Below are 57,671 nucleotides of genomic sequence, written 5' to 3' on the forward strand. Positions count from 1 at the left end.
TGTTTAATTTGCCTTTAGCGGTGATTTTCCCGTTTTCCATCATCTCGTAAGTCAGGTCGTATTCGTTCAGATTGATGGCGGACTGACGGTTGATGATTTCGATAATCAACGGGTTTTTGTTGACCAGCTTAAACGCAAAAGGCTGATGAACTTTTCGCATTTCGTAGTAGTGTGGATGAGGAATTCGGTTTGCATCAAGCATCCCGTTGAAGCAGAAGTCGCCGTTGTTGGGATAATCGCCAAAATCGCCGCCATACAGGAAGCCTTCCGAGGGCTTGTTCCTGTTTTTCCAAAGTCCCTGATCAATCCAGTCCCAGATAAATCCGCCAACCAGCATATCGTGCTCGTAAAACAAATCCCAGTAATCGATGAAATCGCCCAGGCTGTTGTTCATGGCGTGGCAATATTCGTTCAGCAAAAATGGCCTTCCCGAAGGATATACCCCATGTTGTTCTTCGTTGGTGGACTCTCCGCGCTCGCCTTTTCGCGTTGCTTTTCCCTGTAAATGCTGTTTCAGCCAACCCACGGTGGGGTAGGTCTGACTATCGACATCGGCAGCCGCATTCATATCGGCGTATTGTATCAGGCGGGTTTCGGGGTCGTTTTCGTGAGTGGCCTTGCGCATGTCGTAGAACGCTTTGCCGTATCCCGCCTCGTTTCCGAGCGACCACATAAGCACGCAGGGGTGCTGGCGCGTGCGGATAACCATCCGTTTCATCCTGTCCACACAGGCATTAATCCATTCGGGTTTGTCGCCGGGAAGATTTTTCCGGTGGTAACTCAGTCCGTGCGATTCTACATTGGCTTCATCTATAATCATCATGCCATATTGGTCGCATAGTTCGTACCAACGCGGATCGTTGGGGTAGTGCGAGTTGCGGACGAAATTAACATTGCCCTGTTTCATCAGTTCCAAATCGCGTATCATGCTTTCCTTTGTTATCGTCCAACCTTGGTCGGGCGAAAATTCGTGGCGGTTTGTGCCTCTGACTTTAAATTTCCCGCCGTTCAGCAACAAGGTATTTCCCTTCACCTCTATTTTTCGGAAGGCTACGGGCAGCTTGTAGGCTTCGACCACTTTTCCGCTCTTTGTGAGTTCGACCAATGCCGAGTAGCGCACCGGTTTCTCATCGTACCACAGCTGCACTTCGCCCAGATTGATTTCGGCTAAACTGTTTTCGTTACCGAATCCGGTGGCAAAAGCGCCCAATTTGAAGGTTTTTGTTGAGGCTATTTGTTTGCCTGAAGGCGAAATAACCGTAACATTCAGCGAATAATCTTCTGCTTGTTTCTCCGAAAAATTGCCGGATGTATAATGTATTTTGATAGCGCCCTGTTTCTTCTCGAGGTCTATTTCGGGTTGTGCATAGACGTCCCAGAGTGTTACTTGTGGGACTGCCCGGATAAATACATCCCTGAATATGCCGCTCAACCGCCAGTAATCCTGGTCTTCGAGGTACGAACCGTCGCAATATTTATAGACCTCGATTGCCAGAAAGTTTTCGCCTTTTGTCAGGTATTCCGTCATATCAAATTCAGCCGGAAGGCGCGAATCCTGCGAATAGCCGACCTTCTGTCCGTTTACCCAGACAAATGTTCCCGAACTTGAGCCTGCCAGATGTAGAATTATTCGTTTCCCCTTCCATTCTTTGGGCACGTTAAAATAGCGGCAGTAGGAGCCGACCGGATTCCGCTCTTTGTATGTCGTATATCGTTTGTTGGGTTCATCCATCACCACCGGCGGATTTGCCTGAAAGGGATAGGTTGAATTGGTATATATGGGCGTACCGAATCCTTGGCGTTCCATGGTGGATGGAACCGGAATGCTGGTGAAGCCGGCGCGCGAAAATCCGGGTTTGTAGAAATCGACAGGGCGCGACTGCGGGTCGGGCGACCAATGAAAATCCCATTGCCCGTTCAGCGATTTCACCCAAAGGCAATTGTCGTAATCGCTCTTTTTAGCATCGGCAACGCTGGGCGATGGCCATACGGTGGTTCGGGCAGGCAATTTGTTTATACCGATAATGGTTGGATTCTGAATTTCGGGTGGCGCCTGCGAAAAACAGGTCAACGAATGAAGCAGCAGTATGAATAAACTTACTTTTTTCATATTGGTTTTAGGTATTTGTATTGTTTATAGCTTTAACTTTACAAATATAGTTATAATATCCGAACAGAGAAAGAATGCAGATTACGCAAATAGGGCAAACCTTGAAAAAATTTAGTACTACTGGTTGCGGATGAGATTCCTCCCTTTGGTCGGAATGACTCGCCTGTTAGTGGTTTAAGGGATGAGGAAGTGGCGGCGAAGCCGCCACTTCCTCATCCCCTCTCCCAAAAAGGAGACTGTCATTTCGAGCGTAGCGAGAAATCCCTGCTCATATCAGCAATTTTACCGAAAGGTATAAGTACTAAATTTTTCAAGGTTTGCCCTGATTATGCAAATTATCGCAATTTATGTGTTGTTTAATTGACGGACACCCCAATAGCCTAAGCCCCGCATGGGGCAGGGCTGTTAAGTTCTATTGTTAAACGCTCTTTTTTGTGCCGTTAGGCACAATATGTTGGTAGAAACGTTGTTATTTTCTCATTTTCGTGCCGTAGGTACGAGATGTGCGTACATTGCGTACCTGACGGCACGCTCTTAGGGATGGGAATCTGTTTTCTACCAACATTTTATCCCTGACGGGATAGAACTTAACAGCCCTGCCGCAGGGACGACGTGTCCAAGCGCCGTCCCTGCGGGACTTGGACAGCGTGTTGCACCTATCCCGTAAGCTAAAGCATACGGTTAATAAAATGCCGTCCCCTGCGGGACTAAACACCCCGTTTTGTCGGTCTTCCAAAAAAGTAGGCTAGGGAATATAAAAACGAAAAAGCAACTACACTTGTGTAATTGCCTCGTTTTCAGAGCGGAAGACGGGGCTCAAACCCGCGACCCTCAGCTTGGAAGGCTAATGCTCTATCAACTGAGCTACTTCCGCAACTTATGTGGGCAGTGATGGATTCGAACCACCGAAGACGTAAGTCATCTGAGTTACAGTCAGACCCATTTGGCCACTCTGGTAACTGCCCTTAATGCGACTGCAAAGGTAATAATATTATTTATTCCGCCAAATAAAATCTATCATTTTTATTGCTGTAATTGCACACTCATCGCCTTTGTTTCCGTGTATTCCACCGGCTCTGTCGATAGACTGTTGCATGTTGTCGGTAGTTAATAGTCCGAAGATGAAAGGAATATCATACATTCTGTTTAAATCGGCCAGTCCTTGGGTAACGCCACTGCATACATAATCAAAATGTGGTGTATCGCCCCTCACTACGCAACCAAGCGCTATTACGGCATCCACATCTTTCTTTTCTACCAGATACCGCGATCCGAAAATCAGCTCAAAACTTCCCGGAACATAGTCTATAACTATATTTTCTTCCTGTACTCCATGTTTGATTAGTGTTTTGCAGGCGCCGTCCAGCAGGGCGTTGGTAATTTTTTCGTTCCATTCCGATACAACGATGCCTATTTTCATGTCTTTTCCGTCCGCCACTTTACTTGGGTCGTAACTCGATAGGTTTTGGTATGCTGTTGCCATAATTTGTTTTAGTCTATATGTTACAAAGATAATTCTCCTGTTTAGCGCAAGTTTAGCGATAGCGTAACTTGTGCTTATTATTTACGAAGTTTGTAACTTCGTGGCAGTTGTAAACTGCCTGAATAGTAGGTACAAGTTAAAAACTTGCACCAAAGCGAGGAAGCGTAATAAATATATTGGTGTCAATTAAATAACGCATAACTTACTCTTCTATTTCAAGATAGCTCTTCTATCCACAATGGTTAGTATTCCATTTGGATTCTTTTCCCAAAATTCGGTGAATTTTGATTTCTTTACAGCAGTCTTTGGCTTAGTAACTTTTGCATTTGCCTTTGCTGTTTTTTTTGTTGATGTTTCCATTCCTTTTCTTGTTTAAACTTCCTGTTACAAAGATAATCTAAAAAAGACAAATCAGAAAGTATATCCCAGTTTGAGTTTTAGTGTTGTTAAGGAACCCGAAACGGAGTTGTAATCTACGCGACAAAAAATCGCATTCTGTTTGTTGAATACATAATCGAGGCCTATACCGGCTTCATAACCTATTGACGACAGGTTTGCCCAATTAATGACTTCGTCGGGACGTCCATAATAATCCCACAGCTGGCTTGAGCGGTTAAACACATAGGAAAAAGACAATACTCCTACTTCTACGGAGGGGCGGATGTGTTTACTTGCTTGCAGGGTATATCTCCCGCCTAGCGTCAGGTTGACAATGTTTGCACTGTATTTAAACCGTCTGTTCCCGTTGTTCCCGACTCCTCTATCGTCATATTTGAATGATGAAAATGAGGCGTCTAACAGGAAACTAAGCGATTTGGATATACGAGGATTGGAAACATTCAGTTGTGCTCCGATAGCGGGAGCGATACTGTTTTTGAGCTTATCTTTATCAGGGAAACTTATCCCCACGGTTGTTTCATAGTTTTTAATGAAAACGCCTGCATATAACGATAGTTTGAACACCACAAAATTCTTTTTATAGTCATTCTCAAATACGATGCATTCTTCTCCGGGCAAACACATCTCGGCGTGGTATTCTTTTGCCAGTTCCACCATCGATTCTCTATCGAAGCCTGTTTTTTCGATTTTATTGTTTATGGGCGGGCAATCTTGCAACAAGTACAATAACACCCCTTTGTATTTGTTATCCGTTACTTTTTTATTCTGTACTATTTCATCGGCTTTTTTGGTGAAAGGGTGTAGCGTTCCGTCTTCTTTTTCCAAAAAGTAATATTCATTCTCCGAACCTTGTTTGTAATAATACATATTTACTTTACCCTGAACCAGGTATTCGATAAATAAATTTTCCGCTTTGTCTTGTATGGATGCTGCGCGACTTACGTAATATTTTCCTTCATCAATAAACCGGAATGCTTTTATTTCGCCCGGCTGCAACCGTTGTTCCTCAGCTGTTTCCGATGTCTTGAATTTGCAGATTTTTGCATTGGCTTCGTCCGACCTGAAATCTATCAAGCCTTTAAGGGTGTCGTTATTATTGGTTATAACATAACCTGCCTTATAATTACTTTGTGCATTTGCCAGTATGAGTGAAGAAAACAGGAGAAGCGTAATCAGAATCTTTTTCATGTCTTAGGTTTATTTAGGATTGTTATTCTGTTACAAAGCTATATATTTTCCCCAATTTATCAAAAAAAAAGAGCATCTATTGTTGCTCAATAGATGCTTTTTCAGAAAATATGTTTTTTACTTATTGTCCTTTCAGCAGATTAGCTTCCTCAATGTATTTATCAGCATCAGCGGCTTCAACCGAATTGAGGTAGTTGTTTTTGAGCGTGGTGAATATATCTACAACTTTGCTATAGTTTTTAAGTTCACGATACGCAAGACCTGCTTTTTTGTAGTAGATTGGGCTCAACAGTATGTTGTCGGCGCCTTTTGCTGCATCCAGAAAATAGCTGGCCGCATCTTCCGTTTTACCGGTGTTTGCCAAACAATCGCCAATGGCGCCTTTTGCTGCATAGCCAAGTACCTGGTCTCCGCCATTAAAACTTTTCAGATAAGCAAGGGCCTGGTCGTATTTACCCAAACGCAAGTACGATATTCCGGCGTAATATTCGGCCAGATTACCCGCTTTGGTCGAACCATATTCGTTGATAATGGCTTCAAATCCGATATAACCGTTTCCATCTCCATAAATAGCAATGGAATCCAACCTGTTTTCAAAATATTGTTCTCCTCTGAACAGAGCGGCTTGGGCTTCCTTATTTTTGGGCTCAAGATAAAATTGGTTGTAAGACCAGATAGCGGCAACAATTACCACAATAGCTCCGACTCCGATAAGAATTTGTTTTTGATATTTTTCAAGAAAACGTTCCGATGTGAAGACTGCATCATCTATGCGTTCCCAATCTTTTTCTTCTTTTAAAGTTTGTTCTTTCTTTTTCGACATTGTATTTATATATTTTAGCTGTTCTTTTTCGCAGCGACAAAAATAGTTGTTTTCTTTGTATATACGAAATTTAAGTCTCTTTTTTTATCAACTATTTTTTAAGTCGGTTCTTTCGAGCCCTTCGTAAACCAACATGGCCTCTCTCCATACCGGCGGAATATCCATTGATGTTTGCAGTCGGGCATCGTATGCGACGATGATGGATGTGCACCGGCACTTCACTTCCTGCGTTTTTATGTTGCGTAGCTGTTGCAGTATGGTTACGCTTTTGTTGCCGATACGTGTTATTTTGGTATCCACCGCAATTGATTCTTTGTAATAGATGGGCGATAGAAAATCGGCTTCGAGGTGTGCCAATACAATAATTCCTTCCGTCCAGCTTACATACGAAGCTCTTAAATCTTCAAAATAGGCGGTTTTGCCCAAATCGAAGTAACTGAAGTATATGTTGTTATTGATATGACCTATCGAGTCGATGTCGTTAAACCGAATTTGAATCGGTAAAGCATGTCTGAAAATTTCTTCCTTAAGTTCCATTTTTTTTAATTAAAGCCCCCCCTACGGGGGCGGGGGGCTGTTTATCTGAATATTATTTCTTTCACAATATCCATTCCGGCATATTTATTCAGGTTTGTGATGATTCGTTCTTTCGACATCATCAGTTCGGCACGCAGCACCGATGAGCTTAGATGAATGTAGAGGATATTGTTTTTTAAATAAATATTTGTTGTGTATGAAGCGATAGCCGGTCCCAGTATTTTGCCCCAGCCCGAAATAATCCGGCTTTCGGCAACTTTTGCTTTGATAAAACGATTTTCCTCGAAAAACTGTTTTATGACCTCGCCTAAACTTTCCGTATTTCTTCTCCTCATACCTGTTCTTTAATTTGTTCTATCAATCCTTGTTCTACGTGGTAGAGATGGTATGGACTGTTGCCGACAGCCAGTAATTCGTCCAGATGTTCGCGATTGGTATCGGTAATGAATATTTGTCCGAATTTTTTGTCCAGAACCAGTTTCAGAATTTGCTCCACCCGCTTGGAATCGAGCTTGTCGAAAATATCATCCAGCAACAAAACAGGCGTAGCGCTACCCGATTGCAGTAGGAAATCGAACTGTGCCAACTTCAACGCAATGATATAGGTTTTGTTCTGCCCCTGCGATCCGACCCTTTTTATCGAATAATCGTCCATTTGCATGTCCAAATCGTCCTTGTGTATGCCTACGGTCGAATAGCCCAGTATTTTGTCTCGTTCTCTTCGCTGTTTCAATAAAGCGGGGAAATCGGGATTGTAGAAGTGCGACTCGTATTTCAGTTCCACTTTTTCGTTCGATTGGCAGATAAAGTCGTAGAATTTTTGGAAGGTGGGGATAAATTGTTCCACGAATTCTTTCCTCCGTTCAAAAATAAACTGTCCCTCTCTCAGCATCTCGTCTTCCCACAGGCCGAAAAGGGTTTCGTCGCTCTTCTCCGCATCGGCTTTCAATAAGGCATTCCGCTGCTGGAGGGCTTTGTTGTATTTGATAAGCGAATGCAAATAACTTCTGTCGAATTGCGACAAAACAAGGTCCAAAAAGCGTCTGCGTTCGTCGCTCCCTCCAAGTATCAGCTCCGAGTCGGATGGCGAAACCAGCACCAGGGGCAAAAAGCCGATGTGATCGGATAGTTTTTCGTATTCTTTTTTGTTCCGTTTAAAGCGCTTTTTTTGTCGGCGTCTCAGGCTGCAAAAAATTTCTTCTTCTTTTTCGTTCACATTGTACCAGCCCTGTATTACGGCAAATTCGGCATCGTGCCTCACGTTTTGCGTATCTATCGGGTTGGTGTGGCTTTTGCAAAACGAAAGGTAATAAATGGCATCGAGCAGGTTGGTTTTTCCCATGCCGTTATTACCCAAAAAGCAATTGATTTTAGGGGACAAGCTCAAATTGGCCTGTTCTATATTTTTGTAATTGATAATGGATAGTCGCTCTAAAATCATTTTCTTTCAAGTTTAGCCTCAGCCTCTCCAAACCTCCCCGCAGGGGAAGCTTCCGAATCCCCCCTACGGGGGGTGGGGGGGCTTATTACTTTCTTCACCGATTTATGCAACAAAAGCAAGCGCTTGGCCTCTTCATACTCCAATCCGAGTTCGGCGGCAATCATGCGGGCGCCTCTGTCAATCAGCTTGGCATTCGACAATTGCATGTTTATCATCCGGTTGCCTTTTACTCGTCCCAACTGAATCATGATGCTGGTCGAAATCATGTTCAATACCATTTTTTGACCTGTTCCCGATTTCATCCGCGAACTGCCGGTTATAAATTCGGGGCCGACAATAATCTCAATGGCTATATCGGCCTCGCGAGACAGGGGCGAATCGGGATTACCGGCTATGGAGGCCGTCAGTATGCCGTTCTTCCGGGCTTCGTGCAATGCGCCTGCCACATAAGGCGTACTGCCCGATGCCGCAATGCCGACGAGGGTATCTTTATCGTTTATCTGGTGTTTCAATAAATCGTTCCATCCGGCTTGGGCATCGTCTTCGGCTCCTTCAACCGGATTGCGAAGCGCTTTGTCGCCACCGGCAATAATTCCGATAACTAGCGATGGAGGCATACCAAAAGTGGGTGGTATTTCCGATGCATCGAGTACGCCCAAACGCCCGCTCGTCCCGGCTCCTATGTAAAAGAGCCGACCGCCTTGCTTCATTCTCGAAACAGTTTCCGAGACAAGTTGTTCGATTTGCGGAATAACTTTTTGCACGGCTAAAGCCACTTTCTGGTCTTCGGCATTGATAGCATACAGCAACTCGGAAATGGTTTTTTTTTCCAAATCGTCGTACAATGAAGCTTGCTCTGTAATCTTAATAACCGACATATCTCCCGTTCCGAATTACCAGTTAACAGCTTCGATACCTTTTGAAACAAGGTAGTTATTGGCCATGCTGAAATGCTTGTTCCCGAAAAATCCGCGGTGAGCAGACAAGGGCGAAGGGTGGGGCGATTGCAGGACAAGGTGTTTTGAAGGGTCGATAAATGCCGATTTTTTTTGCGCATACGACCCCCAAAGCATAAACACAATATGCTCCCTGTTTTCGGCAAGTTGGCGGATAGCTGTGTCGGTAAATGTTTCCCAGCCTTTGTTTTGATGCGAAGCTGCCAGATGCGCCTGCACGGTTAATGTGGCGTTGAGCAGCAATACGCCCTGATTTGCCCAGCGGGTGAGGTTCCCCGACGCCGGTATGGGAATCCCCAAATCGGTATTAATTTCTTTGAATATATTAATCAGCGAAGGCGGAAACTGGATGCCGTCGTTCACCGAGAACGACAGTCCGTGCGCCTGACCAACATTGTGGTAAGGATCTTGTCCGAGTATAACAACCTTCACTTTGTCGAAAGGAGTGTGGTCGAAAGCGTTGAATATAAGCTTGGCAGGCGGAAATACTGCTTTTGTACGGTATTCGTCCCTGACAAAATTGGTAAGATTAATAAAATAGTCTTTTTCAAATTCTTCCGACAGTTGCTTTTTCCAAGTCTCCTCAATCCTGACATCCATATTCTGAGCAATAATTGTTTAGTTTGATTAAAATAAAGCCCAAAGATACTATTTTTTTCGTTTAATAGCAGGATAGCTCAATTTATGACTTGCCAATTGACAAAAAAGTTATACTTTTGTAGGCAGAAAAAAAACGGTCCCGTAGTTTAACGGATAAAACGTAGGATTCCGGTTCCTATGATGGGGGTTCGATTCCCTTCGGGATCACTAGAGTATTTTTAAAGAGGCTGTCTCAAGAGCCTGTCATCCCGTGCTTGACACGGGATATCCTAACAAACATCAGCTGAATGTCAGGAGATTGCGGGTCGGCGCCCGCAATGACAACTTCATAAAAAAAACTTATGAGACAGCCGCTTCAAAAGTCCCCCTACGGGGATTCAGGGGGTTACCCTAAACCAGTCCACATCAATGCGTCCGCCGTCGTTATTACTTACCGGGCGACTACAGAACAAACCGACTTTTGCGCCAATCCATTTCCCTTCCTTTGCCGTGAAGGAATTGCCTAATGCCTGATATTTTTTTCCATCCGCACTGTAACCGAATGTGCAACTTCCATCGGGTTGTATTTTCACGCGCAGATAAACGGTACTGTCTTTCAAGGTTGTTGTTGCATTTGTTTTTTCGGCGCTTCCCTTGTCGGCTTTCAGGCATTCGTTTTGCGAAAGGCGCAGGCCTTCAGCCGTATTTTCCAGCGATAACAAAGCATAATCCAGACCCATAACAAGCAATCCTGTGCGTTCGCCTTTTATGTTTGCGGAGGGTATAAACGTGATTTTTGCTGTGGCCGTAAAATTGGTTGCAGGCAGTTTTTGCAACAACAGGTTCGGAACATCCCACAGGTTTTTATAATTATCGACCACCGGAACAGAGTACAAACTCAATACATCTTTTTCCTGATTGGTGAAATACCACCAGTCCATTGGGTTGCCGTGCCATTGCCATTGCAAGCCAAGCTGATTATCCGAAAATTCATCGCTTTCGACAGGCGTTGCCACCGGATACGTTGCCCCCACATTTGGTTTTGTATAGGTCAGCACAGGCTCTCCGCAGCCGTCGCCATCTTTGTCCTCGCCAATCACCGGCCAGTCGTTTATCCACTTCATGGGTTGCAGATGCACAACACGTCCAAACATGTAGGTATCCTGAAAGTGCATAAACCAATCTTCGCCCGATGGCGTATCCACCCAGCCACCCTGATGTGGGCCGTTGATTGTTGTACTTCCCTGTGCCATAACAACCTTTCGTTCGTAAGGGCCAAAAATATTTTTGGAGCGCAGAGCCACTTGCCAGCCCGTAGCCACGCCACCCGCCGGAGAGAAAATGTAATAATAGCCGTTCCGCTTATAAAATTTAGGTCCTTCAATCGTTACATCCACATCGTGGCCTTCGTAAATGATTTTGCTGGCGCCCACAGCCTGCTTGCCATCCGGCGTTAAGCGCGTAACAGCCAGTATGCTTTTTATTCCGGCACGGCTTCCGGCAAAGGCATGAACAAGGTAAGCCTCTCCGTTTTCGTCCCAAAGCGGACAAGAATCTATCAATCCTTTTCCTGCTTTCACCAAGCTAAGCGGTTCCCACTTGCCCGCCGGATTTTTGGTTTTTGTCATGTAAATACCATAGTCGGGGTCGCCGTAGTAAATGTAAAACTCGCCGTTGTGATAACGGATAGATGGCGCCCAAACTCCGTTCCCGTGTTGGGTTTTTGCAAAAACATCTTCGGGTATTAATCCAGGAATAGCTGCTCCTATAATTGTCCAGTTAACCAAGTCTTTCGAGTGCAAAATCTGCAGGCCCGGAATAGAACTGAAACTCGAAGCAGTCATATAATAATCCTCTCCTACGCGGCACACGTCCGGGTCGGAGTAATCGGCATACAACACCGGATTTTTATACTTGCCGTTTCCCAAGTCCGATACCCACACTTTAGAGACGTATGGCGCCGCATTCTTTTTCAAATACCTGGTCAAGTCTTTTATGTTTTGCTTTTCGAGTTCATCGACAAAAAGACCTGCCGTGTAGCGCGCCCCGTACTCAACAAAATGCGTGTTATCGGTTAATCCATTGGGATATAGCTTATATATTCCCGGCTGAAGATTCATAAAGAACGAAGCGGATTTTTCCACCCCTTCTTTGTTTATCCACTCGCGTGTACGTTCGTGCATATCCACAAACAACACTCTTTTGTCTTTTGCTACCTCGCGTACAATACCGGGATAAATGCCGTGCGTGTCAACCAATTTTCCATCCTCTCCAAATTTCCGGCGGACAATGGGTGTGCACAAAACAGGAATACCTCCCTTTGCCCGAACCTCATCGACAAAACGAATCAGGTTCTTTTTATATTCTTCGGGAGGCGTATAACTTTTCTTTTCGGGCGCCGCATCGTTGTGTCCGAATTGTATAATTACATAATCACCCTTTTGTAGGTTTAGTGTAATTTTACTCCATAAACCTTCTTCGATAAAGGTGCGTGAACTTCGCCCGTTCTTCGCATAATTTTCTACAACAACCTCATCGGTAAAAAATTCGGGCAACAGCATTCCCCAGCCTCTTTCGGGCGCAGGTTCGGCTGTTGTTTCACCGGTTTTGGCGTCTTTCAGCGGTTTATACATCACTTTGTCGGCCATTGTCGAATCTCCGGCCATAAAAACATGCACAGGACGCTCTTTTCCTGCCGTAAACAAGATAAAGCATAAAGCGATACCCCATATTATTAATTGACTGTTTTTTTTCATTGCTTGTAGGTTTTTTCCACCTCACCTCCCCCAACCCCCTCCTACTGAGGGGGCTTTGAAAGCCTCCCCAGTAGGGGGAGGTTGGAGAGGGTGGGGGGGCGATTATTTAGCTAACTGTATATTTTCGTTTCGAGTACCAGTTTCTTTTACGATAGGGCTTAGCGAATCGCATTGGGCGGTAATATCCGTTGCCTGCATGTTTTTCACGTTGTTGAGCAGGATGGCCGAACCCTCTTTTACTACTAATGTAACATTCTCGAATTTAATATCTTTTGCCTCGGAAAGTTCAGCGCCAAAATCCGCGCTGATGAAGGCATTTTTTACATTGATATTCGAAATATTCATTTCGGGCAGGCCATTAAAGAACAAGGCCCTGCGCGCATTTCGCGATACCAGATTCGTTACATAAATATTGCGGAAAACAGGCGTTTCTTCCGTAACTTCGGGAATCAGTTCGTCCAGCGGAGTAACATCGCCATCGGCCAAGGATTCGGAGGCTGATTTTCCGCCATAATACAAATCGAACAGAAACGAATCGGTAACAATGTCGAACATGTTGATATTGTTCACATAAATATTCTCGACAACACCACCCCGGCCGCGCGTACTTTTGAAGCGCAAACCAACATCCGTGCCCAGGAACTGGCAATTTGAAACCGACACATTGCGTACGCCACCCGACATTTCGCTGCCTACGACAAATCCGCCATGACCTTTGAATACCTTGCAGTTATCCACTATCACGTTTTCGGTAGGCATCCCTCTCTTCCGGCCTTCGGCATCTTTCCCCGATTTCAGGCAAATGGCATCATCGCCTACATCCAGCGTTGTATTTACCACAATCGCATTTTTACACGATTCCAGATCCAGCCCGTCGCCGTTTTGAGCGTAGGATGGATTTCGGATGAAGACACCGTCTATGATTATGTTTTCGCACATCAAGGGGTGAATATTCCAACTGGGCGAATTTTCGAAAAGAACGCCCTCCAAAAGGATATTCTTACACTCGATAAAACTCACCATCACCGGACGCATAAAGTCTTTGATGGCCAACCAATCAGCTTCCGTCAATACACCGCTGGGCACATTGAAGTTGGCTTCGCTCAACATTTCACCTTTCAAGGCCGATTCGGAAGGCAACCAGTAGGCTTCATTTTTCAGCACGCCGCCCGAACTTACCACATTGTTCCAATAACGTTGAGTAACCTTATCTTTCTTGAGCGGCCGCCACACTTCGCCCGAGCCATTGATAGTACCTTCGCCGGTGATAGCGATATTTTCGAGGTTTTTCCCCGATATGGGCGACTGGCAACGGCGGGTTTTTAATCCCTCGAATGACGTTTCGACCAAAGGATAGGCATCTTTATCGGGCGTGAACAAAATAAGCGCGCCTTTCTCCAAATGCAGGTTAATATTCGACCTGAAAACTATGGGGCCGGTAAACCACACGCCTGTGGGAACAATCAAGCTTCCCCCACCTTTTTCCGACAAGGCTCTCATGGCATCGTCAAAAGCTTGCGTATTCAGCGTCAAGCCATCGCCAACACCTCCGTGTGAGAGAATATTCGTTTCATTGCCGGGAAAGACCGGCTTCTCTACTCTAGGCATATCAAATGCCAGATTTTCATACAGATATTCGTATGGATAAAGGCCTGTCGCTTTTTGAGTACACGAAACAAGGCTTGTAGCCAAAACTACAACAGCAAAAATTATTCGTTTTGAAAACATATTCAACGATTTAATTAAAATTCAGAGAGCATCCGAAAAGTGCAGGAAAATATTGACACAATACTTATCTTTCTTTTCAGATGCTCTCGTAAATAAATAGACTTCAATATATTATGGCATTCTCCATTTTACGGCGCCTGAATTTTTAGCGCCGTTAAACGTATAATCAATACCATAGTTATCTTCCGATGGGTTCTTAAACAAAACAGTTTCATCTACCGAAAGCGATTCAAGTCCGTCTATTGGGTAGGTTGCAGTTCCGATGGTTGTCCAATCATAATTTGTTTTATACGAATTGGTTACGCCAAGCGTTACCGCTGTTCCGTTTATCATAATAGAACCTGCTGTACCTGCCGTATAAGCGCTCATGGCGCCTCCGGCGCTTCCGGCTGTTGCCAGCGAAGGGCCGAATATGGTATTTTCAATATTCAACACAGTTGGGTTAGCAGCCAAGCGGAGTAAAGGCGTGTTTGCATTCGCTGTAGTTTCTACCGGAGCATAACAGAATGTACAATTTTTTATATTGAATGTGGGGCCTGTTGCGCTCGCCCTTAAATCGGCCAACATAATGATATTGGTGATCGTAGAATTTTCGAACGTAACGGTTTCCATTTTTGCAGTCGCCTGATTGGTAGTTGTTACAACACCCTGGTCGCCAATACCGTTGATTGTACAAGCCTTGAATGTGATATTCTGTACGCCATCGGTAGCTCCCTGCAAACGAACAATGGCACGGTAGCCTTCAATCAAACAGTCTTCAAACACCATGTTATTGACTGTTGAACCGGAATTATTGACATTGTAAACCTGACGTCCGCCAAAGCCTTTATCGGTGGTTGCACTGATAGGCAAGTCCCTCGCTTTGTCGCTGATGAAGTTGATACGCTTGAATGTTACATTATCAATCACAGCTCCGGTATTGCTCTGGAGACCTCCGCTCTGTATGAATATAGCATTGCCTTCGAGCGATAAACCGGTAGTATAAGTAACCGATTTCTCGAATTTGATGGCATTCGTTACGTCATATTGGAATCCGCCTTTCAGGATAATCGCCAGACCATCAATTTCATTCATCTTGGCCTTTACTTCTGCCGACAACAAAACTTCGGCGCTATCGCTCACGCTCCTCAGGTCGAGGTATTTGCCTGCACCGTATATTGCATCAAAGTCTTCGGCAACCGATGTTTTGAACAGCAGGCGTCCTTCGTAAGTGTCGCCGGTTTGTTCTGCACCCGAATAAGCATACAATTTGTAGGAAGTTGCCGGATTCAAACCGTAAACAGCTACTTGTCCGCTTTCGTATTCGGCCTGCGATACAACGGCATCAACAGTTGATTCTGCCGGATCTTCGGGTACTATTTTAATGGATGTAATGGGTTCGCCATCAGCTTTCCAAGTAACCAGTACTGCTACGTCAATCACCCGTGTCGATTGCAATTTAGTGGGATAAGTTACCGACAAAGCGTCAGTTTCATACAATCCCGATTCAATGTTATCGCCTACGGCCTTAATTTTCAGCTTATACTGTTCGTCCCATTCCACATCGGCAAAGGTGAATGGAGAAGACGTAACCAACTCGGTTCTGTAACTTACAAAAATAGGATCGCCTGCTTCGTCTTTGCCATCAGCTTTAAGAAGTTCAAGCTCGTAAGAAGTAGCTCCTTTAATATTGTCCCAGGTAGAAACAACGTTATTGTTCTGCTTCTCGATTGAAGCGATAGGCCTGAACAGACGGGGGGCATCCCCCAAGTCGTCGTCCTCGCAACTTGTAAAACCTGCACCTGCAATGAGGGCAAGCATTATGTATCTGAAATATTTTAATGTTTTCATATTCGTTTTCTTTTTTATTTATTACGGATAGCATAACCTTCGTTAGAAAGAACACCTGCCGATGCAATAATCCTTGATTTCGGGAGAGGCATCACATAAGGAGTTACTTTATTTCTGAGCGCCGAAAGATTTTCGGTACCGCTAACCAAACCATCAGTCAGACCAAACCAGCTGTAAAGGATGCTTTCGGGAATAGTTCCTTTCTGTATGTCTTCGCCGGTAACAGGGTCGGTACCATAAGGTTGCTTAGTGGTTGGGTCTTCTTTTGAAACGCTGACAAAATACTTGGCAAAATCAACACGGTAAAGATCGGCGCTGGTTCCAACCGCTTTGGCATCGTCATTACTAATAGTTACAGCGCTCTTGTAAGGCTCGGAAGTATCGTCCCTGGCTGTGAATACATCATTTTCGAACTGAACCATTCCGCTGTTAAACGTGAAATACAACCTGTTTGCCACGTTCAGGTCTGCCGATACCAGATTTTTATCATAAATCAGTTCGCCGTTTACCAGTTTAACTTTTTGGGCATTCATTCCTGCGTTTATCATCCATCCGATGGTATTGACGATGGCATCGCTGTAATAATTCCAGCGAATCAGGTCGAATTTACGAACACATTCGCCGCCAAATTCCCAGGCGCGTTCGTCCCTGATTGCTTTCTTGAACGAATCGTAATCGTTCAGGTTATTAATATAATTATCCACCAGCGCTCCTTTATTAGAAGCATTGACAAATGCGCGTTCACGTACTCGTTTCAGCAGATCTTTTGCTTCGGCAGTTGGGCCGTTGGCAATTTCGTTATCGGCTTCGGCAAGCATCAGCAATACATCCGGGTAGCGCAGAATAGGCCAGTTGATACCGGTATTCTTCGAGTCGCCACTAGCCGCAGAGGTCAAATCCAGACGAGACCATTTAGCTGTTGATATATCCATGGGGTTCATAGCATTCTGAACCGATTCGGTAACATACTTGTAGGGCGCCACCGTAACGTTAAAGCGTTGGTCTTCTTTATCGAATGAGGTTACATACGATGCTGTGAGACTGGTATAGTTTGTAGTTGAACCTTTTACGCTGCTCAACACAGGAATACCGATACACCAGCCCACGTCGCCACCGCCACCCTGAACAAATCCCATTTCAAACAACACATCGCTGTTTGCCGGACTTGCCGAGTTAATCTGGGTATAGAATATGTTCTTGAAGTTGGTAGGAAGCGCTCTGTCTTTCAATGCGATAAGTTTACGGCAATAGGCTTGTGCCACTTTGTAGAAGTCGTCGCTGGTTTGCGCTGTTTGTTCCACGCCGTTTTCATCTTTATAAACAACCGCTTCAATTTTATCGTCAATCCGGCAACGCGACATGGAGCCGTCGAACTGCATGGAGTATCCGGCACGGAAAAGCGCCAGTTTAGCGATAAAGCCCAATGCAAATTCACGGTTCATCACCTCAGTTTTATTATTCAGCTGGTCGGCCCACAACATGCTTTCTTCTACATTCACCAAATCCTGAATCAGCTGCGAATAGATGATATTCTTGTCCGAGCGGGGAGGATTAATATCGGCTCCATAAACCGAAGGAACTGTTACAAATGGCACATCGCCCCAAAAATTACATAACAGAAAATAGCGGTAGGCACGCAGGCAATAGGTTTCGCCCAGCAACTGCCTCATGGTTTTATCGCCATCTTTATACATCTGACTGGCTTCGATTCCCTCAATTACCGAGTTGGCAAAACCTATTGCCTGGTAACAATGGTTGTAAGCAGTCTGAATATCGCCGAAATCACCGGCATTTATTCCCCATACTCCGCGCCGGTCGTTATGCGCTTCGGCCTGGGCTTTGGTGATTGGAGAAAATTCCACATCGGTGTTTTGCATCCAGTTGTTCGACATACGCGAAGTGTATGAATCCTCGGTGAAGAACGTATAAATGTGGTTCACCATTTTTTGAGCGTCAGTCGGGTTCGAGCACAGATACTCACGGTTATCTTCCGATAGCGTCTTCGTATCCAAATAATCGTCGCAGGAAGTTGCAAGTAAACTTCCAAACAAGATTGCCAAATATACTATTTTATTTTTCATATTTATTCCTTAATTAGTTTAATTAGAATGTTATATTCACTCCGGCTGTCCACGAAAAAGACTTGGGATAAACAGAGTAGTCAACACCTGGAGTTATATTACCTACCGAACTTCCACGTACCGAAGAACTTACCTCAGGATCGTATCCTGTGTAGCTTGTCCAGGTATAGAGGTTGTTTAAGGTACAATAGAGACGTAACTGGCTGCATGCAAACTTCTTTGTGAGAGTTGCAGGAAGCGTATATCCTACTGTCAGGTTCTGGAAACGAAGATATGAACCGTCTTCTACTGCCCACGAAGAGACCAGCGGGTTGTTATCGGGGATGGTCAGGGGCGACCAGTACGATTTTCCGGCATTCATCGCTTTCAATGTTTCGTAGTCGTTAACCAGCTCACCGGTCGAACGGTCGAGGTAGGTCCAGGCGCTTGTAGCTGGATTCATGTAGTCGCGCAAATTGGCATTGGTATTACGGTACGACTGTGTAGTTACAATCTTATCCATGTTGTAAACGCTGTTTCCATACACCCAGTTGAACATGGCCGACAGGTCGAAGCCCTTATAAGTGGCATTCAGACCAAAGCCTCCCGTGTTTTTCGGTGTGGTTTTACCTATAACCTGACGGTCTTTTGCATCAATTACATTGTCTTCTCCGGGATTCAGGTTTTTCAACTTCACTGCTCCCGGACGGAGGCCTGCATTAGAACCGGCCGACGAATAGGCATTTGATGGTATCGGGTTGCCGTTGTCATCCGTTTGTCTTAAGATATATTTTCCACTGCTGTCGAACTGGAAATGCTTGCGTCCGTTGGCATCGGTATAAGTTTCAAAATCGTCTGCCTGATAAACGCCGTCATAAACAAAACCATAGATTAAGCCCACCGGCTGACCTACAATCACGCGGTAATCATCACTTTCGTGTGTGTCGGTAGAGAATGCGCCCGATTGATAATCCATTATGTTTATATCGCCGGTCAGTTTATCAACCTTATTTTTATTAAATCCGACATTGAAATTGAAGTTCAACGAAAAGTCTTTTTGTTGAACAAGCGCCGCGTTTAAGGAAAGTTCCACCCCTCTGTTGGATGTTTGACCTATATTTTTTTGTACTGTGCTATATTCCACAGCAGGCGTAGGAACTATAACCAACAGGTCGCGGGTGGTGTTCCAATAATACTCAAGACTACCCGACAAGCGTTCTCTGAAGAATCCATAATCGATTGCGACATTGCGCGTAACGGTTGTTTCCCATTTCAATGTGGGATTCGCCATTTGCGAGTTGGCCAGCGTATAATGTGGATTAAGGATGCTGCCCGCTCCATAATTTTTACCCCCGCTATATGCTTTATACAAGGTTTCAAACAAACCGTTACCAATATTATTATTGCCAACTTCTCCGTAGCTCAGGCGCAGTTTCAGGTTAGACAAATAATCTTGTGTGCCGGCCATAAAATCTTCTTCCGACACACGCCAGGCAAGCGCTCCGGCAGGGAAATATCCCCATCTGTTACCGCTCTGGAATTTGGAAGAACCATCGCCACGGAATGTCAAGGTAAGCAAGTAACGCTCGTTGTAATTGTAGTTCAAACGACCGAACAACGAAACCATCTTGGTATCTTTGGCCAATGAACTGGAAATTATTCTGGAACCTATTTCTCCCGAATTTGAAGCCAGTGAAGCAAATGTTTTTTCGGGTGCTATATCTTTCTGAAAGCCTTTTCCGGTCAGACCCATACTTTCCGAACCGCTTTGGTTTAATTCGTGTCCCAACATCACATTAAACTTGTTCTTGTCGTCTAGCTCAGTATCCCATGTCAAGGTATTGGCTATACGATAACTGTAACTATTCTTTTTGTCCCATTCGGCCATTGGCAAGCTGTTTCCGTCTTTGATGGCCTTTTCGCTTTTGGCGCCATACCAGTCTTTTTGTTCGTTGAACAAGTAGTTGTATCCGCCTTCCAGTCGGTAAGTCAAGTTCTTGAGGATATTCCAATCCAAAGCTCCGGTAAAGTTATAGCGGCGTTCGGTTTTACGACGCCAGTATTGGGCAGCCTTTTCGGCTTGGGTCATATTGTCGGTCAGGTACTGGTCGAGTTCTTCGTCGCTCAGCGTACTGGGGTCGAATACGGTAAAATCGGCTAAACCGTTGACCGGCGCCCGCATCATAGCTTCGTACGAACGCACTTTGTAGGTTCCACCGCTGGTACCGGCTCCTTTGGTTTGCGTATCGGAAACACGCACGCCAAAATCGAGCTTGAGGTTGGAGGCTAATTTATGGTCTAGTTTAAAGTTCAGGTTGAAGCGGTTGTAACCGTTGTCTCTCATCAAGCTGTTGTCGGTGAGGTAGGTTCCGCTAAGTGAGAATTTGGTAATATCTGTTCCGCCGGTTACATTGATGTTGTGCGACTGCGAAATACCGGCATGGCTGAACATGTCTTCTTGCCAATCGGCGCCTTTTTGGTATTTATACAGGTCCAAGTCGTCGTAAGCGCCGTATTTTTTTTCAAAACTCGAGACTTGATTCCGTACCAGGGCTTTTTCGTAATTGAACATCACAAAGCTGTAAGGATCCATCACGTCTATTTTCTTTGCCAGCGATTTGCCTTGCAGGTAGCCGTTGTAGGAGATTTTGGTTTTTCCGGCTTGTGCGTTTTTGGTGGTGATAAGCACTACCCCGTTGGCTCCGCGCGATCCGTAGATAGCCGTTGAGGAAGCGTCTTTCAGTACCACAATGTCCTGAATATCGGTAGGAGCCACATCGCTGATGCTGCCTACCGGAAATCCATCCACTATATAAAGTGGCGTATTGTCTCCGGTTATGGAGCCACCCCCACGCACACGGATAATCATTTCGGCATCGGGCGATCCGTCTGATGTGGTAATCTGCACACCGGCCAAACGTCCAGTCAGCGCCTGTGCCGTACTTGTTACAGGAATTTTGGCAATTTCGGTACCCTGAATAGAGCTAACCGAACCGGTGAGGTCTCTTTTCTTGACCGAGCCATAACCAATAACAACTACTTCATCCAGGCTGGTTGAATTTTCTTCCAGTACAATATCGAAAGTTGTACCGTTGATGGGGACTTCTTTTGTTACGAACCCTAGATACGAAACAACCAAGGTTTTACCGTCTGTTGTTTTCAGGGTGAATTTACCGTCCATATCGGTCGCGGTTCCGGCTGATGTTCCCTTAACAAGGACAACAGCGCCAATAACAGGCTCTCCGTTTGTTTCTTTCACAACACCCGTCAGGGTCTTCTGTTGCGCAAACATAGCGTTGCTACATAAAAAGAGCAACGAAAAAACCAACATCGAGCGCCATACTCTTTTAGTTTTCTTCATAATAGTTTTCATTTAAAAATTAACAGTAAAGCCCTCCCGCCCCCCGTAGGGGAAAGCCCCTCCAACCTCCCCGTGGGGGAGGCTTCAGGATCCCCCCTACGGGGGGCGGGGGGGTGGTTTTTTTATTTTATAACTTTGTCTGTCGAAACAGAACCATCGGTGTAGGTTGTTTTCTTAATCAACACACCTTTGGCATTTTCGTTTGCTACTCTTCCTTGAAGGTCGTAATAGCTAACCGATTTTTCTACTTTTTCGGCATCTGCCGAAGAAACGCCGGATCCGCTAGCTTCAAACTGAAGGAATCCGTAATAAATACCACCATTAGGGTTAAGAACTACTATTCCGGCTTCGGTTATCTTATAAACTTGGGGAACAATGGCTTGCGTATCCGCTGCTTCAAGAGCAGCTGCTGCCTCAGAAATAGCAGTTCCATCTTCTTTTTCCAATTTATAGCCACGAAGTTCAGAAGCACTTGAATTATAACCTCCTACTGTTAGTGTGCCTGCTGAAGGGCAATCAATGTAAATCTTCCGGCCATTAGTGGTATTGGAAGCGCCATTGGTTTCGAGGCGTACAGTAGTTTCCACGCCATTTGTAAATTTAAGGTCAGCCTTATCTATCCTGGCCGTTCTATTGGAAGGCGATACAATCTTAAAAATACCAAGAACACGGTCGTCATTCAACAGGTATTTATTCCCCGAACTAAGGGCAGCAGGCCCTTCTGCTTCTGCTTCCGCTTTTATGGTTTCATACAGTTCCTCAAATTTCACAAAGTGAGTTTGAGCGGTAGCGCTTACTACAAAAAATGTAGCTACTAATGTTAAAAGTAAATTTCTTTTCATAATAATAAAATTTTAAATAGTGAATAAAAGCCCCCCCGCCCCCCGTAGGGGGGATTCAGGATCCCCCCTACGGGGGGCGGGGGGGCTGGTTTTTTATTTTATAACCTTGTCTGTCGAAACAGAACCATCGGTATAAGTTGTTTTCTTTATCAATACGCCTTTGGCATTTTCGTTTGCCACTCTTCCCTGAAGGTCGAAATACACTGCCGATTTTTCTACTTTTTCGGCATCAGCCGATGAAATGCCGGTTGTGATACTTGTTAAAAATTCAATAGCATAAAACCGTGTATCACCTCCTGCCGCATAAACAGAAATAATATAAGTTTTCTCAGGGTCAAAAGATAAATATGGCAAGATACAACTACCGCTGGTAGCTCTGGTCATTGTTGCAACTTCTATCGGGATACTCGCGTCTGAAAAGCCCTCAGCATCTACATCATTGTATCCTATGGCTATACCCCTGCCTGCAGAGCCGGTGTATCCATGAACAATAACGCCGGCAATACCGGAAACGCGCATGTGAACAACTCTTTTTTCCGAATTATAAGCGCTTGTCCCGCCATCTGTTTTTATCTGCATCATACCCACGGAACTTGCTGATTGAAGATTATCTGTAATTCCGCTAGGATTACCCGCTGGAGCCCCTGTCAAATTTGTATAATTATAGTCTCCTTTACTATAACTCGGCGCAACAACCCACAATGTTTCGGGGTCTTCTGCACCTGTCAGGTCTCGCGGATAGAAGATGATAGTATTGGATGTAATTTCGTTAGTTACTTGGGGTCTGTAATCCTTCGCCTTTACGGTCATGTTACCCATTACCAGCAGGATAGCGAAGAGTAATGTAAATTTTGTAAATTTTTTCATATTCTGAAATTTTTAGTGATTAATATATATAGTTAATATAAACTAGAGTATAATTTTAGTTACACAAGGCGAATCGTATCCTTCGCTGAGGACTTTCACAATATAGATTCCGGTTGGCACAGCCGACAAGTTTATTGTTTCGCAGGCGCTGTTATAGATTTGCGAATAAATTCTTGCGCCCGAGGCAGTAAATATATCAATCTTTTTCGGTCTTTCCGCCGATTCAACAGTTAAAGTTTTAGCCGAACGGTTGATATAGCACTTTATTTCGCTATTGCCTGCTGTATATGGCTTCAACCCGGAGGTAAGGCCACCTTCGTTTTGTTTGCCGGTGATTTCGCCAACAAGGCTGTTCAGATACACTTCCAGACAGGTATAACCTTCGGCGTTGAGGGCGGTAGCGGTTTTCCCCGGGTAATTGGCATCCAGCCAGCCATTGGGTATGCCGTCGCCGTCAGAATCGGCAGGAGCTGTCGATTGCGCCAATGCCGGCCAGGCCGACCATTCATCGCCCGCACCGGCAGGTTTCAAATCCCTTTGCGAATCAATAATGCCCGGACGATTGGCGGTTGCACCTTTGTATGCTGCCGTATTCGTGCGCGCTTCTTCAATAATTCGTGCGTCCAAGGCATCGCGGTGCAACGAACAGCCCGCATACAGCAATACTTGGTCGTAGGCCTGTTGGGCGGTGTGCGTAGTAACCACGTCGGTAGCAAGCGGTTCCGAAAGTCGAAGCGTATCTTTTGTTATTTGGCTAAGCGTTCCGTATTTGGAATGAATTTGGTTGTAAACGCCATACGTCCAGTTGTCGGCAGTAGCGTTGGCATGGCCGTCTATCACATTGCCGGTGATGTAGAAATCGCCCCACACATCTTCTATTGCGGGGAAGGAATTGTCTATTTTTTTGTCAATGGCAACAATACGTCCTTTTTTGGTAGCATTCGCGGTATTGGCAGGGCCCGGCTTGTAATAATTGTTTACAATATTCACGTGCATGGCTTCGGCGCCATAACATCCCTCGCCATTGTAGTTGTAATACACATTGTTCCTTATGTCGGACAATTCGTTGGTTGGCGTAGAATTTGCCCCGGGGCCGAGACGCGGAACACGGCTTTTGTGATGCGCCATCAGGTTGTGGTGAAAACTGGCTTTCATACCGCCCCAAATACCGCCATATCCATGTTCGCCTTTGGAATGGCTCGACAGATTCATGCTTTCGGATATAAGGCACCATTGCAGGGTAAAATTTTCGTTTTCGTAGAACGAGCAACATTCATCGGTTGACCAGCTCACCGAGCAGTGGTCGATGATGATGTTTTTGTGTCGGCGTCCGCCCATGGCATCGGCGCCATCCGAACTGATGTCCCGTTCGTCGCCCATGCGGCAGCGAATATAGCGGATAATTACATTATCGGCATTTATCGTAACCGGAAAACCGCCCACACAGATGCCATCGCCCGGAGCCGATTGTCCGGCAATGGTCAGATTCCCGTTATTTATTTTTAGTTCACTATTCAAGAATATGGTTCCCGAAACTTTGAAAAGTATAGTCCGTGCACCCGTGCGTGTAACTGCATACCTGAGCGAACCGGGGCTGGTGTTGTCGTCGAGATTGGTTACATAATACACTGCTCCGCCACGCCCGCCTGTTGTGTACCGGCCATGCCCTTCGGCTCCCGGAAATGCCGGAGTTTGAGCGTTTGAAAGGAAACAAACTGTACAAAACAGCGCTAAAAAGAAGAATTTTTTCATGGTATTCACTTTATTATGCAATATTAAGCTATTTTTATTTGACACAGGGGGGACAAATCACCTAAGAAAGGGGGACAAATAAATTGATGTGCTAATCGGCACATTATTCTTATTATTTACATTATTTTATTATATTTGCATCTTTGGAACCTTGAACTTTGAAACCTAAAAAACTATGCATAAAATCTTTGCCTTTATCGTTTTTTGCAGCATTGGCGCAACAAATGTCGCCGCTCAGCTTTCGCACTATTTCGAGCATTATTCCATCGAAGAAGGATTGCCCCAATATACCATTATGGAGATTATACAGGACCATAAGGGCTTTATGTGGTTTGCAACATGGGACGGCTTTTCCAAGTTCGACGGCTACCGGTTCAAAAATTACAAGGTACAATCGGGCGATACCTATTATATGAAGAGCAACCGGATTGAGAACCTGTGCGAGGACAAGTACGGGAATATCTGGTTGAAATCGTACGATGGCGAGGCGCATTGTTTCGACCCCCATACCGAAACTTTCAAGGGAATACAATCTATTCCCGGATACGAAAACTACCCGTTTCAGCTGTCGCAAATCAAGGTGCAGCCATCGGGAAAAGTTTGGTTGCTGTCCCTGCAAAATGGCTGTATCTGCATAACCGATTCCCTGTTTTCGGCCAAAGTATATAACGCGCCCAAAGGGCAATTGAAAGGGAATTCCGTTCATTTGGTACACGAAGACAAAAACAGCAACTCGTGGATACTGACTGATAATGGATTATGCCTTGTCAGAAGCGGACAGGACGAAACACTTCCTTTCTTTTTCGATAACAAGCTGGGGAACGAAAACCAAAGTTTTTTCTCGGCCATTGAGTTCGACAAAGAGATATGGTTTGGCTCGAACAAAGGGCGGATTTGGAAATATATAAAATCGACCGGCAAATTCAGCCTTCTCGAAACGCCTACAAGCTCCGATATTACCGGTTTTCAGGCCATACAGGGCGGTGAGCTGGTTATCTCGACCTCAAACGATGGATTCCTGACCTACAATCAAGCAGATGATACATTCCTGAAATACAACAGCGCAAATACCAAAGAACTGAAGAATAATCACGTAGTCCTCCTCTATTTCGACAAACTGCAACAGCTCTGGTTTGAGACGGACGAGCTGGGAATATACAAGTTCGACACCCAAAACAAACAAATAACCTACTTTCATGCAAAAGTAGAAGATATAACTCCGGCATCCATCACACCCCCTATCCCGATGGTTATAGAAGACATTTACGGGCATATATGGGTGCATCCGAAAGGAGGCGGTTTTTCGCAATACGACAAGTATAATAATAGTTTATTACCTTTCTATAATAATCAGTCGTCGCCCGACTGGCGGTTCTCGAATGTATTGCACACGGCCTACTCCGATAAGCAAGGCAATCTTTGGCTGAGCACGCATACGCATGGATTGGAGAAAGTTATATTTGATGTGGATTATTTCAAGATAATCCCGATAAACCCTCATGCCAAGTCGCCGACAGCCAACGATGTACGCGCAGTACTTCAGGATAAAGACAACAATATATGGATTGCCACCAAAAACAATTACCTGAGTGTTTATGACGAAAAATACAACCTGATTGGCTGCTTCACAAGCGCCGGTTCCATCTCAGGCGAACAGCCCTTTCTGGGTCCCGTATATTGCATGATACAGGACAACAAGGGCGATATATGGCTGGGAACCAAAGGAGAAGGAGTTTTCCGAATCCAAAAAACAACAAATCCCAAGCAATACCAAATCGAACAGTTCAAGAAAAGCACAAACGATATTTACAGCATTAGCGACAATGCCATATACAGCATATTTCAGGATTCAAAAGGAAATATCTGGGTAGGGACATTCGGGAATGGCTTGAATCTGGTAAAAACAGATGGAGAAAAAAAGACTGTTTTTATTAATCACCGCAACCTGCTGAAAAATTATCCCATCGAAACAGGCTATCGCGTGCGGTTCATTTCCGAAAATAAATACGGGAACATCAGCGTGGGAACCACTGCCGGATTAATCATGTTTTCATCGACCTTTTCGATGCCCGACGACATTGAATACAAGTACTATACCCGCAGCCCAAGCCAAAAAGAAAGCTTGAGCAGCAACGATGTACACGGCATTTGCAACACAAAAAACGGAGACATGTTTATCGCCACATTCGGCGGTGGAATAAATAAAGTAACCGAATACGACCCAAAAGGCTTTCCGCTGAAATTCAAAGCCTATACCGTTAAAGACGGATTGCCCTCGGACGTGTGTTTAGCCATTCTCGAAGACGAAAAAGGCAAACTATGGGTCAGCGTAGAGAACAGCCTGTCGAAATTTGACCCTGAAACAGAGAACTTTGAAACATTTGCGGGCATAAAACGGCAGATGTCAACCTCTAATTTTTCCGAAGCTTCCGTTTTTCGCTTGAGCAATAACGACCTGGTTTTCGGGTTATCGAACGGCATCCTGACATTTTCGCCGGCGAAGGTTAAAAACAACGATTTCAGACCCTACATCGCCTTTTCCGATTTCAGGCTATTCAATCAGCCGGTCGCTATCGGCAAAAAAGATTCTCCGCTGGAACGAAGCATTGAGGACATTGACGAGCTGGTATTGAAGCACAATCAAAACTCGTTCAGCATCGAATACACAGCCTTGGATTTTAATTTCCCCGACAATATTTTATACGCCTACAAACTCGAAGGTTTTGATAATGACTGGATTTACGCCCAAAAACGGCGGATTGCCAATTACACCAATATACCCAAAGGCGAATATGTATTTCGGGTGAAGTCGAGCAACAGCGAAGGAATCTGGGTGGAAAACGAACGGTCGTTGCCGGTAAAAGTTCTCCCCTCGTTTTGGGAAACTCCCTGGGCGATTTTTTTGTATATTGTGCTGTCGCTGGGGCTTATATTTCTGTCTGTTCATCTGCTGTCCATCTTCTACCAGTTGAAAAACAATGTCGAAATAGAGAAACAATTATCCGAGATGAAATTGCGCTTCTTCACCGACATTTCGCACGAAATCCGCACGCCGCTCACCATGATTACCGCGCCTGTTGATTACCTGCTGTCGGAGAAAGATACGCCGGAAAAGATGAAAACCCAATTGAATCTGGTCTCCCAAAATACGAACCGGATATTACGGCTTGTGAATCAGATTCTTGACTTCAGGAAAATGCAGCACTTCCAGCTGAAAATTCAGGAAACGGATTTGGGCGCTTTTGTCGAAAGCATAAGCAAAACCTTTGACGAAGAGGTGCGAAAACACCGGATCAACTTTAAGTTTGTCAATCAGGCGAAGGCCGAAAAAGTGTGGGTTGACCGCGATTGCATAGAAAAAATCGTGATGAACTTGCTTTCAAACGCCTTTAAATATACGCCCGACGAAAAGACAATTGAAATGACGGTGAAAGGAAACGAAAAACAGCTATCCATCGAGGTGAAGGACGAAGGTTGCGGCATATCGAAAGAAAAACAAAAGAGCCTGTTCACCCGTTTTGCCTCCTTCAACGAAGACAAAAGCAAGCCCAGCACGGGGATTGGACTATTCCTTGTAAAAGATTTGCTGAACAAGCATGGCGGAAAAATAACCGTTGACAGCGAACTGGGCAAAGGAAGTCTTTTTGTAGTAAGCTTCCCGCGCGGACTAAACCACTTCGATGATACCACAGAAATAATTGCGCCCGATTCGCAACCGGAAGATAAAAACGAATTGCCGGAACCGGTTGCCGAAACAGAACTGACCGAACAGCAGGAAACACCGGAGAAAAAGCCAAAGATATTGGTGGTGGAAGACGACGCCGATTTGCGAACATTTATCAAGACGCTGCTCGAACAGGATTACATTGTTGTTGAGGCCGAAGATGGAATTGCAGGTTTGGAAAAAACGAAGAAAACAAGTCCCGACTTTGTTGTCAGCGACGTGATGATGCCCCGCATGAATGGCATAGAATTGCTCCAGAAACTCAAAGAAGACATCACTACAAGCCATATTCCGGTGGTGCTGCTGACAGCAAAAGCCACCATCGAAAGCAAGTTGGAAGGGTTGACTTACGGAGCCGATGACTACATCACCAAACCATTCAGCGTACCCTATTTCCGCGCCCGGATTAATAACCTGATTGAACAGCGCAAACGCTTGCAGGTAATTTATCGCACGCAACTCACCACATCGTCCAACATCGAATTTGAACCGCAACCATTCGTTATTACTTCCCAGGACGAAATCCTGATGAAAAAAGCGATTGACATCATTGAGAAGAACATGGATAACAGCGAATTTACGGTTGAAGAACTAAGTTCGTCGGTTGGCATGAGCCGCTCGGTATTTTTCGACAAGGTAAAAAGCTTGACAGGCCTTGCCCCCCTGGAATTTATCCGAGATATAAAATTGAAGCGGGCGGCACAGCTATTAGCCTCGGGTGAATTTATGGTGAAAGAAGCATCGTTTATGATTGGCTTTTCCGACACCAAATATTTCGGAAAATGCTTCAAATCCAAATACGGAGTAACGGCTCACGAATACAAGAACGGCATTCGTCAGCGTGTGTAAAAAAAAAGAAAAGCCCGCAATATCACATTGCAGGCAAATCTTTAATTTTCATCTAATACATGAAAAACACACATCTACTAAGTACTAATATAACAAAGTAGGTTGGGAAAAGGTTCAGAAAAAATTAGCAAATTAGTAAATTTGACAATTAGTAAATGTATTGAGATGGGAAAAAAGAAAACGAAATTGGGGATACTGTTGGAGTTTTTAGAAACGATATAAGTATTTGAAATATGGCAAAAATAAATGTAAAACAAACAGATGTAACAATTATCAAAATTGATGATGTTGATTATATTTCGCTAACAGATATTGCGAAAGCAAAAAATCCGGATGCTAACGGCGTAATAGCAAATTGGTTGCGAAACCGTAACACCATTGAATATTTGGGGATTTGGGAATATCTGTACAATCCGAATTTTAAACCCCTCGAATTCGAGGGGTTTAAAAACGAAGCAGGGGCAAATGCTTTCACAATGTCGCCTCAAAAATGGACTGATGCCACGAAAGCCATTGGAATTATTTCTAAATCAGGACGTTATGGAGGAACGTTTGCTCACAAGGACATTGCGTTTAAATTTGCAAGTTGGATTTCTGTGGAATTTGAACTATATATTGTCAAAGAGTTTCAACGCCTCAAAGAAGAAGAACAGAAGCAACTTGGTTGGTCGGCGAATCGAGAATTAGCAAAAATCAATTACCATATTCACACCGATGCTATTAAGCAAAATCTTATTCCACAAGAGCTTACAGCTTCACAAATATCTTACGTTTATGCCAACGAAGCCGATGTGTTGAATATAGCTCTATTTGGAATGACAGCAAAAGAATGGCGCGACAATAATCCCAATTTGAAAGGTAATATCCGCGATTATGCCACAATTAACGAGCTAATTTGTCTTTCAAATATGGAAAATTTGAATGCTGTTTTTATTAACGAAAACATTATACAAAGCGAACGGTTGATAAAACTCAATAAAATTGCCATTCAGCAAATGACTGTTTTACAGGAAGTTGAAAATAGGCGATTGTTAAAATAATCCGACAATGTATTGAGCTAGGAAAAAAGAAAACGGAATTGGGGGTGTTGGATTTTTTTTGAAATCTTGGCTGGCGCGGACATGTTGTCCGTGCCTACATACCAATTCGTTGCCAAACATAGGCTGCAAGGCTGTAGTAACAGAAACGGAAGCAGTAATTATTGCACACTTTGTTGAAATAAAATCAACTATCTGTGAAATATTTTCTATCTTTGCACCCAATATATGCAGATAGAAAAATGAACGAATTAGAAAAGTTTGGAAATATACCGATTGACAACGCTGTTTTGTCCGACATAACAGGCAATTACAACTTCCCTCGAAACAAGGTTGCCTCCATGGAAAAGCGGGGCGATATTATTCGTTTGAAAAAAGGCTTGTATGTGGTTTCGGACAAAATCAGCCACAAGCAAATTTCGCGCGAGTTGATTGCCAATCATTTATATGGCGTTTCATACATTTCACTCGAAACGGCGCTGTCGCATTACGGACTGATACCCGAAAAGGTTTTTGCCATTCGTTCCATTACAACCAAGCGGGCAAAGCAGTTTGAGAATGCTTTCGGACGTTTTGAATATATTACCATGCCAACAGATTATTTTTCGATTGGTATTCGCCAACAAATAGTTGATAATGAATATGCTTACCTCATCGCCACACCCGAAAAGGCGCTTTGCGATTTGATTATCGCCACGCCTAGTGTGCGGATTCAATCCGTCAAGGCGATGCAAGCGTATTTGGAAGATGATTTGCGGATTGATTTTTCGGCAGTTGAAAATATTGATTTGGATGTGATTGGGCAATGTGCTGAGGTTGGACGGAAGAAGGGGGAATTGGGGTTGTTATTGGAGTTTTTAGAATGTGATTTAACACGCAAATAACAAAAAATTGAAATATGGATATTTACATTAACAGTCAAATGTTTGAGATTTACAAAATTCAAAATTCGGAAATAAATGAAGTTGCCGAAATTCTGACCGATGCGTTTAAAACGAATCCTGCATATTCTCTTATATTCAAAACAAAACAGGAAGAGGGATTGTTTTGGTTATTCAAAACGGCTCTTTTTATCAATAATCATAAACGCAAACTGACGAGTGTTGTGAAAGAAAAGAATACAAATAAAATAATCGGAACATTCACTTTCATACCACCGAAAGGTGTGCAAAATGGGCTTTCTATCTATTTGAAAATCGGAATTATAAAGTTTATATTGAAATTTGGAATAAATTCATTGGTTAGAATGCTTAAATTAGATTCTTTAAACAAAAACAGATTGACGAAATCAATAAAGTCCGCTGAATATTATTATTTGTCTATGGTGGTAATTCGCAAAGAATACAGAGGCGCAGGAATTGGAACTTCAGTTTTAAAGCCCGCTATTCAAGAATTTATTGCGTCTAATCCTGCCTGTAATTTAATTGGATTAACCACTCAACTACCTGAAAATGTAACATTTTATTCGCGTTTAGGCTTTGATAAAATAGATGAGGGCTATGTTGATTTCAAGAAAGACAGATATTATAATTACAATATGCAAATGTCGAATTAAAAATCTGTGTAAATCAGTTTATCTGTGTTATCCGCGTGCTAAAAAAATAAAGATATGAACTCAATTTTCCAAAATATGCTCTCGCGTTACGAAATACGCACAAAGGACGATTACACGAACGCCCTGCACGAAGTGATGCAACAAACAGCCTTAGCTGGCTTGTATCACGGTGGTTTTTTTAACCATGCTGCTTTTTATGATGGTACTTGCCTGCGCATTTTTTATGGTTTAGGGCGATTTAGTGAAGATATGGACTTTTCGCTTTTGCAGCCCGATGAAAATTTTCATTTGGAAAACTATTTCGATGCCATAACCGCTGAATTTCATTCGCTTGGGCGGGAAATCAGTATCACGCGAAAAGAGAAGAAAACGCAAACTAATGTAGAATCGGCGTTTTTGAAGGACAACACCGAAATTTACAATTTGGCTTTTACCACCGAAAAAAGCATAAAAATAAAAATCGAAGTCGATACACAGCCACCCTTGGGCTTTTCAACGGAACACAAACTATTGATGTTGCCCTTTTCTTTTATGGTGCGCTGTTATACACTACCCGATTTATATGCCGGAAAAATGCACGCGCTCTTGTTCCGCGCATGGAAAAGCCGGGTAAAAGGGCGCGATTGGTATGATTTCGAGTGGTATGTTCGTAATAATACCGAATTGAATTTTAGGCACTTGCAACAACGATCGGAACAAATCAATGTAATCAAAAGCGAGGATTTTACACCCGAAATTTTCAAAAACTTATTGAAAGAAAAAATCCTGAAGACGGATATTGATTCAGTCAAAAACGATATTCGCCCATTTATCAAAAATGCTTCAGAAATGGATATTTGGTCAGCGGATTATTTTTTGCAATTGGTTGACAGGATTAATTTTAGTTCAAAATAAGCCGCGGGCAATTTTGGGCAGACACACAAGGTCTGCCCCTACTACTCATCTTCCTCAACCACCAAATTATCTATAATAAATACCTGTCTTTCGGGGGTATTTTTCCCCATATAGAAGTTGAGCATTTCTTTTACGAGGTCTTCTTTTTTCATCGTTACCTTGTCGAGGCGGATGTCTTTGCCGATAAAATGCCTGAATTCGTCCGGTGATATTTCGCCCAAACCTTTGAAGCGGGTTATTTCGGGATTGGCGCCCAATTTGCTTATCGCTGCTATGCGTTCTTCTTCGGTGTAGCAATAAATCGTTTCCTTTTTGTTCCGCACCCTGAACAAGGGTGTTTGCAGAATATAAACGTGATTTTTCTTGACCAAATCGGGGAAAAACTGCAAAAAGAACGTCAGCAACAGCAAGCGGATGTGCATACCATCGGTGTCGGCATCGGTTGCTACAATCACTTTATTGTAGCGCAATCCGTCCAGGCCGTCTTCAATATTCAATGCCGCCTGAAGCAGGTTGAACTCTTCATTTTCATAAACAATTTTTTTGGTCAGCCCAAACGAGTTAAGGGGCTTTCCCCTCAAGCTGAACACCGCTTGCAGGTTAGGATTGCGGCTCTTTGTTATAGAACCGCTGGCCGAATCGCCCTCTGTTATAAAAATGCAGGTATCGTCCAAGCTATCGCCTTTAGTATCATTGTAATGGATGCGGCAGTCGCGCAATTTCCGGTTGTGCAGATTCGCTTTCTTTGCCCGGTCGCGAGCCAGCTTGGTAACTCCGGCAATGGCTTTGCGCTCTTTTTCGGAGTCCAATATCTTTTTCAACAATATTTCGGAAGTTTCGGAGTTGCGGTGCAGGTAATTATCCAGTTCTTTTTTAATAAAGTCCCCGATAAACTTCTGAACCGAAGGCCCGTCAGGCCCCATATCCCGGGAGCCCAGTTTTGTTTTGGTCTGCGATTCAAAAACCGGTTCTTCCACTTTTATGCTGATGGCGGCCACAATACCGCTGCGAATATCGGCATAATCGAAGCTTTTGTTGTAGTATTCTTTAATCACCCGCGACAAAGTCTCTCTGAAAGCCGATTGATGCGTACCCCCCTGCGTGGTATGCTGCCCGTTCACAAACGAATAATACTCTTCCCCATACTGATTGGTGTGAGTAATAACAATCTCTATATCAGATTCTTTGAAGTGAATAATCGGATAGAGAGGCTCGGATGTCATATTTTCCTGAAGCAGATCGACAAGTCCGTTTTTCGAGAAGAACTTTTTACCGTTATAAACAATGGTCAGGCCGGTGTTCAGGAAAACATAGTTTTTCAGCAGGCCTTCGATGTATTCGTCCTGATAGGCGTATGCTTTAAATATTTCTTCATCGGGCACAAACTCAATCAATGTTCCGTTTTGTTCGGTAGTGGAAGTCAGCGGGGGTTCATTAACCACAATAGCCCTGTTGTATTCCACCGAAACGCTTTGTTGCTCGCGAAAAGCCTGAATAATAAAATAGGACGACAAGGCATTCACGGCCTTTATACCTACCCCATTCAATCCCACCGACTTTTTAAATGCCTTGGAATCGTATTTAGCGCCGGTATTCATCTTGGAAGACACATCCTTCACCTTGCCCAACGGCACGCCACGCCCGTAGTCGCGCACCTTCACACGACCCTCGGCGATGTTTACTTCGATGGTTTTTCCGTGTCCCATCATGTATTCGTCGATAGAATTATCCAATACTTCTTTCAAAAGGACATAAATCCCATCGTCAGCCGAAGTTCCATCCCCCAACTTACCGATATACATCCCCGGACGGCGGCGTATATGTTCCTGCCAATCAAGTGTTTTTATATCATCATCCGAATAATCGGACACGTTAAGCAAATCATTGTTCAATTCTTCCATATTTCTAATGTGTAAATTAGCAAATGTGATAATTAGCAAATGAGCAAATGAATTAATTTTCAAATTTGCTAATTTACTAATTTGCTAATTGTTATAATTCCTTTATATAAGCCCGCCTTGTTTTGTGATTTTCGGCATTAAAGCCATCCCACAAGGAAGATATTTTGTTATTCGTTTCAAGTTCGGGATTACTTTCGGCAAAGACGAAGCCCGATTTATAGGCCGATGTAATCAGGTCGGCAAAAACCATCGCATTCACCCCTTTCCCCTGGTATTCGGGATCGACGCCGATTATCAGCAAATCTATCACCGGATTGCTCTTCGATTTCAATGCCCTCAGCAAATGAAACCAGCCAAACGGGAAGAGCTTTCCTCTCGATTTTTGCAAAGCTTTTGCAAGACTTGGCATTCCTATCCCAAAAGCAATCACCTGATCGGTTTCTTCTTTGATAATAATCGAAACAATATCCCAGCGAAGGAGCGGAACATATATTTTCACATAATTATCAATTTGCTTTTTCGTCAAGGGCACATAGCCGTACAGCGATTGATAGGCCTTGTTCAGCAAATTGAAAACCTGATCAATGTAGGGCGTTATCTGTTTCAGGCTTTTAAACTTAACGATTTTTAGCCCGTGTTTCTCTCTTACAATCTTCGCTATTCGCTGGTGGCGTTCGGGAACACTGGTCGGAACCTCTATGTAATATTCTTTCCAGTCCACATCTTTCCGGTAGCCCAAGCGTTCTATCTGCTCCTTATAATAAGGGTGGCAATAAATAGTGGCCATGGTTCCAAGCTTGTCAAAACCCTCTATAAGAAGGCCTTCATGATCGAGGTCGGTAAAACCCAAAGGCCCGTGAGCAGCCACTAAACCTTTCGCCCTTGCCCAGTCTTCAACGCGCTTAAACAGGGCATCCACCACCTCATTATCGTCTATAAAGTCCACAAAGCCAAAGCGTACCTGCTTCTGGTTCCATACCTCGTTCGAGCGATGATTGATTATAGCCGCAATCCGCCCAACAATCCGGTTGTCGCGGTAAGCCAAAAACAATTTCATTTCGCAGAAATCAAACGCCGGATTCTTTTTTTCATCCAATGTATCCATCTCGTCCAAAACAAGAGCGGGCACATAATAGGGATTGTTCTTATACAAACTTACCGGAAACTTGACAAACTTAAGCCTGTCAGCCTTGCTTTTTACCTCCGTTATTGTTACAGACATCTATAAATCAATTGGGTTGTGAATGACTAGTAATTTTTAGCGTTACAAATGTACGTTTTTAAACTAAAAACTAAAAGTGAAAAATAAAAAATGAATTAGCTAATTCGATAATTCGGAAATTTGGAAATTGGTAAAGTTGCTGATATGAGCAGGAGATTCCTCCCTTTGGCGCCAATGACTGTCTCCTTTTGAGACAGCCCCTGTTCGTACCTTTTTTCATGCGTTTGCCTAATTGATTTACTCGGTGGTTTTATTAACAAAAAGCCGAAATAACAGTATTATTTTTTTTGACTAATTTTATTTTTGACTAATTTTGTTGCAATCTAAAGTTGTCGCAAGGCATAAATATTTAATAACACCCTAAAGAAATAAAGAATGAAAGCAACCGGTTTTAGAAAATTTATTTTGTTTGCCTGCACAGCGCTATTGCTTACGAGCTGCGATAGTGAATATACCGGCTATATACCTACGGATATTCCCGAAGAATCGCGGGTGGTTGCATACGAATCGTTTACGGATCCTCAAATCGTATTTGTTTTTCGCGAACAACCCAATGCAAATGCAAAAGAAATCGACAAATGGAGGCTGGATAAGAAGGATTTTTTCAATTTTTATGTTACCAGTACTGCCGACGCCAATTGGATTGAGGGATTGAAGCCAGATTATAGTGGGGAACAGGTGCGTCACATAAAATGTTACGTTGACCGCGCAAGTTTCGACAAGGGTGCAAATACAGATCTTTATTGGAAAGCTGAGACCGATAAACCCGTCTTTCTGCGCGAAAGCCCTAACTTCAACGCAGACATAGTTGATACACTGACTTATCATGATTATAGAAAAGGCAAAGGCTTAAATTCCGTACCACTTCACGTACTTGTAGGCGATTTTAACAAGCCGTGGATAACTTTGGGCGAAAGTTACTTCGAAAACGGATCCTATACCAAATATCGGATCGTTCTTCGATATATTGACAAGAAAAGTTTTGACGAATTTTTTACTGTCGAGTATAAGGACATCAACAAAGAATTGAGCGAGTCAAACAAATGGTTTGAAAAATACCAAAAAGAAGAAAAATTACACCAGCAATTAAACAGCAGCGATATGCACCTGTGGATAATGTGGCTAACGCTGTTTTACTTTGCGTGTGCATTTCTTGGCAAGGGAAGAGACAATATCCTGCTTTTCGGCATCGAATACCTGACGCTTATGACTGCTTTCGTAATGGAACTTATCTATTTTGGCTTTTTGGAAAACGATTTTGAATGGTGCAACTGGGACAGATTAGGCATTTTGAAAGCGCTTGGGGGATTTATCGTTTCGGCAATCATTATCTGGATTCAGTTCAAGGGCTATTTCAACCTTATTCGCCAGATAAAACTTTTCAGCCGGCCGTTCAACTCCTATATCGGCACCTTGCTACTGGGCGCTTTTCTGCTTGTGATATTTATTATAGGCGGACTTTCGGGCGCGGATATGGACGACTGGTGGGTAAGCGCAGTAGTAATTGCAGCTTTGGTTATTCAGGAAATTATTATTATCGTCAAATTGCGCCACAACCCTGTAATAATGGTGGCTGCGCTACTCTTTTTGCCCATCGGAATATGCGGATTCTTACTGACTTTCTTTAAGTTTCTCGGTTTTGCAATTATTGTTGCCATAATTGGCATAATTTTTTACGGAATAGGACAGGGCAGTGGCAGCAGTGCGGGTTCTCAAGGCAGTAGCAGCGGCGGCAATTGGGGCGGGGCAAAAAACTGTCCGCATTTTGACGAAGCTTCGATGATGTGTAATCGCGGACACAAGCAGGAGTGCGGTCTCAACAATTCGGGCAGATGCCAACACGGACAGATGTAGAATTTTGATAGTGTAACAAAAAAAATTATCCTTACAAAAAGGAAAGTTGAAGCAGGGCAAAGGCATGAAAATCTCTGTTACGCCAAATTAAGGCTTTCAGCCTTAGCTTGTTCGGACTTTTTCATACGTTTGCCCTGAAAGTTGAAAACTGCCTGTAAGTTGCAAAGTCGGACAAGTTTTGCAACTCAATAGTTAATTTTCCAATAACCGGTTTTATCTGAACCTTTACGAGTTAATATTCCTTGCACTCGTAACTCTTTCAAATGCCGTTCAATTGTTCGGGTAGTTTTTTGCAATAAGATAGACAATTCTTTAGCCGATATATTCGGCTTTGCCTTTATATGTTCTATGATATATTCTTTTACACCGACATTTACAGCTCTATTTACACCGACATTTACACCGACGTTTTCTTCTTTGGTTTCTTCAATAATTGTAATCTCGCCCTTCGCAAGCTGAATAGCCATAGTCATTTTCTTTTCAACGAAGGCGGCGATATAATCAACTAGTGGTTTGGCTTGTTCAATCGTAGCATTAGCCCCCCAATAGGGTTCCATGCCTACATTTTTATCACACTGTCCCAAGATATTAAGATAGTTTTTTCTGTCTGCGGTAGGAATAACTATCATCGGGTAGCCATGCCTATACAAAATATAATTGACTAATAACCGGGCAATACGACCATTCCCATCTTCAAATGGGTGGATGCGGATATAGCGAAAATGAAACAATGCCGCCAAAGCTACAACAGACAACTTGCCTTGTTGCTCCATATCCCGATACCAATTAAGCAAATCGGTCATCATGGAGGGCGTCTCTTCGGGCGAAGCATAGTCAAACAACTCGCCGGAAGGTGTAATGACGGAATTAGGGCGCGTTTTATACACACCAGTATGTATTTTATAACGGTTTTCGCCATCGTTGCTCGTTTTGTAGAAATCGCCTGCGAGGATAGTGCTATTTAATTCACGAACAAAACTCTCGGAAAGAGGGCGTTCTTTATCACAGGCCTCTCTCTTCATCATCTCTAAACCTACGTTATGCGCTTTCATCTCTTCATAATCGCGAAAAAGAGCCTCACCTTCGGTTTTGCCGAACATAAGTAGCAGTTTGGTTTGTCCGTAAGTAAGCGTATTCCCCTCCAAATGATTGGAGTTGTAATTGAAGTCGAACATAAACTGTTGATCCATTCGGTGTTGAATTTCCGGTTTTAGAGGCTGCAACGACTTCCATTCTTTGTATAATCTGTCTATCGTGTTCATAATACAAAAATACGGAATTATTTCAGAAAACGATTGTTTTTTACCAGATGATAATTAGCCTTGCCAGACGAATTTACGATCTATCTGAATATTCTTTCAGATTTAAAATACTTATATTCAATATGATTGGATTACAAATACAATCGAATAGGGACTTTCACACTCCCTCTCCCTCAGGGTGGGCAGGGAAAGGGCATCTAACCCCCGCCAAAGTGTGCGTATATCCCAATCCTTCGTCCGATAAAATCCCTTGATTATCTACCGTATTTATTTTCACTTTGCCCGAGGCGTGTATAATTTGTCCTTTTCCCAGATATATACCTACGTGGATTATCTTTCCGTTCTTTTCAAAAAACAGTAAATCGCCGGCTTCGGCATTTTCAAAATCAACCGGTTCTCCTTCCTTTGCCTGCTGGCTGGCATCCCTTGGCAAGGATATGCCATTCAGCGAAAAAACAACCTGTACAAAGCCTGAGCAGTCAATTCCAAACACTGTTTTTCCTCCCCAAAGATAGGGCGTATTCAGGAATTGAAGCGCGATTGGAACAATTCCGGCCTTACTGCTTTCGGGCAGATAGCTTACAAAGCTGGGATGGATTTGAAACACTTTTTCCCCTACCCCAAACTTGTTCGTATCGGGGTTAAAGTTAGATATTCTACTTCCTGCCGATAGTCGATAAATGGTTTTATCCGTCAACGAAAAAACCTCGGCAACGGGTACGCATGTCCTGAAAACCGGTTGATTTTGCAAAGCCAAATAAACATCGCCCGTTATTTCGGTCAACATCTTTTTGTCTGCCCACCCTTGATAGCCGTCGGCATAATTGGTTATATTCACAAAAGAGCCCTCCGCCTCAAAAACTTCACAAAACTCGCCAAAAAGCAGTTGTGTAACCATTTCCGAAGTTTCGGCAGCTGTTTTTCTCAGCGGCAAAACACTATTCAGATTTATTGCGTATTTCATATCAATAGCCCCCTAATCCCCCGTAGGGGGACTTCAAAAGTCCCCCTACGGGGGATTAGGGGGCTAAAAAGGTCTCAAGGTTATAACCTCAAGACCTTTTCATACAATTATTTAAACAAAAATTTTATGCTTTTCCTGCGCTACCCAACACATTTTCGATTTTGTGTTTGTAGAGTTGTTTCAGGTTATCGCGAGCAGGTCCCAGGTATTTACGTGGGTCGAACTCAGCCGGTTTAGTAGCCATTACTTCACGAATAGCGGCAGTCATTGCCAAACGTCCATCCGAGTCGATATTGATTTTACATACGGCAGAACTTGCTGCTTTGCGAAGCTGTTCTTCGGGGATACCAATTGCATCTTTCAGTTTGCCGCCATATTGGTTGATGATAGCTACCTGATCTTGTGGCACAGACGAAGAACCATGAAGAACGATGGGGAATCCGGGGATTCTCTTTTCAATTTCTTCAAGAATATCGAAACGCAACGGCGGCGGAACCAGAATGCCGTTAGCATCGCGTGTACATTGTTCGGGTGTAAATTTGTTGGCGCCGTGCGATGTACCGATAGAAATAGCCAGTGAATCCACACCGGTTCTTGTTACGAAATCAACCACTTCATCGGGTTCGGTGTAGGTGTGGTGTTCTGCGGCTACATCGTCTTCGATACCGGCCAAAACGCCCAATTCACCTTCAACTGTTACATCGTATTGGTGAGCAAACTCAACCACTTTTTTGGTAAGAGCGATGTTTTCTTCGTACGAAAAATGAGAACCGTCAATCATCACAGACGAGAATCCCATTTCGATACACGATTTACACAGCTCAAACGAATCGCCATGGTCGAGGTGAAGAACGATAGGAATACCGGCGCCGTTGCTAAGCTCCTTCGCATATTCTACTGCTCCCTGAGCCAGGTAGCGAAGCAAAGTTTGATTGGCATATTTGCGGGCGCCACTCGATACTTGCAAAATCACCGGAGATTTTGTTTCTACTGCTGCACTCACAATTGCTTGCATTTGCTCAAGGTTGTTGAAATTGAATGCTGCGATAGCATACTTTCCGTCAAAGGCTTTTTTGAACAACTCTCTCGAGTTTACAAGGCCTAAATCTTTGTAACTTACCATTGTTATAATTTATTTTTAGATAAAACTTAATTGTCTGAAACACTAAAACGACACAAATTTAATCAAATAAACCAAATAAATCACACGGGCTTGTACTAAAAAAAAGAAAGTTCGTAATACTGCAAAACCGCAGTAACAAAATACCCGAAATTTGCTAATTGGAAAGTTCAAAGTTTGAGGTTTCATGTTCAAAGTTTTGTAGGGGCGTTGCATGCAATGTCCCTACAAAAAAACGTTCGAACATTATTTTCCCAGGGCAAACCATGAAAAATTTTAACTGCTTATGCCTTATCGGTAAAGTTGCTGATATGAGCAGGAGATTCCTCCCTTTGGTCGGAATGACTCGCCTGTTGGTGGTTTAAGGGAGTAGGAAGCGGCGGCTTCGCCGCCGCTTCCTCATCCCCTCTCCCAAAAAGGAGACAGTCATTCCGATCAAGGGGGAGGAATCTCATCCGTAACAGTGGTTCTAAATTTTTTCATAGTTTACCCTGATTTCTTCACAACCCTGCTTTTGATTGTATTCGCAATTAAAAAACATACATATTATTACCTTTTTCTTCCATAAAGAATCTCTCAACCTTTTTATTTTTCGCAAAACAGTATAAAACAGCAATTTACTTTCTCGGAAGACTTTTCAAACATAGAGGAAATATAATCAATTAATAATCTGTTAGTTAAAAATATTTTAAGAAATTTTAATATCATGTTTAAAAACAAATTGTTATATAATTTGGTCAACTTGTAGAATATCACTAACATTGTACCGTGATAGTTTTAGTAGTAGTTTTAGTGTTATTCCATGTAATAATCTTGTAAAAAAAATCAAAACAGTAATGGAACAAAATGTTTACACCTTTGATCAGGCATACGAAGCCGCGTTGAATTATTTTGAAGGCGATGAGCTTGCAGCGAAAGTGTGGGTGAATAAGTATGCTTTGAAAGACGCGAAAGGGAATATTTATGAACTTTCGCCTGTTGATATGCACCAGCGATTGGCTGACGAAATCGGCAGAATTGAACAAAAGTACGAGAATCCCCTTTCTAATGAACGACTTGTTGAGCTTTTCGACCATTTTAAATACATTGTGCCGCAAGGTAGCCCGATGACGGGTATCGGAAACAATTTTCAGGTAGCATCGCTGTCCAACTGTTTTGTTATTGGCGTTGATGGGCCAGCCGATTCGTATGGCGCCATTATCCGCATCGACGAAGAGCAAGTGCAACTCATGAAACGCCGTGGAGGTGTTGGGCACGACTTGTCGCACATCCGCCCCAAAGGCTCTCCCGTAAAAAATTCGGCGCTGACTTCTACCGGTCTGGTTCCGTTTATGGAACGCTACTCCAACTCTACACGCGAGGTGGCGCAAGATGGTCGGCGTGGCGCTTTAATGCTGAGCGTATCCATCAAACACCCCGATTCCGAATCGTTTATAGATGCAAAATTGGAGCAGGGAAAGGTTACAGGCGCCAATGTTTCGGTAAAAATTGACGATGATTTTATGCAGGCCGTAATAAACGGCGCCTCATACACACAGCAATATCCCATAGATTCGGATTCGCCCGTGTTCACCAAAGAAATTCAGGCCACCGAACTGTGGAAGAAAATTGTACACAATGCCTGGAAATCGGCAGAACCCGGCGTTTTGTTCTGGGACACCATTTTAAGGGAATCGGTGCCGGATTGCTATGCCGACCTGGGTTTCAGAACAGTATCAACCAATCCCTGCGGAGAAATTCCACTCTGCCCTTACGACAGTTGCCGGTTGCTGGCCATCAATTTGTACTCGTATGTGGTTAATCCGTTTACCGATAAAGCTTATTTCGATTTCGACCTGTTTAAGGAACACGTACAGTTAGCCCAACGCATCATGGATGACATTATTGATCTGGAAATGGAAAAGATTGATAAAATCCTGAAAAAAATAATAGACGACCCCGAAACCGAAGAAGTGAAATCGACTGAAAAATGCCTTTGGGAAAAAATCCGTAAAAGAACCCTTCAGGGTCGGCGTACAGGGGTTGGCATAACTGCCGAAGGCGATATGATTGCGGCGATGAACCTCCGCTACGGAACCGAAGAAGCAACAGCCTTTGCCGAAGAAGTGCAACGCACCCTGGCCTTGGAAGCCTACCGCTCATCCGTTGAAATGGCAAAAGAAAGAGGCGCATTCGAGCTGTTCGATATAGAACGCGAAAAAGAAAATCCGTTTATGAACAGGTTGTGGAGCGAAGACCCGCAACTGTACAATGACATGAAAAAATATGGCCGGCGCAACATTGCCTGCCTCACCATCGCCCCCACAGGCACCACCAGTTTGATGACCCAATCGACATCGGGCATCGAGCCCGTATTCTTGCCGGTTTATACGCGCCGCCGCAAGGTGAACCCGAACGACTCGCAGGTTAAGATAGACTTTGTGGACGAAAACGGCGATTCGTGGGAAGAATACACTATTTTCCACCACAAATTTGTAACCTGGATGGAGGCAAAAGGCCACCCCACAACCAAAAAATATACCTCAGCCGAAATAGACGCTCTGGTAGCCGAATCGCCTTACTTTAAAGCAACATCCAACGATGTGGACTGGATGCAAAAAGTAAAAATGCAAGGGCGGATTCAGAAGTGGGTCGATCATTCAATCAGCGTAACCATCAACCTTCCTGCGGATGCTTCCGAGGAGCTGGTCAACAAACTCTATATAGAAGCGTGGAAGTGCGGGTGCAAAGGTTGCACGGTATATCGCGATGGCTCGCGCTCGGGAGTTTTGATTTCTACGGGTGAGGCCGAGGCCAACAAAAAGAAAGAAGACTGTTTTGAACGACCGATGATAGTTACTTCGCGACCGAAAGAGCTTGAAACTGACGTCATCAAATTTCAGAACAACAAAGAAAAATGGATTGCCTTTATCGGATTATTGGATGGACGGCCATACGAAATCTTTACCGGATTGTTGGATGATGACGAAGGCCTTATGTTGCCGAAGCACATTTCCACCGGAGTTATCATTAAAACGGTAAACGATGAGGGGAAAAGAAGCTACGACTTCCAATTCAAGAACAAGAGAGGCTATAAAACCACCATCGAAGGGCTGAACAGTATGTTCAAACCCGAGTATTGGAATTATGCGAAACTGATTTCAGGCGTATTACGCTACGGAATGCCAATCGACCAGGCCGTAAAACTTGTTCAGGGACTTGAGCTGGACAGCGAAACAATCAATACATGGAAAAATGGCGTGGAACGGGCATTGAAAAAGTACCTGCCAAATGGGGCGGAAGCAAAAGGCCAGAAATGCCCCGTCTGCGGACAAGAAACCCTCGTCTATCAGGAAGGCTGCTTGAAATGTACCAATTGCGGTGCATCGAAGTGCGGGTAATATTTTTAGCGGCTGTTTTATAGGAACGCAGATTACGCAAATTATCGCAAAAAATCACTGTTGTTTTGAGAATTGATTGATTTCAAACAATATATAATTTGCGTAAATTTGCGTAATCTGCGTAATTCGCGTTCAGAGATTGCGGGTCAGATCCCGCAATGACAACTATTAGTTGATTTGCAAGCTATTACAATCCATCAAAACTCATTCTCAAATCTTCCAGTTCGGTTTTGATGCTTTCGAGGCGGTTCAGGAGTTCTATGCGGCGGGTTTCTTCGTCCTTTCTTGTTTTCAGGGTTTGCTGTGCGCCTTCAATGGTCATTTTCCGTTCCTTCAGCAAAGAATAGATGAGCTGCACCGCTTCAATGTCTTTTTGGGTGTATTGGCGTATTCCGCCCTCAGTTTTGCCCGGCCTGATTTCGTCAAACTTCTTTTCCCAATAGCGCAAAGTATGCTCCTCCACATTAAAGTGGGCGGCAACCTCCTTGATGGAATAAAAAAGTTTATTGCTATCCATACCTTTTAAATTGAAGCCCTTTCCAACCTCCCCGAGGGGAGGCTTTAAAGTCCCCTTACGGGGGATTAGGGGGCTGATTTTTTCTAATTCGTGTCCATCACCTGTCCGTGATTTGCTGCAATTTGCAACATCTGGTCGTATTCTTCGGGCGAAAGATCCATAAAGTAATAGTTGGCCGGATTATCGGGTTTCCCTTTCACGTGTACTTCGTAATGCAAGTGAGGGCCTGTCGATTTACCGGTATTCCCCACTTCACCGATTTTTTCGCCGCGAATCATTTTTTGTCCCACATGTGCCTTGTACTCGCTCAAGTGTGCGTAAAGCGTCTGATAACCAAAGCCATGATCGACAATAATACACTTCCCGAAACCTTGCTTCCAATCGGCATATACAACGGTTCCATTTCCGGTAACATAAACATCCGTGCCTTCTCTGGAGGTAAAGTCCATCCCTGCATGAAAACGCAAGGTGCCGTATATGGGGTCGATGCGCGTGCCATAGCCCGAGGCAACCCTCGACAAATCTGTTTTGGCAACCGGCAGAATACTGGGTATGTGGAGCAAGCGGTCTTTTTGTTGCTTGGCCATCTTCACAATAGCATCGAACGACCGGGACTGAATATATAACTGCTTGGAAAGCAAATCCATTTTTTGTGTTGTCTGTACAATTAAATCAGGATTCGGCAACTCCAACAGGTAATCGTAGCGACCCACTCCGCCATAACCCGAATTTCGGATGGTGGTAGGTATAGGATCGGCATGAAAAATAGCGCGGTAAAGATTATCATCCCGTTGCTGAATATCCTTCAGCACAAGCGAAACTTCGCCCAAGCGCTTCGAGAGCAAACCGTATTGCGTCCGAATCAGGCGATTTTCTTTTTTCAACTCCATTTCTTTTGGCGAATCGAGCAAGAAATTGGTTACGCCCCAATAGCTTAAAGCGCCTATCAATATACCGATAGACAAGTTTCGGGTTACAATCAGCAAGCGTCTTATAAAACTGGGATAAACTCTGTCGTACGACAGAGTTTGGGAATTGTAAACATAATAAACCTTTTTCTTCATGCTCTATTCTTCATGCTTTATTATCACAATCACACATAATTTATTGCGGGTATAGTCGCAAAAGTAAACTTTTTGCCTTATTTTTGCAAATCTAAAATCAGATTGACAAAAATAAACAGTTAAAATACGATGATGACTTCTATCGAAATCAGGGATTCATTCAAAGAGTTTTTCAGAAAAAACGGGCATCAGGTAGTTCTTTCCGCACCGATGGTAATAAAAGGCGACCCTACGTTAATGTTTACTAACGCAGGGATGAACCAGTTCAAGGACATTATTCTGGGCAACACGCCAATCAAGTATCCACGGGTGGCCGATTCGCAAAAGTGCTTGCGTGTGAGCGGTAAACACAACGACCTGGAAGAAGTGGGACACGACACCTACCACCACACCATGTTCGAGATGCTCGGCAACTGGTCGTTTGGCGATTATTTTAAGAAAGAAGCCATTGAATGGGCTTGGGAATTTCTGACGGAGGTTATCGGCCTGGACAAAAACCGGTTGTATGTAACCGTATTTGAAGGAAGCCCCGAAGAAGGCCTTGCCCGCGACTACGAAGCCGCCGGATACTGGGAAAAATACCTGCCGAAAGGCCGGATTATCAACGGCAATAAAAAGGACAACTTTTGGGAAATGGGCGATACAGGTCCGTGCGGCCCCTGCTCCGAAATACACATTGATATACGCCCCGACAGCGAACGGGCAAAAGTTGATGGACTTAGCCTGGTCAACCAAAGCCATCCGCAGGTAATCGAAATATGGAACCTCGTATTTATGCAGTTTAACCGCAAGGCCGACAAATCGCTCGAACCGCTGCCGGCAAAAGTCATTGATACCGGTATGGGATTTGAACGCTTGTGCATGGCTGTGCAAGGGAAAACATCGAATTACGACACCGATGTCTTCCAACCCATCATAAAACTAATCGGAGAGTTGAGCAACTCGGCGTATGGCACAGATGAGAAGAAAGATGTAGCCATGCGCGTTATCGCCGACCACGTCCGCACAATAGCCTTCTCCATTGCCGACGGACAACTGCCGTCGAATGCCAAAGCCGGTTATGTTATCCGCCGGATATTGCGCCGCGCTGTGCGTTACGGATACACCTTCCTGGGGCAACACAAAGCTTTTATGCACAAATTGCTGCCCGCGCTGATAGAAACAATGGGCAATGCTTATCCCGAACTGGTGCAACAAAACGTGTTGATAGGGAAAGTGATTAAGGAAGAAGAAGAATCTTTCCTTCGGACACTCGAAACCGGCATCAAATTGCTGGACAAACAAATAGCCGAAACAAAAGCGAAGAAGGCGACCGTCCTCAACGGGGTGGATGCATTTACGCTGTACGACACCTACGGCTTCCCGCTCGACCTCACCGAACTTATTCTGCGCGAGAACGGTATGAGCGTGGACGAAAACGGATTCAATGCCGAAATGCAAAAGCAAAAAGACCGCGCACGCAACGCCGCTTCGGTAGAAACCGGCGACTGGGTGATACTGAAAGACGGAGAACAGCAATTTGTAGGATACGACTGCACCGAAACCGAAGCCGAAATACTGCGCTACCGGAAAGTAAAGCAAAAAAACAGCGAATACTATCAGATAGTACTGAATCGCACGCCGTTTTATGCCGAAATGGGCGGACAGGTTGGCGATAGCGGATGGTTGATAGATGACGAAGAAAAAACCGAAATAACCGATACAAAACGCGAAAACAACCTGACAGTACATATCGCAAAGAAATTGCCGAAGGACATAACAAGTCAGTTTGTAGCCAGAATAGACACGAAAAACCGGACAGCCAGCGAATGCAATCATACGGCCACCCACCTGTTGCACGAAGCCTTGCGCGAAGTATTGGGCGCACATGTCGAACAAAAAGGCTCGTATGTATCGCCACAGGTTTTGCGGTTCGACTTTTCCCATTTCCAGAAACTGACCGATGAAGAAATTCGTCAGGTTGAGCAGTTGGTTACGGCTAAAATAAGAGAAAACATCCCGCTGGACGAAAACCGGAGCGTTCCGGTGGCAGAAGCCAAAGCAATGGGCGCCATGGCCTTGTTCGGCGAAAAATACGGCGATGAAGTCCGTGTTATCCGTTTCGGCAATTCGGTGGAATTGTGCGGGGGAACACATATCTCATCCACAGGGCGAATCGGCTCGTTCCGTATTGTGAACGAAAGCTCGATTGCCGCCGGTATCCGCCGCATCGAAGCCATCACAGCCGAAACTTGCGAAAACTATTTCTATGCCCATCAAAACATTATTTCGGAGTTGCGCTCGTTGATGAACAATGCACCGAACCTCGTGCAGGCCTTCCACAAATTCTTCGAGGAAAATGCCGACATGAAAAAGAAGCTGGATGAATTTATCAAAGAAAAAACCGTACAGGTAAAACAAGCCGTTATCAATACCAAACAGGAAATCAACGGCATAACCTTATTCACCCTGCGTGGCTATTTCCCTGCCGAAGTGGCGAAGGATGTCGCTTTCCAAATCAGGGGCGAGTTTCCCCAACAGTCGGTATTCATCGGGGCAACAGATGCCGAAAACAAACCGGCGCTAACGCTGATGCTATCCGACGACCTGGTAGCCAACGGGCTGAATGCCTCGCAAATAGTTCGGAATGCCGCCAAAAATATTCAAGGTGGCGGCGGCGGTCAGGCACATTTTGCAACAGCAGGCGGAAAAAACACCGAAGGGCTGGCAAAAGCAGTAGATGAGATATTGGAGGCTATAAAGATTTAATTAGCTCGCCTCAAAAGTCTGTCATCCCGTGCTTGACACGGGATCTCCTGACAAACATCAACTGAATGTCAGGAGATTGCGGGTCGGAGCCCGCAATGACAAGATTAAGGCTTTCAGCCTTAGCCTGACGGCTATACTTTACAAGCAGGCGCTAAAATTTTTCATGCGTTTGCCCCGACTTTGAACCCTTGATTTTTTGAAGCTTGAACTTTTTTAGTATCTTTGTCGCGCACAGTCTCACTATTTATAACCATAAAAAAAATATTCGCACAATATGGATACTTTATTGACTTTATTATTCAACCTGAACGGATGGGAAATTCCTATTATCGTGTTGGTTATTCTCTTGTTGTTCGGAGGGAAAAAAATTCCCGAACTGATGCATGGAATAGGGAAAGGCATCAACAGCTTTAAGAAAGGCATGAAAGATGTTGAAGAAGAAATCAAAAAAACGCCCGAAGAAAAAAAAGAAAGCTAAGAAACTTATTATTTTCAACTAAAATTGTCGGAAGCATTGGATGATAAGGGCTTAACTATTTGGGAACATCTGGATGTTTTGAGGAAGCATTTATTTCGTATCCTCATCATGCTTGTTGCCTTTACGGTGATAGGCGTGGTTATTATCCCCCAAATCTTCGACTCGGTTATACTGGCTCCTTGCTCTTCCGATTTCCTCACCTACCGCCTCATGGCCAAACTTGGGCGATACATTCCTTTCATGCCCGATTTCAGCGATACGTCTTTTTCGATAGAGGTCATAAATATCAATGTAACAACGCAGTTTATGACTTACCTGTCCACTTCACTCGCTTTCGGTGTGTCGTTGCTCATACCATACGCGCTATACGAAATATGGCGATTCATAAAGCCGGCCTTGTTCCCCAATGAGATAAGAAACGTAAAAACCGTCTTTTTCATCGGTGGAATACTATTTATAATCGGCTGTTCGGTGGGTTATTTTCTCGTCTTTCCGCTTGTTTTCCGGTTTTTGGTAACATTTGAGTTGAGTAAGCAAATCGAAAATATGGTATCCCTGGATTCCTACATGGATAACTTTTTCTCCATGATTATTGTTATGGGAATTGTTTTCGAGTTGCCCATTGTTTGCTGGCTGTTATCGAAATTCGGGTTCATTCACCGCTCATTTTTCAGTAAATACAGGCGCCATGCCGTAGTTGTTACGCTGATTGCCGCCGCGTTTATCACTCCTTCGGGCGACCCATTCTCGCTATTTGTCGTTTTCCTGCCTTTATATATGCTTTGGGAACTGAGCGCGTTCTTTGTTCAAAAAGACAAGCCGGAGTTGGAAGAAGAATCCGCAGAGGAGTAAACCTCTGAACCACTTTCGGAACATACCTGAAATGTGGGGGTAAATAGTCGAACACAGGAAGAACGCAAATTACGCAGATAATTTTATGAATTGACCGATTTTAAACAATATATAAATTGCGAAAATTTGCGTAATCCGCGTAATTTGCGTTCCTATGGTTTGTGTATTCTGTGCTGAAAGTTGTCATTCCTCCAGATTTTCGGCATGAGCCCATTTTTCGCCCCTACTAAACTTTTTTCCAAAATATCGAAATAGTGTTATTCTTTTGTCGAAATAGTGAAAGCTATTGTCAAAAAAACACGCTATTTTTGCCTATGATACAGGTATTTAAGCAATAAACATAATATCATAAATAACATGAAAGCAGATAAACTACAATATTGACAATCCGAAAAGAAAGGGATTTTCAGGATGAAATAACTTTCGAACTATAATTTTTTATACAATAAGCTAATGAACAAAACAATGAGATTTACACTGTTAACCACACTCATGCTGGTTAATGCAGGATTAAGGTTGTTTGCCGCTGATCCTGTCAGTTTCCAAAAACCGAATTTAGTTGCAAAGTACGATGCTCCGGCAGAAGTATGGGAGAGCGAAGCCATGCCTATCGGAAACGGATACATGGGCGCCATGATTTTCGGAGGTGTGAAAAACGACTTGATTCAGGTCAACGAAAATACAATTTGGTCGGGAGGCCCCGGCGATAACGCCAACTACAACGGCGGACACCTGAATACACCCGCAATAAACCGGCAAAACTACCAAAGAGCGCGTACCGCCCTGCAAAACAAAGTAAGCGAATTTTCGGCCAACAAAGCAGCCTATATCGGCGCGAACGGCACGGTTGTAACCAACAATTACGGCTCCGAAGCCGGTACGGAAATCGAGACATTGATGAACAGCCTGAAAGGGACTAAAGACAATTTCGGTTCGTACCAAACCTTGGGCAATATCGAAATCTCGTACAACGGCGTTTCGACTCCCGAAGTCGTCAATATTCAAACCGACTGCAACAACACAACCAATGCAAGCGAAAAAGTTGACAAGCTTTTTGATGGAAGTATTACCACCAAATGGTTTGCCGACAAAGGTTTTTCAGGCTCATTTCCCTGTTATATTGCCTGGGAATACTCCTCTACCCTGTCGATTGTGTCTTATAGCCTGACCTCCGGTAACGATACCCCCGGACGCGACCCAAAATCGTGGAAACTCTACGGTTCGACCACCGGAACAAACTACGAACTGATTGACACACAAACCAACGTTGCTTTTGAAGGACGCCGACAAACCAAAACATTTACGCTTTCGGCCACACAAACATACAAATTCTTCAAAATTGAGATTGACGGCGTTTTTGCAGGGAACAACACTACCTCGCCTCAACTCAGCGAAATAGCTGTTGAACTGGCTTCCACAGGCGTCCCCGATCCAACAAATTACGCGCGCGTACTTGATATTGACAATGCAATACACACCGTTACTTACAACGAAGGTCCTGTAAACTATACCCGCGAATATTTCATGAGCTACCCCGATAATGTATTGGTTGTCAGGTTAACAGCCAGCGAAGCGGGGAAAATATCCCGTACGTTCACAGTTTCGTCTCTGCACGCCAATAAGAGCATCTCTGCTGCGGGCAATGTCATCACCATGACCGGACAGCCAACCAACCACAAATCGTTCGGAATGAAATTCGCCCAACAAGTGAAGGCGCTGAACACAGGAGGAAGTCTGGCCATACAGGGCAACAAAATAGTTGTAACCGGCGCCGACGAGGTGTTGTTGCTGATGTCGGCTTCGACCAACTACCAACAATCAATGGACGACCAGTTTAACTATTTCTCGCCTGTTGACCCCTTGGTTACGGTTGGACAAAACATAAGCAACGCTGCATCAAAAACGTATGCTCAATTACTGGCAACACACCAAGCCGATTACAAGGCTTTGTATAACCGCATGGGCGTGAATTTGGGAAATATAACCAATGTCCCTGCAAAAACTACCAACCAGTTGCTGACCGATTTCTACAAAACCAATACAAGCGAAGAAAACCTGTACGCCGAAATGCTGTATTACCAATTCGGACGGTATTTGCTGATTTCCAGTTCGCGCAAAAACACCTTGCCTGCCAACTTGCAAGGCGTATGGGCAAAAGATTTGTCGAATGCATGGAATGCCGACTATCACACCAATATTAATGTGCAGATGAATTACTGGCTGGCACAACAAACCAACCTGAAAGAATGTCATATACCCATGATTGAATACATCAACAGTTTGGTGCCCAGAGGCAAAGTAACAGCCAAATATTACCACTGTAAACCCGATGGCAGCGACGTCAGAGGATGGGTAACTTATCACGAAAATAACGTGTGGGGAAATACCGCACCGGCAACATCGGGCGCCTATTATTGCGCTACTGCCAACGGCTGGTTGTGCCAGGATATTTGGGAATACTACCAGTTCAACAAGGATGTAACTTTCCTGGAGGACAACTACCCGACCTTGTTGGAAGCCGCCCTATTCTGGGTGGACAACCTGTGGCGCGATACCCGCGATGGTTCCTTGGTAGCCAATCCCTCCTACTCGCCCGAACACGGCGAATATTCGCTGGGTTGCGCCTCCGATCAGGGCATTATCCGCGAGTTGTTTGATATGACCATCAAAGCCAGCGAAGTTTTAGGCAAAAACACGCCCGAAATAGCCGAAATAAAAGCCGCCCAAAGCAAATTGGCAGGCCCTCAGATTGGTTTGAACGGGCAATTTATGGAATGGAAAGACGAAGTAACACGCGATATTACCGGTGATGGCGGCCACCGTCATGCCAATCATTTGTTCTGGTTGCACCCGGGTTCTCAGATTGTAGCAGGCCGAAGCGCTCAGGACGATAAATATGCCGAAGCCATGAAAAAAGCCTTGACCACCCGTGGCGACGGCGGTACAGGATGGAGTAAATCGTGGAAAGTAAATTTCTGGGCCAGGCTGAAAGACGGCGATCACGCGCATAAAATGTTGAAAGAAGCCATGACTTTAACCTACAAGGACAATCCGGCAAACATCGGCGGCGTATATCAAAACCTGTTCGATACGCATCCACCCTTCCAGATTGATGGAAACTTCGGCGTTACTTCCGGCGTTACCGAAATGCTGGTTCAAAGTCAGGGCGGTTATATCGAACTGTTACCGGCCTTGCCTGCCGACTGGAGCGCCGGAACATTTAAAGGCATCAAAGCGCGCGGCAACTTTGAACTCAATGCGCAATGGACAGGCAGTTCAATTACATCTGCCGAAATCACTTCCAATTCGGGAGGCGATTGTACCATCAAATATCCGAATATAAAGGACTATACCATCACCCAACGGGGAGGAGGCGCTGTATCGGCAACTGTTATAAACGACAATACCGTTTCGTTTGCAACCACCACAGGAGCAACATACGACATCAGCAAATAACCAATCAGTGGATAAGATTATGAAAGCAATTCATATATTAATGATGACAGTGGTTTTGCTAAGCTTGCCGTTATCAGCTCAGAACAGGTATTTTGTAAAATGGAACGGCTCGACCAACGGTCAGGCCACCAACTGGGACAATGCATCCAAGGATTTGCAGGGCATCATCAACAAGGCTTCCGCAGGCGATACCGTCTATGTTGGTATCGGCACATACGAAGGCAGCTTCTATATGAAAGAAGGCGTTACCGTGCTGGGAGGATATACCATGAACCTTATTGATACATACCGCCGCGTATATCCGGGCGACATGACCGCCACCTCGCGCCGTACAATACTGGATGGAAAAGGTCGGCAACGCGTGCTGACTCAAACCTCCAACTTTACAATCCCCACCTATTGGGAAGGCTTTGTGATACAAAACGGGAAGTCGTCTGCCAACATTGGCCCGGGAAGTCTGGTTTACTCAAAAGATGCCAGTAAAGACATTGTCGGTATCGTGTATAAATACGATCAAGACACCCGCAAAGGCAGGATGCTCAGCATAAGCGGCATCAAAACCCAATGGGGAGGCTACCAAGAGGAAATACCCACTCTGCCGTATATTGGCGCCGAAAGCGAAGCTCTGAGTAATACTTTGGGGGTACAAAATACCGCAGCGATAGTCAGCGCATTGGGCGAAACCAATATGGACTTCTCATCCGAAGACTATGCAAAAAACGGAAATTATGCGGCCAAATGGTGCGAATCCATCAGCATCGGCGGATATTCCGACTGGTATCTTCCATCGGCCGGTGAGTTCGGCGAAATAGCCGCAGCGAAAGAAGCGCTTGGCAACCTGGTTTCTTTTCAGAACGGCTACTGGACAAGCACACACCTGGGCGACTACCTGGCATGGGCCTACTATTTTGAAGACAACAAGCTGCATACCGCCCTGAAATATCAGCAAAAAAACGTCCGTGCCATACACGAATTTGAATTAGATGAAGAACCGGACGATATATACAATGCCGGAGGAGGCGTACTCTTGGGCAAAAACGGTATTCTACGCAACAGCGTTGTGCTGAATAACGAATCGCCGTCAATAGGCGGCGGTATATTTGCGGGTAAAGGCTCTACTGTTTCGGGTTGCCTTGTTTATGGCAACAAAGCGCAGAAAGAAGGCAGCGGAATATATGCCAGCGGCGACAACACCGAAGGAAGTGCAACAACTATCATAAACAACACCATCATAAACAATACCGGAAATTACGGATTTGCTTCCGACAACGCTGCGGCTCAGCTAATCAACAGCATTGTATGGGGCAATAAAGACAGCGGAAGCAATGCATCGAACATGGCAGCAGGCGCACCGGTAAGTTATTCGTGTATCGAAAATGGTCCGGCAACAAACGATAACATAAGCGAGAGCCCGCTGTTTATCAATGCCGGCTCCTCTAATTTCCAGCCGCAGGACGAATCGCCCGCCGTGAATGCCGGCAACAAAGACTTGTTCAACACAAGCCTGTTGGGTGATAAGGATGTGGCCGGAAAAGCCCGCATAGCAGGTAAAATAGACATCGGCGCCTACGAAAACCAGACAAATGTAAGCATCAGCGAAGCATATACCGCTGCAACCGGCGCGTTGAGCTATTATGTGAAAGACGCTTACCTGTACCTGACCGGAATTCAGGCGACCGGTATCAAACTTTATAATCTGAGTGGTCAGCTCATTAACAATTCTGCTTCCGGCAGTATCTATCTGCCCCAACGAGGCGCATACATCGTTAAGGTAACAACCGGCGACAAAGTATATATTCAAAAAATTAATTGGTAACAAATCAAACTTATACAGACATGAAAAAGTTTATTTTATTGATATTGGCGGTTGTTTTGGCAAACAGCCTGACAGCCCAAAGCGAATCGACAGAAATACAGAATTTAGTATCCAAGTATTACGGCGAATGGAACGATAATACATATCAGGGATTGATAACCGATCGTGTACCCAATACCGCCCTGATGGGTAACGGCGACATAGGCGTAACATCGGGTGGCGATAAAACCACCAAAACATTTTACATTTCCAAAGGCGATTTTTGGGCCTATAACGGCGCTCCCGTACTGATTGGCGGGGTTTCCATCGGCAAATATGTGCCCGAAGCCGAAGACCCTCAAAAGTCCTCTCTGGCCTACCATGTCACCGTAACCTCATCGGCCAGTCATCCGAGTTTTCCGGCCAGCAGAATGGTCAGCGGCGATTGGGCATTGGGTTACGAAGGTTGGGTGAGCGCGAACGTATCCAGTGCAACCACAGTAGTTAACCCTTTTTGGGCCGAACTGGATTTGGGAACAGCAAAAACTTTCAACAAAATAGTGATACGGCACGATGCCGCCGCTCGTCCTGCTCAAACAGCCAATATTACCATGGATTTCAGCGTTCATGTTCGGAATACCACAACTGAAGCATGGACAAAAATAGCCGAAGTAACAAACAATCACGAGCCACTCAATACCATTTGGCTCGACACCGAGGCAACCGGTCGCTACGTTCGTTTGGAAATCACCAAAGGAACACAGGAAACCACCGCCGACTCGCGCGACAATGCCCGTGCACGTATCGGTCAGTTTGAACTCTATCTGGCTGAACGGGAAACCGGAACACCAGCCGAACCGACCACCAAACTCCACGAAATACAGGATATTTTCAATGCCGAAGTACGCAGCGAATTTGAAGTGGATGCCATAAAACTGAACATGCGGACATTTACTTCCGCCGTCCAAAATATGCTGGTAACCGAAATCACCTCTACAAGCGATGCTCCGGTAGAATTATCGGCCAACTTGTGGGTGAAAGCCGACAATACCAGCTATGCCATTACAGGCGAATCGACAGCCAGCTCGGTAACGGTGAGCCGCACAACGCCCAACAACAGCGCATCCAACCCGGCTTCGCACAAGTCGAAAGCCGTTTTGAGCGCGAAACTAATCGGCGCCAGTTATACCACCGTATCCAACAACAGCAAAGGAACAGCAGGCTTGGTATTTACCATCGAACCCGGACAAACCGTTTATGTAGTTACAAGCGTAGGCGGCGGCGGCAGAACTTTCGATTACAACGGCGCGCTATTAACAGAGAACCCTGTTACACAAGCCAATGCCCTGCTTTCGCCCGTAACCGATAAAGCCGCCGTTGACAATTTGCTGGATGCACATCGCGAGTGGTGGAAAAATTATTGGGCAACATCCTACATCAAACTGGATGACAGCGATGCCAAGCTGAATACCTTGATGAAATATTACTATGCCGCCCAATATGAATTGGGTTGCAACATCCGTCAAAACAAAATAGCGCCCGGATTATACGGGGTGTGGCATACCAACGACAGCCCATCGTGGAAATCGGATTACCACCTGAACTACAACTTCATTTCTACTTTCTACGGCGTGAATACCAGCAACAGGGTAGAACAAGGCATTCCGGCCATTAATGCTATTCTGCAATATGTGGAACAAGGGAAAAAGAACGCCTCCAACGTAACGGAATTGCGAAAAGTCCGCGCCGATTTTGTGGACAGCAAAATAGCCAAAGGCGACATCAGCGCCACAAACGGAATACCAAACGCCGTACTTTATACGGTAGGTATAGGGCCTTGGGGAATGACATTGGATGCCGGTTATCACAACGAAGCATTGAACGCCACATTTAGCGCCTACCCCATGATTGAATACTACAACTACACCCTGGACAAGGAATTTCTGGAAGAAAGCTTGTACGAATACCTGAAGCTTTGTGTAGGTTTTTATGAAGCATGGCTCGAGAACGAAGACGGCAAATATGTATTGTATGCCGGTTACAACGAAGGTTCGTGGTCGATGAATCCCGCCGTTGAACTGTCGGTGCTGAAAAGCGCGCTGAGAAACCTGATTGATGCATCCGTACTGTTGAACAAAGACGCCGAAAAACGTCCGGTGTGGCAGAATATACTCGATAACCTCGCCCCTCAACCAACTGCTATATATGAGGGAAAAAGCGTCTATACCCTGGCCGAAAAAGATTGGCGCCCCGGCGACGGCGCTTGGCAGCCGATGAGCAATCCGGT

General features: G+C 44.4%; 39 protein-coding genes, 3 tRNA genes and 1 pseudogene (2 of these 43 cut by a window edge). 14 read left to right on the forward strand and 29 right to left on the reverse strand.

Going from position 1 to position 57,671, the window contains the following annotated elements:
* The 12 genes from ACYPWY_RS04625 to ung form a co-directional block, all read right to left on the reverse strand.
* A protein-coding gene (locus ACYPWY_RS04625) for a glycoside hydrolase family 2 TIM barrel-domain containing protein (protein ID WP_459684263.1) crosses the window boundary here: on the reverse strand, positions 1 to 2,110 show its 5' portion. 1,058 nt of this gene lie to the left of the window's left edge; the window shows 2,110 of its 3,168 coding nt (coding positions 1–2,110); the start codon lies at positions 2,108 to 2,110; its stop codon lies off the left edge, out of view.
* Positions 2,111 to 2,911: 801 nt separating this feature from the next.
* Positions 2,912 to 2,984: transfer RNA gene (locus ACYPWY_RS04630), tRNA-Gly, on the reverse strand.
* An 8-nt stretch (positions 2,985 to 2,992) separates the two neighbouring features.
* Positions 2,993 to 3,075: transfer RNA gene (locus ACYPWY_RS04635), tRNA-Tyr, on the reverse strand.
* Positions 3,076 to 3,101: 26 nt separating this feature from the next.
* Complete coding sequence (gene ribH, locus ACYPWY_RS04640; RefSeq protein WP_459684264.1) at positions 3,102 to 3,593, reverse strand: 6,7-dimethyl-8-ribityllumazine synthase; 492 nt, start codon at positions 3,591 to 3,593, stop codon at positions 3,102 to 3,104.
* 210 nt (positions 3,594 to 3,803) lie between these two features.
* Positions 3,804 to 3,953 (reverse strand): hypothetical protein, encoded by a 150-nt coding sequence (locus ACYPWY_RS04645; RefSeq protein WP_459684265.1) that lies wholly within the window; start codon positions 3,951 to 3,953, stop codon positions 3,804 to 3,806.
* Between the two features lie 51 nt (positions 3,954 to 4,004).
* Positions 4,005 to 5,180: a hypothetical protein gene (locus ACYPWY_RS04650; protein ID WP_459684266.1), complete on the reverse strand. Its 1,176-nt coding sequence runs from the start codon at positions 5,178 to 5,180 to the stop codon at positions 4,005 to 4,007.
* Between the two features lie 121 nt (positions 5,181 to 5,301).
* Positions 5,302 to 6,003 carry a tetratricopeptide repeat protein gene (locus tag ACYPWY_RS04655; RefSeq protein WP_459684267.1) on the reverse strand — a complete coding sequence of 234 codons (702 nt, stop codon included), beginning with the start codon at positions 6,001 to 6,003 and terminating at the stop codon, positions 5,302 to 5,304.
* 87 nt (positions 6,004 to 6,090) lie between these two features.
* On the reverse strand, positions 6,091 to 6,540 hold the full coding sequence (locus ACYPWY_RS04660; RefSeq protein ID WP_459684268.1) for an acyl-CoA thioesterase: 450 nt from the start codon (positions 6,538 to 6,540) through the stop codon (positions 6,091 to 6,093).
* A 41-nt stretch (positions 6,541 to 6,581) separates the two neighbouring features.
* Positions 6,582 to 6,875 carry a DciA family protein gene (locus ACYPWY_RS04665; protein WP_459684269.1) on the reverse strand — a complete coding sequence of 98 codons (294 nt, stop codon included), beginning with the start codon at positions 6,873 to 6,875 and terminating at the stop codon, positions 6,582 to 6,584.
* A complete protein-coding gene (recF, locus tag ACYPWY_RS04670; RefSeq protein ID WP_459684270.1) occupies positions 6,872 to 7,981 on the reverse strand; it encodes a DNA replication/repair protein RecF in 1,110 nt (369 codons plus the stop codon). The genes ACYPWY_RS04665 and recF overlap by 4 nt, the downstream gene beginning before the upstream one ends.
* Positions 7,978 to 8,859 carry an N-acetylmuramic acid 6-phosphate etherase gene (murQ, locus tag ACYPWY_RS04675; RefSeq protein ID WP_459684271.1) on the reverse strand — a complete coding sequence of 294 codons (882 nt, stop codon included), beginning with the start codon at positions 8,857 to 8,859 and terminating at the stop codon, positions 7,978 to 7,980. Before murQ ends, recF begins: the two co-directional genes overlap by 4 nt.
* Before the next feature lie 15 nt (positions 8,860 to 8,874).
* On the reverse strand, positions 8,875 to 9,537 hold the full coding sequence (ung, locus tag ACYPWY_RS04680) for a uracil-DNA glycosylase (RefSeq protein WP_459684272.1): 663 nt from the start codon (positions 9,535 to 9,537) through the stop codon (positions 8,875 to 8,877).
* A gap of 135 nt (positions 9,538 to 9,672) precedes the next feature.
* Between ung and ACYPWY_RS04685 the strand changes: the two genes are divergently transcribed.
* Positions 9,673 to 9,744: transfer RNA gene (locus ACYPWY_RS04685), tRNA-Arg, on the forward strand.
* A 170-nt stretch (positions 9,745 to 9,914) separates the two neighbouring features.
* Here ACYPWY_RS04685 and ACYPWY_RS04690 read toward each other — a convergent pair.
* The 9 genes and pseudogenes from ACYPWY_RS04690 to ACYPWY_RS04730 form a co-directional block, all read right to left on the reverse strand.
* Positions 9,915 to 11,513: a glycoside hydrolase family 43 protein gene (locus ACYPWY_RS04690; protein WP_459684321.1), complete on the reverse strand. Its 1,599-nt coding sequence runs from the start codon at positions 11,511 to 11,513 to the stop codon at positions 9,915 to 9,917.
* 48 nt (positions 11,514 to 11,561) lie between these two features.
* A pseudogene (locus ACYPWY_RS04695) lies at positions 11,562 to 12,272 on the reverse strand (rhamnogalacturonan acetylesterase); the annotation flags it as partial.
* Between the two features lie 102 nt (positions 12,273 to 12,374).
* Entirely contained in the window at positions 12,375 to 14,000 is a 1,626-nt protein-coding gene (locus ACYPWY_RS04700) for a glycoside hydrolase family 28 protein (RefSeq protein WP_459684273.1), read from the reverse strand.
* Positions 14,001 to 14,111: 111 nt separating this feature from the next.
* Positions 14,112 to 15,830 carry a hypothetical protein gene (locus ACYPWY_RS04705; RefSeq protein WP_459684274.1) on the reverse strand — a complete coding sequence of 573 codons (1,719 nt, stop codon included), beginning with the start codon at positions 15,828 to 15,830 and terminating at the stop codon, positions 14,112 to 14,114.
* 14 nt (positions 15,831 to 15,844) lie between these two features.
* Positions 15,845 to 17,911, reverse strand: coding sequence for a RagB/SusD family nutrient uptake outer membrane protein (locus ACYPWY_RS04710; RefSeq protein WP_459684275.1), 2,067 nt, complete (start codon positions 17,909 to 17,911; stop codon positions 15,845 to 15,847).
* Between the two features lie 22 nt (positions 17,912 to 17,933).
* On the reverse strand, positions 17,934 to 21,251 hold the full coding sequence (locus ACYPWY_RS04715) for a SusC/RagA family TonB-linked outer membrane protein (RefSeq protein ID WP_459684276.1): 3,318 nt from the start codon (positions 21,249 to 21,251) through the stop codon (positions 17,934 to 17,936).
* Between the two features lie 122 nt (positions 21,252 to 21,373).
* Entirely contained in the window at positions 21,374 to 22,093 is a 720-nt protein-coding gene (locus tag ACYPWY_RS04720; RefSeq protein WP_459684277.1) for a hypothetical protein, read from the reverse strand.
* Positions 22,094 to 22,186: 93 nt separating this feature from the next.
* The gene (locus ACYPWY_RS04725) at positions 22,187 to 22,960 is read right to left on the reverse strand and encodes a hypothetical protein (protein WP_459684278.1); all 774 of its coding nucleotides are present in this window, start codon (positions 22,958 to 22,960) and stop codon (positions 22,187 to 22,189) included.
* A gap of 42 nt (positions 22,961 to 23,002) precedes the next feature.
* A complete protein-coding gene (locus tag ACYPWY_RS04730; protein ID WP_459684279.1) occupies positions 23,003 to 24,712 on the reverse strand; it encodes a T9SS type A sorting domain-containing protein in 1,710 nt (569 codons plus the stop codon).
* Positions 24,713 to 24,887: 175 nt separating this feature from the next.
* Between ACYPWY_RS04730 and ACYPWY_RS04735 the strand changes: the two genes are divergently transcribed.
* The 5 genes from ACYPWY_RS04735 (at position 24,888) to ACYPWY_RS04755 (ending at position 32,771) form a co-directional block, all read left to right on the forward strand.
* Positions 24,888 to 29,285 carry a hybrid sensor histidine kinase/response regulator transcription factor gene (locus ACYPWY_RS04735; protein ID WP_459684280.1) on the forward strand — a complete coding sequence of 1,466 codons (4,398 nt, stop codon included), beginning with the start codon at positions 24,888 to 24,890 and terminating at the stop codon, positions 29,283 to 29,285.
* A 233-nt stretch (positions 29,286 to 29,518) separates the two neighbouring features.
* The gene (locus tag ACYPWY_RS04740; RefSeq protein WP_459684281.1) at positions 29,519 to 30,325 is read left to right on the forward strand and encodes a KilA-N domain-containing protein; all 807 of its coding nucleotides are present in this window, start codon (positions 29,519 to 29,521) and stop codon (positions 30,323 to 30,325) included.
* A 239-nt stretch (positions 30,326 to 30,564) separates the two neighbouring features.
* Complete coding sequence (locus tag ACYPWY_RS04745; protein WP_459684282.1) at positions 30,565 to 31,206, forward strand: type IV toxin-antitoxin system AbiEi family antitoxin domain-containing protein; 642 nt, start codon at positions 30,565 to 30,567, stop codon at positions 31,204 to 31,206.
* Positions 31,207 to 31,220: 14 nt separating this feature from the next.
* On the forward strand, positions 31,221 to 31,877 hold the full coding sequence (locus tag ACYPWY_RS04750; RefSeq protein WP_459684283.1) for a GNAT family N-acetyltransferase: 657 nt from the start codon (positions 31,221 to 31,223) through the stop codon (positions 31,875 to 31,877).
* 54 nt (positions 31,878 to 31,931) lie between these two features.
* Positions 31,932 to 32,771: a nucleotidyl transferase AbiEii/AbiGii toxin family protein gene (locus ACYPWY_RS04755; protein WP_459684284.1), complete on the forward strand. Its 840-nt coding sequence runs from the start codon at positions 31,932 to 31,934 to the stop codon at positions 32,769 to 32,771.
* Positions 32,772 to 32,812: 41 nt separating this feature from the next.
* On the opposite strand, the gene ACYPWY_RS04760 is transcribed toward ACYPWY_RS04755, so the two are convergent.
* On the reverse strand, positions 32,813 to 34,672 hold the full coding sequence (locus tag ACYPWY_RS04760; RefSeq protein ID WP_459684285.1) for a DNA topoisomerase IV subunit B: 1,860 nt from the start codon (positions 34,670 to 34,672) through the stop codon (positions 32,813 to 32,815).
* Between the two features lie 91 nt (positions 34,673 to 34,763).
* Positions 34,764 to 35,894: a hypothetical protein gene (locus ACYPWY_RS04765; protein WP_459684286.1), complete on the reverse strand. Its 1,131-nt coding sequence runs from the start codon at positions 35,892 to 35,894 to the stop codon at positions 34,764 to 34,766.
* 375 nt (positions 35,895 to 36,269) lie between these two features.
* Here ACYPWY_RS04765 and ACYPWY_RS04770 point away from each other — a divergent pair, with 375 nt between their 5' ends.
* Positions 36,270 to 37,748, forward strand: coding sequence for a hypothetical protein (locus tag ACYPWY_RS04770; RefSeq protein ID WP_459684287.1), 1,479 nt, complete (start codon positions 36,270 to 36,272; stop codon positions 37,746 to 37,748).
* A 185-nt stretch (positions 37,749 to 37,933) separates the two neighbouring features.
* Here the strand turns inward: ACYPWY_RS04770 and ACYPWY_RS04775 are convergent, their stop codons facing one another.
* From ACYPWY_RS04775 to ACYPWY_RS04790, 4 genes are all read right to left on the reverse strand, one after another.
* Positions 37,934 to 39,010, reverse strand: a complete 1,077-nt coding sequence (locus tag ACYPWY_RS04775; protein ID WP_459684288.1) for a Fic family protein — start codon at positions 39,008 to 39,010, stop codon at positions 37,934 to 37,936.
* Positions 39,011 to 39,167: 157 nt separating this feature from the next.
* The gene (locus ACYPWY_RS04780; RefSeq protein WP_459684289.1) at positions 39,168 to 39,974 is read right to left on the reverse strand and encodes a C40 family peptidase; all 807 of its coding nucleotides are present in this window, start codon (positions 39,972 to 39,974) and stop codon (positions 39,168 to 39,170) included.
* 124 nt (positions 39,975 to 40,098) lie between these two features.
* Positions 40,099 to 41,097, reverse strand: coding sequence for a class II fructose-bisphosphate aldolase (locus ACYPWY_RS04785; RefSeq protein WP_459684290.1), 999 nt, complete (start codon positions 41,095 to 41,097; stop codon positions 40,099 to 40,101).
* 281 nt (positions 41,098 to 41,378) lie between these two features.
* Positions 41,379 to 41,549, reverse strand: coding sequence for a hypothetical protein (locus ACYPWY_RS04790; protein ID WP_459684291.1), 171 nt, complete (start codon positions 41,547 to 41,549; stop codon positions 41,379 to 41,381).
* Between the two features lie 381 nt (positions 41,550 to 41,930).
* Here ACYPWY_RS04790 and ACYPWY_RS04795 point away from each other — a divergent pair, with 381 nt between their 5' ends.
* Entirely contained in the window at positions 41,931 to 44,474 is a 2,544-nt protein-coding gene (locus ACYPWY_RS04795; RefSeq protein WP_459684292.1) for an adenosylcobalamin-dependent ribonucleoside-diphosphate reductase, read from the forward strand.
* A 187-nt stretch (positions 44,475 to 44,661) separates the two neighbouring features.
* On the opposite strand, the gene ACYPWY_RS04800 is transcribed toward ACYPWY_RS04795, so the two are convergent.
* Together ACYPWY_RS04800 and ACYPWY_RS04805 are read right to left on the reverse strand one after the other, a co-directional pair.
* Positions 44,662 to 44,991 (reverse strand): MerR family transcriptional regulator, encoded by a 330-nt coding sequence (locus ACYPWY_RS04800; RefSeq protein ID WP_459684293.1) that lies wholly within the window; start codon positions 44,989 to 44,991, stop codon positions 44,662 to 44,664.
* Between the two features lie 83 nt (positions 44,992 to 45,074).
* Positions 45,075 to 46,055, reverse strand: a complete 981-nt coding sequence (locus ACYPWY_RS04805; protein WP_459684294.1) for a M23 family metallopeptidase — start codon at positions 46,053 to 46,055, stop codon at positions 45,075 to 45,077.
* Between the two features lie 129 nt (positions 46,056 to 46,184).
* Here ACYPWY_RS04805 and alaS point away from each other — a divergent pair, with 129 nt between their 5' ends.
* The 6 genes from alaS to ACYPWY_RS04835 all read left to right on the forward strand — a co-directional run.
* Positions 46,185 to 48,803 carry an alanine--tRNA ligase gene (alaS, locus tag ACYPWY_RS04810; protein ID WP_459684295.1) on the forward strand — a complete coding sequence of 873 codons (2,619 nt, stop codon included), beginning with the start codon at positions 46,185 to 46,187 and terminating at the stop codon, positions 48,801 to 48,803.
* Positions 48,804 to 49,077: 274 nt separating this feature from the next.
* The gene (locus tag ACYPWY_RS04815; RefSeq protein ID WP_459684296.1) at positions 49,078 to 49,281 is read left to right on the forward strand and encodes a Sec-independent protein translocase subunit TatA/TatB; all 204 of its coding nucleotides are present in this window, start codon (positions 49,078 to 49,080) and stop codon (positions 49,279 to 49,281) included.
* Positions 49,282 to 49,305: 24 nt separating this feature from the next.
* Complete coding sequence (gene tatC / locus ACYPWY_RS04820) at positions 49,306 to 50,133, forward strand: twin-arginine translocase subunit TatC (protein WP_459684297.1); 828 nt, start codon at positions 49,306 to 49,308, stop codon at positions 50,131 to 50,133.
* 465 nt (positions 50,134 to 50,598) lie between these two features.
* Positions 50,599 to 53,589: a glycoside hydrolase family 95 protein gene (locus ACYPWY_RS04825; RefSeq protein WP_459684298.1), complete on the forward strand. Its 2,991-nt coding sequence runs from the start codon at positions 50,599 to 50,601 to the stop codon at positions 53,587 to 53,589.
* Between the two features lie 19 nt (positions 53,590 to 53,608).
* On the forward strand, positions 53,609 to 55,405 hold the full coding sequence (locus ACYPWY_RS04830; protein WP_459684299.1) for a choice-of-anchor Q domain-containing protein: 1,797 nt from the start codon (positions 53,609 to 53,611) through the stop codon (positions 55,403 to 55,405).
* Positions 55,406 to 55,425: 20 nt separating this feature from the next.
* Positions 55,426 to 57,671 carry the 5' portion of a glycosyl hydrolase family 95 catalytic domain-containing protein gene (locus tag ACYPWY_RS04835; protein ID WP_459684300.1) on the forward strand. 910 nt of this gene lie beyond the right edge of the window, so only the first 2,246 of its 3,156 coding nucleotides appear in the window; the start codon lies at positions 55,426 to 55,428; its stop codon lies off the right edge, out of view.

It is taken from the genome of Viscerimonas tarda (genome assembly GCF_054601255.1).

Coding starts and splice junctions, on each gene's coding strand:
- ACYPWY_RS04645 (WP_459684265.1), bottom strand. CDS start 3,953: ATGGAAACATCAACAAAAAAAACAGCAAAGGCAAATGCAAAAGTTACT.
- ACYPWY_RS04755 (WP_459684284.1), top strand. CDS start 31,932: ATGAACTCAATTTTCCAAAATATGCTCTCGCGTTACGAAATACGCACA.
- ACYPWY_RS04660 (WP_459684268.1), bottom strand. CDS start 6,540: ATGGAACTTAAGGAAGAAATTTTCAGACATGCTTTACCGATTCAAATT.
- ACYPWY_RS04790 (WP_459684291.1), bottom strand. CDS start 41,549: ATGAGATTCCTCCCCCTTGATCGGAATGACTGTCTCCTTTTTGGGAGA.
- ACYPWY_RS04720 (WP_459684277.1), bottom strand. CDS start 22,093: ATGAAAAGAAATTTACTTTTAACATTAGTAGCTACATTTTTTGTAGTA.
- ACYPWY_RS04700 (WP_459684273.1), bottom strand. CDS start 14,000: ATGTTTTCAAAACGAATAATTTTTGCTGTTGTAGTTTTGGCTACAAGC.
- ACYPWY_RS04665 (WP_459684269.1), bottom strand. CDS start 6,875: ATGAGGAGAAGAAATACGGAAAGTTTAGGCGAGGTCATAAAACAGTTT.
- ACYPWY_RS04780 (WP_459684289.1), bottom strand. CDS start 39,974: ATGAAATACGCAATAAATCTGAATAGTGTTTTGCCGCTGAGAAAAACA.
- ACYPWY_RS04710 (WP_459684275.1), bottom strand. CDS start 17,911: ATGAAAAATAAAATAGTATATTTGGCAATCTTGTTTGGAAGTTTACTT.
- ACYPWY_RS04770 (WP_459684287.1), top strand. CDS start 36,270: ATGAAAGCAACCGGTTTTAGAAAATTTATTTTGTTTGCCTGCACAGCG.
- ACYPWY_RS04765 (WP_459684286.1), bottom strand. CDS start 35,894: ATGTCTGTAACAATAACGGAGGTAAAAAGCAAGGCTGACAGGCTTAAG.
- ACYPWY_RS04705 (WP_459684274.1), bottom strand. CDS start 15,830: ATGAAAACATTAAAATATTTCAGATACATAATGCTTGCCCTCATTGCA.
- ACYPWY_RS04725 (WP_459684278.1), bottom strand. CDS start 22,960: ATGAAAAAATTTACAAAATTTACATTACTCTTCGCTATCCTGCTGGTA.
- ACYPWY_RS04715 (WP_459684276.1), bottom strand. CDS start 21,251: ATGAAGAAAACTAAAAGAGTATGGCGCTCGATGTTGGTTTTTTCGTTG.
- ung (WP_459684272.1), bottom strand. CDS start 9,537: ATGGATGTCAGGATTGAGGAGACTTGGAAAAAGCAACTGTCGGAAGAA.
- ACYPWY_RS04805 (WP_459684294.1), bottom strand. CDS start 46,055: ATGAAGAAAAAGGTTTATTATGTTTACAATTCCCAAACTCTGTCGTAC.
- alaS (WP_459684295.1), top strand. CDS start 46,185: ATGATGACTTCTATCGAAATCAGGGATTCATTCAAAGAGTTTTTCAGA.
- ACYPWY_RS04735 (WP_459684280.1), top strand. CDS start 24,888: ATGCATAAAATCTTTGCCTTTATCGTTTTTTGCAGCATTGGCGCAACA.
- ribH (WP_459684264.1), bottom strand. CDS start 3,593: ATGGCAACAGCATACCAAAACCTATCGAGTTACGACCCAAGTAAAGTG.
- ACYPWY_RS04655 (WP_459684267.1), bottom strand. CDS start 6,003: ATGTCGAAAAAGAAAGAACAAACTTTAAAAGAAGAAAAAGATTGGGAA.
- ACYPWY_RS04795 (WP_459684292.1), top strand. CDS start 41,931: ATGGAACAAAATGTTTACACCTTTGATCAGGCATACGAAGCCGCGTTG.
- murQ (WP_459684271.1), bottom strand. CDS start 8,859: ATGTCGGTTATTAAGATTACAGAGCAAGCTTCATTGTACGACGATTTG.
- ACYPWY_RS04740 (WP_459684281.1), top strand. CDS start 29,519: ATGGCAAAAATAAATGTAAAACAAACAGATGTAACAATTATCAAAATT.
- recF (WP_459684270.1), bottom strand. CDS start 7,981: ATGATTTTAGAGCGACTATCCATTATCAATTACAAAAATATAGAACAG.
- ACYPWY_RS04650 (WP_459684266.1), bottom strand. CDS start 5,180: ATGAAAAAGATTCTGATTACGCTTCTCCTGTTTTCTTCACTCATACTG.
- ACYPWY_RS04760 (WP_459684285.1), bottom strand. CDS start 34,672: ATGGAAGAATTGAACAATGATTTGCTTAACGTGTCCGATTATTCGGAT.
- ACYPWY_RS04750 (WP_459684283.1), top strand. CDS start 31,221: ATGGATATTTACATTAACAGTCAAATGTTTGAGATTTACAAAATTCAA.
- ACYPWY_RS04830 (WP_459684299.1), top strand. CDS start 53,609: ATGAAAGCAATTCATATATTAATGATGACAGTGGTTTTGCTAAGCTTG.
- ACYPWY_RS04775 (WP_459684288.1), bottom strand. CDS start 39,010: ATGAACACGATAGACAGATTATACAAAGAATGGAAGTCGTTGCAGCCT.
- ACYPWY_RS04785 (WP_459684290.1), bottom strand. CDS start 41,097: ATGGTAAGTTACAAAGATTTAGGCCTTGTAAACTCGAGAGAGTTGTTC.
- ACYPWY_RS04730 (WP_459684279.1), bottom strand. CDS start 24,712: ATGAAAAAATTCTTCTTTTTAGCGCTGTTTTGTACAGTTTGTTTCCTT.
- ACYPWY_RS04825 (WP_459684298.1), top strand. CDS start 50,599: ATGAGATTTACACTGTTAACCACACTCATGCTGGTTAATGCAGGATTA.
- ACYPWY_RS04815 (WP_459684296.1), top strand. CDS start 49,078: ATGGATACTTTATTGACTTTATTATTCAACCTGAACGGATGGGAAATT.
- ACYPWY_RS04800 (WP_459684293.1), bottom strand. CDS start 44,991: ATGGATAGCAATAAACTTTTTTATTCCATCAAGGAGGTTGCCGCCCAC.
- ACYPWY_RS04745 (WP_459684282.1), top strand. CDS start 30,565: ATGAACGAATTAGAAAAGTTTGGAAATATACCGATTGACAACGCTGTT.